Annotated in this window: 52 protein-coding genes and 1 pseudogene; 23 read left to right on the top strand and 30 right to left on the bottom strand. The window is 71.3% G+C overall.

What is annotated here, in order from left to right:
• Positions 1–19 precede the first annotated feature (19 nt).
• Together ABZ027_RS20330 and ABZ027_RS20325 are read right to left on the bottom strand one after the other, a co-directional pair.
• Positions 20–1021, bottom strand: coding sequence for a BadF/BadG/BcrA/BcrD ATPase family protein (locus ABZ027_RS20330; protein ID WP_356770159.1), 1002 nt, complete (start codon positions 1019–1021; stop codon positions 20–22).
• Positions 1018–1122 (bottom strand): annotated as a pseudogene (locus ABZ027_RS20325) (uracil-DNA glycosylase); the annotation flags it as partial. The pseudogene ABZ027_RS20325 and the gene ABZ027_RS20330, both read right to left, overlap by 4 nt.
• A 176-nt stretch (positions 1123–1298) precedes the next feature.
• On the opposite strand from ABZ027_RS20325, the gene ABZ027_RS20320 reads away from it, so the two are divergent.
• Complete coding sequence (locus tag ABZ027_RS20320; RefSeq protein WP_356770157.1) at positions 1299–1976, top strand: uracil-DNA glycosylase; 678 nt, start codon at positions 1299–1301, stop codon at positions 1974–1976.
• A gap of 91 nt (positions 1977–2067) precedes the next feature.
• Here the strand turns inward: ABZ027_RS20320 and ABZ027_RS20315 are convergent, their stop codons facing one another.
• From ABZ027_RS20315 to ABZ027_RS20280, 8 genes are all read right to left on the bottom strand, one after another.
• Positions 2068–2859, bottom strand: a complete 792-nt coding sequence (locus ABZ027_RS20315; protein WP_356770302.1) for a carbohydrate ABC transporter permease — start codon at positions 2857–2859, stop codon at positions 2068–2070.
• Positions 2860–2984: 125 nt separating this feature from the next.
• Complete coding sequence (locus ABZ027_RS20310; protein ID WP_356770155.1) at positions 2985–4364, bottom strand: sugar ABC transporter permease; 1380 nt, start codon at positions 4362–4364, stop codon at positions 2985–2987.
• Between the two features lie 10 nt (positions 4365–4374).
• The gene (locus ABZ027_RS20305) at positions 4375–5730 is read right to left on the bottom strand and encodes an extracellular solute-binding protein (RefSeq protein WP_356770153.1); all 1356 of its coding nucleotides are present in this window, start codon (positions 5728–5730) and stop codon (positions 4375–4377) included.
• Between the two features lie 90 nt (positions 5731–5820).
• Positions 5821–7533 (bottom strand): glycoside hydrolase family 13 protein, encoded by a 1713-nt coding sequence (locus tag ABZ027_RS20300; protein ID WP_356770151.1) that lies wholly within the window; start codon positions 7531–7533, stop codon positions 5821–5823.
• A gap of 228 nt (positions 7534–7761) precedes the next feature.
• A complete protein-coding gene (locus ABZ027_RS20295) occupies positions 7762–8811 on the bottom strand; it encodes an ROK family protein (protein ID WP_356770149.1) in 1050 nt (349 codons plus the stop codon).
• 187 nt (positions 8812–8998) lie between these two features.
• Entirely contained in the window at positions 8999–10327 is a 1329-nt protein-coding gene (locus ABZ027_RS20290; RefSeq protein ID WP_356770147.1) for an FAD-dependent oxidoreductase, read from the bottom strand.
• Entirely contained in the window at positions 10324–11034 is a 711-nt protein-coding gene (locus tag ABZ027_RS20285) for an SDR family oxidoreductase (protein WP_356770145.1), read from the bottom strand. The genes ABZ027_RS20290 and ABZ027_RS20285 overlap by 4 nt, the downstream gene beginning before the upstream one ends.
• On the bottom strand, positions 11031–11918 hold the full coding sequence (locus ABZ027_RS20280) for an SIS domain-containing protein (RefSeq protein WP_356770143.1): 888 nt from the start codon (positions 11916–11918) through the stop codon (positions 11031–11033). The genes ABZ027_RS20285 and ABZ027_RS20280 overlap by 4 nt, the downstream gene beginning before the upstream one ends.
• Positions 11919–12077: 159 nt before the next feature.
• Here ABZ027_RS20280 and ABZ027_RS20275 point away from each other — a divergent pair, with 159 nt between their 5' ends.
• Together ABZ027_RS20275 and ABZ027_RS20270 are read left to right on the top strand one after the other, a co-directional pair.
• On the top strand, positions 12078–12782 hold the full coding sequence (locus tag ABZ027_RS20275; protein ID WP_356770142.1) for a GntR family transcriptional regulator: 705 nt from the start codon (positions 12078–12080) through the stop codon (positions 12780–12782).
• Positions 12783–12897: 115 nt separating this feature from the next.
• The gene (locus ABZ027_RS20270; protein ID WP_356770141.1) at positions 12898–13836 is read left to right on the top strand and encodes an aryldialkylphosphatase; all 939 of its coding nucleotides are present in this window, start codon (positions 12898–12900) and stop codon (positions 13834–13836) included.
• Positions 13837–13962: 126 nt separating this feature from the next.
• Here ABZ027_RS20270 and ABZ027_RS20265 read toward each other — a convergent pair whose 3' ends face one another.
• Positions 13963–15108, bottom strand: a complete 1146-nt coding sequence (locus ABZ027_RS20265) for an exo-alpha-sialidase (RefSeq protein WP_356770139.1) — start codon at positions 15106–15108, stop codon at positions 13963–13965.
• A 214-nt stretch (positions 15109–15322) separates the two neighbouring features.
• On the opposite strand from ABZ027_RS20265, the gene ABZ027_RS20260 reads away from it, so the two are divergent.
• Positions 15323–15907 (top strand): hypothetical protein, encoded by a 585-nt coding sequence (locus ABZ027_RS20260; protein WP_356770137.1) that lies wholly within the window; start codon positions 15323–15325, stop codon positions 15905–15907.
• 184 nt (positions 15908–16091) lie between these two features.
• On the opposite strand, the gene ABZ027_RS20255 is transcribed toward ABZ027_RS20260, so the two are convergent.
• Together ABZ027_RS20255 and ABZ027_RS20250 are read right to left on the bottom strand one after the other, a co-directional pair.
• Positions 16092–18203 carry a HEAT repeat domain-containing protein gene (locus ABZ027_RS20255; RefSeq protein ID WP_356770135.1) on the bottom strand — a complete coding sequence of 704 codons (2112 nt, stop codon included), beginning with the start codon at positions 18201–18203 and terminating at the stop codon, positions 16092–16094.
• A 120-nt stretch (positions 18204–18323) separates the two neighbouring features.
• A complete protein-coding gene (locus ABZ027_RS20250; protein ID WP_356770133.1) occupies positions 18324–19979 on the bottom strand; it encodes an acyl-CoA dehydrogenase family protein in 1656 nt (551 codons plus the stop codon).
• Positions 19980–20050: 71 nt separating this feature from the next.
• Here ABZ027_RS20250 and ABZ027_RS20245 point away from each other — a divergent pair, with 71 nt between their 5' ends.
• The gene (locus ABZ027_RS20245) at positions 20051–20818 is read left to right on the top strand and encodes a PaaX family transcriptional regulator C-terminal domain-containing protein (protein WP_356770131.1); all 768 of its coding nucleotides are present in this window, start codon (positions 20051–20053) and stop codon (positions 20816–20818) included.
• Between the two features lie 91 nt (positions 20819–20909).
• Here the strand turns inward: ABZ027_RS20245 and ABZ027_RS20240 are convergent, their stop codons facing one another.
• On the bottom strand, positions 20910–21719 hold the full coding sequence (locus ABZ027_RS20240) for a pectate lyase (RefSeq protein WP_356770129.1): 810 nt from the start codon (positions 21717–21719) through the stop codon (positions 20910–20912).
• A gap of 650 nt (positions 21720–22369) precedes the next feature.
• Here ABZ027_RS20240 and ABZ027_RS20235 point away from each other — a divergent pair.
• Positions 22370–23677: a PHB depolymerase family esterase gene (locus tag ABZ027_RS20235; protein ID WP_356770127.1), complete on the top strand. Its 1308-nt coding sequence runs from the start codon at positions 22370–22372 to the stop codon at positions 23675–23677.
• Between the two features lie 73 nt (positions 23678–23750).
• Here ABZ027_RS20235 and ABZ027_RS20230 read toward each other — a convergent pair whose 3' ends face one another.
• The gene (locus ABZ027_RS20230) at positions 23751–24830 is read right to left on the bottom strand and encodes an NADH:flavin oxidoreductase/NADH oxidase (RefSeq protein ID WP_356770125.1); all 1080 of its coding nucleotides are present in this window, start codon (positions 24828–24830) and stop codon (positions 23751–23753) included.
• 123 nt (positions 24831–24953) lie between these two features.
• Here ABZ027_RS20230 and ABZ027_RS20225 point away from each other — a divergent pair, with 123 nt between their 5' ends.
• Positions 24954–25304 (top strand): helix-turn-helix transcriptional regulator, encoded by a 351-nt coding sequence (locus ABZ027_RS20225; protein WP_356770123.1) that lies wholly within the window; start codon positions 24954–24956, stop codon positions 25302–25304.
• 151 nt (positions 25305–25455) lie between these two features.
• Here the strand turns inward: ABZ027_RS20225 and ABZ027_RS20220 are convergent, their stop codons facing one another.
• A complete protein-coding gene (locus tag ABZ027_RS20220) occupies positions 25456–26802 on the bottom strand; it encodes an FAD-dependent oxidoreductase (protein WP_356770122.1) in 1347 nt (448 codons plus the stop codon).
• A gap of 195 nt (positions 26803–26997) precedes the next feature.
• Here ABZ027_RS20220 and ABZ027_RS20215 point away from each other — a divergent pair, with 195 nt between their 5' ends.
• On the top strand, positions 26998–27456 hold the full coding sequence (locus ABZ027_RS20215) for a DUF6214 family protein (protein ID WP_356770119.1): 459 nt from the start codon (positions 26998–27000) through the stop codon (positions 27454–27456).
• Between the two features lie 24 nt (positions 27457–27480).
• Here ABZ027_RS20215 and ABZ027_RS20210 read toward each other — a convergent pair whose 3' ends face one another.
• Entirely contained in the window at positions 27481–28134 is a 654-nt protein-coding gene (locus ABZ027_RS20210; RefSeq protein ID WP_356770117.1) for a DUF305 domain-containing protein, read from the bottom strand.
• 189 nt (positions 28135–28323) lie between these two features.
• Between ABZ027_RS20210 and ABZ027_RS20205 the strand changes: the two genes are divergently transcribed.
• Positions 28324–29826: a hypothetical protein gene (locus tag ABZ027_RS20205; RefSeq protein ID WP_356770115.1), complete on the top strand. Its 1503-nt coding sequence runs from the start codon at positions 28324–28326 to the stop codon at positions 29824–29826.
• Here ABZ027_RS20205 and ABZ027_RS20200 read toward each other — a convergent pair.
• The 5 genes from ABZ027_RS20200 to ABZ027_RS20180 form a co-directional block, all read right to left on the bottom strand.
• Positions 29814–30503 (bottom strand): helix-turn-helix domain-containing protein, encoded by a 690-nt coding sequence (locus ABZ027_RS20200; protein WP_356770113.1) that lies wholly within the window; start codon positions 30501–30503, stop codon positions 29814–29816. The genes ABZ027_RS20205 and ABZ027_RS20200 overlap by 13 nt on opposite strands.
• A gap of 190 nt (positions 30504–30693) precedes the next feature.
• Positions 30694–31386 carry an HAD-IA family hydrolase gene (locus ABZ027_RS20195; RefSeq protein ID WP_356770111.1) on the bottom strand — a complete coding sequence of 231 codons (693 nt, stop codon included), beginning with the start codon at positions 31384–31386 and terminating at the stop codon, positions 30694–30696.
• A 22-nt stretch (positions 31387–31408) separates the two neighbouring features.
• Positions 31409–32110: a phosphatase PAP2 family protein gene (locus tag ABZ027_RS20190; protein WP_356770109.1), complete on the bottom strand. Its 702-nt coding sequence runs from the start codon at positions 32108–32110 to the stop codon at positions 31409–31411.
• Between the two features lie 162 nt (positions 32111–32272).
• Positions 32273–33205, bottom strand: coding sequence for a M56 family metallopeptidase (locus ABZ027_RS20185; protein ID WP_356770107.1), 933 nt, complete (start codon positions 33203–33205; stop codon positions 32273–32275).
• Positions 33206–33299: 94 nt separating this feature from the next.
• Entirely contained in the window at positions 33300–33839 is a 540-nt protein-coding gene (locus tag ABZ027_RS20180) for a DUF5134 domain-containing protein (protein WP_356770105.1), read from the bottom strand.
• A 158-nt stretch (positions 33840–33997) separates the two neighbouring features.
• Here ABZ027_RS20180 and ABZ027_RS20175 point away from each other — a divergent pair, with 158 nt between their 5' ends.
• From ABZ027_RS20175 to ABZ027_RS20165, 3 genes are all read left to right on the top strand, one after another.
• Positions 33998–35674 carry an FUSC family protein gene (locus ABZ027_RS20175; protein WP_356770103.1) on the top strand — a complete coding sequence of 559 codons (1677 nt, stop codon included), beginning with the start codon at positions 33998–34000 and terminating at the stop codon, positions 35672–35674.
• On the top strand, positions 35671–36219 hold the full coding sequence (locus ABZ027_RS20170) for a MarR family transcriptional regulator (RefSeq protein ID WP_356770101.1): 549 nt from the start codon (positions 35671–35673) through the stop codon (positions 36217–36219). Before ABZ027_RS20175 ends, ABZ027_RS20170 begins: the two co-directional genes overlap by 4 nt.
• Positions 36220–36405: 186 nt before the next feature.
• Complete coding sequence (locus tag ABZ027_RS20165; RefSeq protein ID WP_356770300.1) at positions 36406–38976, top strand: cellulosome protein; 2571 nt, start codon at positions 36406–36408, stop codon at positions 38974–38976.
• 66 nt (positions 38977–39042) lie between these two features.
• On the opposite strand, the gene ABZ027_RS20160 is transcribed toward ABZ027_RS20165, so the two are convergent.
• Together ABZ027_RS20160 and ABZ027_RS20155 are read right to left on the bottom strand one after the other, a co-directional pair.
• Complete coding sequence (locus ABZ027_RS20160; RefSeq protein ID WP_356770099.1) at positions 39043–39804, bottom strand: VOC family protein; 762 nt, start codon at positions 39802–39804, stop codon at positions 39043–39045.
• A 124-nt stretch (positions 39805–39928) separates the two neighbouring features.
• Positions 39929–40321 (bottom strand): VOC family protein, encoded by a 393-nt coding sequence (locus ABZ027_RS20155; RefSeq protein ID WP_356770097.1) that lies wholly within the window; start codon positions 40319–40321, stop codon positions 39929–39931.
• Between the two features lie 82 nt (positions 40322–40403).
• Here ABZ027_RS20155 and ABZ027_RS20150 point away from each other — a divergent pair, with 82 nt between their 5' ends.
• Positions 40404–40943 carry a GNAT family N-acetyltransferase gene (locus ABZ027_RS20150; RefSeq protein ID WP_356770298.1) on the top strand — a complete coding sequence of 180 codons (540 nt, stop codon included), beginning with the start codon at positions 40404–40406 and terminating at the stop codon, positions 40941–40943.
• A 23-nt stretch (positions 40944–40966) separates the two neighbouring features.
• Here ABZ027_RS20150 and ABZ027_RS20145 read toward each other — a convergent pair whose 3' ends face one another.
• Positions 40967–41650: a glycerophosphodiester phosphodiesterase family protein gene (locus tag ABZ027_RS20145; protein ID WP_356770095.1), complete on the bottom strand. Its 684-nt coding sequence runs from the start codon at positions 41648–41650 to the stop codon at positions 40967–40969.
• Between the two features lie 284 nt (positions 41651–41934).
• On the opposite strand from ABZ027_RS20145, the gene ABZ027_RS20140 reads away from it, so the two are divergent.
• Genes ABZ027_RS20140 through ABZ027_RS20130 form a run of 3 tightly spaced genes read left to right on the top strand, consistent with a single transcriptional unit; the run spans position 41935 to position 45211 of the window.
• Complete coding sequence (locus ABZ027_RS20140; RefSeq protein ID WP_356770093.1) at positions 41935–43332, top strand: DUF6421 family protein; 1398 nt, start codon at positions 41935–41937, stop codon at positions 43330–43332.
• A 41-nt stretch (positions 43333–43373) separates the two neighbouring features.
• Positions 43374–44129, top strand: a complete 756-nt coding sequence (locus ABZ027_RS20135) for an SDR family NAD(P)-dependent oxidoreductase (RefSeq protein WP_356770296.1) — start codon at positions 43374–43376, stop codon at positions 44127–44129.
• A gap of 11 nt (positions 44130–44140) precedes the next feature.
• Positions 44141–45211 carry a low specificity L-threonine aldolase gene (locus tag ABZ027_RS20130; protein ID WP_356770294.1) on the top strand — a complete coding sequence of 357 codons (1071 nt, stop codon included), beginning with the start codon at positions 44141–44143 and terminating at the stop codon, positions 45209–45211.
• 52 nt (positions 45212–45263) lie between these two features.
• On the opposite strand, the gene ABZ027_RS20125 is transcribed toward ABZ027_RS20130, so the two are convergent.
• Both ABZ027_RS20125 and ABZ027_RS20120 read right to left on the bottom strand, forming a co-directional pair.
• A complete protein-coding gene (locus tag ABZ027_RS20125) occupies positions 45264–45992 on the bottom strand; it encodes a lysophospholipid acyltransferase family protein (protein WP_356770091.1) in 729 nt (242 codons plus the stop codon).
• A 186-nt stretch (positions 45993–46178) separates the two neighbouring features.
• Positions 46179–46595, bottom strand: coding sequence for a DUF4395 domain-containing protein (locus ABZ027_RS20120; RefSeq protein WP_356770089.1), 417 nt, complete (start codon positions 46593–46595; stop codon positions 46179–46181).
• Positions 46596–46672: 77 nt separating this feature from the next.
• Here ABZ027_RS20120 and ABZ027_RS20115 point away from each other — a divergent pair, with 77 nt between their 5' ends.
• From ABZ027_RS20115 to ABZ027_RS20100, 4 genes are all read left to right on the top strand, one after another.
• Entirely contained in the window at positions 46673–47086 is a 414-nt protein-coding gene (locus ABZ027_RS20115) for a thioredoxin family protein (protein ID WP_356770087.1), read from the top strand.
• 217 nt (positions 47087–47303) lie between these two features.
• Complete coding sequence (locus tag ABZ027_RS20110) at positions 47304–47813, top strand: flavin reductase family protein (protein ID WP_356770085.1); 510 nt, start codon at positions 47304–47306, stop codon at positions 47811–47813.
• Positions 47814–48040: 227 nt separating this feature from the next.
• The gene (locus ABZ027_RS20105) at positions 48041–48829 is read left to right on the top strand and encodes an electron transfer flavoprotein subunit beta/FixA family protein (RefSeq protein WP_356770083.1); all 789 of its coding nucleotides are present in this window, start codon (positions 48041–48043) and stop codon (positions 48827–48829) included.
• A gap of 51 nt (positions 48830–48880) precedes the next feature.
• Positions 48881–49843, top strand: coding sequence for an electron transfer flavoprotein subunit alpha/FixB family protein (locus ABZ027_RS20100; RefSeq protein WP_356770081.1), 963 nt, complete (start codon positions 48881–48883; stop codon positions 49841–49843).
• A gap of 56 nt (positions 49844–49899) precedes the next feature.
• Here ABZ027_RS20100 and ABZ027_RS20095 read toward each other — a convergent pair whose 3' ends face one another.
• Entirely contained in the window at positions 49900–50793 is an 894-nt protein-coding gene (locus tag ABZ027_RS20095; protein ID WP_356770079.1) for an endonuclease/exonuclease/phosphatase family protein, read from the bottom strand.
• Positions 50794–50982: 189 nt separating this feature from the next.
• On the opposite strand from ABZ027_RS20095, the gene ABZ027_RS20090 reads away from it, so the two are divergent.
• Positions 50983–52287 carry an aldolase/citrate lyase family protein gene (locus tag ABZ027_RS20090; RefSeq protein WP_356770077.1) on the top strand — a complete coding sequence of 435 codons (1305 nt, stop codon included), beginning with the start codon at positions 50983–50985 and terminating at the stop codon, positions 52285–52287.
• A gap of 94 nt (positions 52288–52381) precedes the next feature.
• A complete protein-coding gene (locus tag ABZ027_RS20085; RefSeq protein ID WP_356770075.1) occupies positions 52382–54175 on the top strand; it encodes a serine/threonine-protein kinase in 1794 nt (597 codons plus the stop codon).
• Positions 54176–54211: 36 nt separating this feature from the next.
• Here ABZ027_RS20085 and ABZ027_RS20080 read toward each other — a convergent pair whose 3' ends face one another.
• Together ABZ027_RS20080 and ABZ027_RS20075 are read right to left on the bottom strand one after the other, a co-directional pair.
• A complete protein-coding gene (locus ABZ027_RS20080) occupies positions 54212–54961 on the bottom strand; it encodes a hypothetical protein (RefSeq protein WP_356770073.1) in 750 nt (249 codons plus the stop codon).
• Between the two features lie 7 nt (positions 54962–54968).
• On the bottom strand, positions 54969–56018 hold the full coding sequence (locus ABZ027_RS20075; RefSeq protein ID WP_356770292.1) for a LacI family DNA-binding transcriptional regulator: 1050 nt from the start codon (positions 56016–56018) through the stop codon (positions 54969–54971).
• A gap of 254 nt (positions 56019–56272) precedes the next feature.
• On the opposite strand from ABZ027_RS20075, the gene ABZ027_RS20070 reads away from it, so the two are divergent.
• Positions 56273–57226, top strand: coding sequence for an ROK family protein (locus ABZ027_RS20070; protein ID WP_356770071.1), 954 nt, complete (start codon positions 56273–56275; stop codon positions 57224–57226).
• The last annotated feature ends 103 nt before the right edge of the window (positions 57227–57329 follow it).

Here is a 57329-nt window from a genome sequence, read left to right as displayed (position 1 = left end):
ACGTACGGTTCAGAAGTGATCAGCGGATATACCGGTCGCGGCCACGTCGTTTCGTGGTAACGACGGACAGCATCGTCTCGTCACCCGGCAGAGTGAGCGAACCGGCGGCCAGAGCGGTCGCGATACGGACCGATCCCCGCAGCGGATCGCCCTCCGCGACCACCTGCCGCGCGTGCGGCAGCCGCCTCGTCAGCTCCTGGGCCAGCGGTACGACCAGCGGGTCTCCCATCCTGGCAAGGCCACCGGTGAGGGCGACGCGAGGTTCGCCGTCGGACGGACATACGGCAGCCGCGGAGTCGGCCATGTGCCGGGCGGCGGCCCGCAGGATCCCGGCGGCGACCGGATCGGCGTCGGCGCAGTCGGCCACCCGGGGCGCGAAGGCGGCGAGCACGGCCGGCCGGTCGGCGCGCGGATACAGCTTGCCGGGGAGTTCCCGAGCAGGGCCGAACACCTCCTCCGCGCAGGCCAGCAGCCGCGCGGAACCGTCCTCCCGTCCGTCATGGGCACGCAGGGCGGCCTCCAGCCCCGCCCGCCCGATCCAGGCACCGCCGCCGCAGTCGCCGAGGAGATGCCCCCAGCCGTCCGCCCGTCGCCAGCACGTCAGATCCGTGCCGATCGCGATCAGGCCCGTCCCCGCGGCGACGACCGCACCCGGTCGTGCGCCCAGGGCACCGGCGTAGGCGGTGACGGCGTCGGCCACGAGCGCGACCGTACGCACACCGAACTCCCTGGCCAGGGCGCTCGGGAGTTCGGCCCGCAACGCCTCGCCCAGGGTGGCGAGGCCGGCGGCACCGATCACCGCCGTGTCCAGCACACCCGTACCCGTCTCGGCGATCAAGGCGCGGACCAGGGGGACCAGTTGTTCCATGAAGTGCGTCGGGTCGATGCCACGGGCACCGGTGCGCACCGGCTGCCGGGACGTGCGTTCCGCCCGCGGGACGTTGCGTGCGGTACCGACCACCGCGCGAAGGCCGGAGCCGCCGGAGTCGACGGCGAGGAAACCGTCCCCCGCGCCGGTCACGGCAGGCGCCGGTCCACCGGCTGTCCGCCCTGACCGATCAACAGGTCGTCGGCCCGGCTGACGGGACGGGAGCCGGTGAAGCCGCGGTCGGTGGACGTGGGGGGCTCGAGCACTGGACGGGACACGCTCCCCTCCTTCCCGGTGACCGGTCGCGTGACCTGCTCGACCGGCTCGAAGGTCTCGACGAGGAGGAAGAGTAGCGCCTGAGGGATGGCTCCTGTGCGGAGACTTCCCTGCGTATGCGGGGCGTCTGTGTGTGCCAGTAGAGTGACGCGCCGTGGCACGACGACCGTTGAATGAACTTGTTGAAGCAGGCTGGGCGAAGGCTCTCGAGCCGGTGGCCGAACGTATCGCCGCCATGGGGGACTTCCTCCGGGCCGAGATAGCGGCGGGCCGGACCTACCTGCCGGCCGGAGCGAACGTCCTGAGGGCCTTCCAGCAACCCTTCGACGACGTCCGCGTCCTGATCGTCGGCCAGGATCCCTATCCCACACCCGGAATGGCCATCGGGTTGAGTTTCGCGGTCTCGCCGGAGGTGCGCTCATTGCCGGGAAGTCTGGAGAACATCTTCCGGGAGATGCACTCCGACCTCGGGCTGCCCAGGCCGTCGAACGGCGATCTGACGCCGTGGACGCGGCAGGGTGTGCTGTTGCTCAACAGGGCGTTGACGACGGCCCCGCGCAGCCCGGCGGCGCACCGCGGGAAGGGCTGGGAGGAGGTGACGGAGCAGGCTATCCGGGCGCTGGCCGCGCGCGGTAAACCGCTGGTGTCGGTGCTCTGGGGGCGTGACGCGCGTAATCTGCGGCCGTTGCTGGGGGATCTTCCGGCCATCGAGTCCGCGCACCCGTCTCCGATGTCGGCGGACCGGGGTTTCTTCGGTTCGCGGCCGTTCAGCCGGGCCAACGACCTACTCGTGCGGCAGGGTGCCCAGACGGTGGACTGGCGACTGCCGTAGGCCACCGTCTCCGCGGCGTCCGAACCTCTCGGAGACGTACCAGCACGTTCTCCGTCGTGCGGTCGATCGGGGCCGGGCGCCGGACGGGCGGTTACTTCAGCGCTCCCGCCATGACGCCGTTGACGAACTGCCGCTGGAAGGCGAAGAAGACCACCAGCGGGATGATCATGGAGAGGAAGGCGCCGGAGGACAGGACGTCGATATTGGTGCCGAACTGGCGGGTCTGCTGTTGCAGGGCGACGGTGAGCGGGGCGGCGTCAGGGTCGGCGAAGATGAGTGCGACGAGCATGTCGTTCCACACCCACAGGAACTGGAAGATGCCGAGCGACGCGATCGCCGGCCCGCCCAGCGGAACGACCACCCGGAGGAAGAGCCACAACTCCCCGGCGCCGTCGAGGCGGGCGGCCTCCAGCAGCTCACGTGGGATTCCCGCGAAGAAGTTCCGCAGCAGGAAGATCGCGAACGGCAGGCCGAAAGCGACGTGGAAGAGAACGACACTCACGATGCTGCCGAAGATCCCGATCTTCCCGAAGAGAGTGGTGATGGGCACCAGCGCGACCTGCAACGGCACCACGAGCAGCCCCACGATGAGCAGGAACACCCAGTCCCGGCCCGGGAACTCGACCCAGGCGAAGACATATCCGGCCAGTGAGCCGACCACCACGACCAGCAACGTGGCGGGGACCGTGATCAGCAGGCTGTTCATGAACGAGTGCGTGATCGTCGGGTTGTCCAGCAGGTCGGTGTAGTTGTGCAGGGTCAGCTGCGCGGGCTTGGTGAGGACCGTCCACCAGCCCGACGACTGGATGTCCAGCGGTCCGCGCAGCGAGGACAGCAGCAGGCCGACGGCGGGCAACAGCCAGAACAGGGCGACCGCCAGCAGAGCGAGCTGGGTGGCTCCGCCGGTGAGCCGACGTGCCGTGCGGGCGGCGGCGCCCGCACCCCTGCGGCCGGGGGCCCCGGTGACGTCTGCGGCGGTCTTGACGGTGCGGGCCGTCTGAAGGGTTGTCACCGTGACTTCTCCGTTCGGAACCGCTTGATGTTGAGGAACATGGCCGGCGCGACCAGGGCGAGCAGGAGGACGGCGAGCGCGCTGCCGGTGCCCTGGTCGTTGCCGCCGCCGAAGGACGCCAGGTAGAGCTGCAGGGCCAGTACGTTGGCGTCCTGCTGGCTGGCGCCGGGGGCGATGACGTACACCAGGTCGAAGATCTTCAGCACGTTGATCACCAGGGTGACCAGGACGACGCCCAGCACCGGTGCCAGGAGCGGCACCGTGATCCGGCGGAAGACCTGCCACTCCTTCGCGCCGTCGACGCGTGCGGCCTCCAGCAGCTCCCGGGGAATCCCGGCCAGCCCGGCGGCGATGAGGACCATGGCGAAGCCGGTCCACATCCAGACGTACGCGCCGATGATCGACCAGGTGACCAGGGTCGGGCCGAGCCAGTTGACCCCCGCGTACTGGGCGACGAAGTTCGTCGCGGGCAGGCGCATTCGCAGCGGTGAGGTGCCGACCCGGTCCGCGGGCAGGGTGAAGGTGCCGTCCTCGGCCGCGGTGGCGGTGGCGACGACCCGCCCGTCACGCACCGCCTCGATCCGGACGCCGGCGAGCGCCTTCTCTCCCTTGTCGATCTCACCGGGGGTGCCGCCACCGCCCGGCTGGAAGTCCAGCCAGACAGTGCCGCATACGGCGCCCGTCGGACACGCGTGTGGCGCGGCCGCCTGCCGGGCGTCGGTCAGGGTGGTGGGCTGCACTCCGACCAGGGCCAGCGCGGCCGGACCGTCGCCGGGGCTGATGGACTTGCCGGTGTAGGGGCCGCCGGCCGGGCCGGCCAGGGAACTGCCGGGACCCGCCACCCTGGGGTGGGCGCCGGGATACGCCGATGCCTTGAAGAAGGTGTCGTGGACGCCGGTCACCACCGCGTTGGCCACCCCCTTGTCGGGGTCCTGGTCGTAGACCAGCCGGAAGATGATTCCCGCGGCCAGCATGGAGATGGCCATGGGCATGAAGACGACCAGTTTGAACGCGGTGCCCCAGCGGATCCGCTCGGTCAGCACGGCGAAGATCAGGCCGAGCCCGGTGGCCGCGACGGGTGCGACCACGACCCAGATCGCGTTGTTCTTGAGAGCGACGAGGGTCTGATGGTCGGTGAAGACGCCCGTGTAGTTGGACAGCCCGACGAAATCGGTGAAGCCGTCGGGGCCGAAGAGGCTGCGTACCACCGACCACACGATCGGATACACCACGAGGGCGCCGAGCAGGACCAGCGCGGGCAACAGGAAGAACGCCGCGATCCAGCCGCGGCCACTCGGTGTCCTCCTGTCGCGGTGGGCGGGTCCCCCCGCCGCCGCGGGGGCGGCGGGGGAAGGAGGGGAAAGGGTCTGTGACATGGCGACCGCCTCAACCCGCCTTGGCGAACGCCTTCGTGGCGTCCGCTTCGAGTTGCTTCTGCGCGCCGGCGACGTCGGAGGGCTTGGCGAGGAAGTCCTGCAGGTCCTTCCACTCTCCCTGCCCCTTGGTTCCGCCGAATGCGGCCGGTGCCTGATCGGACATGTCGACCCGGATGTTGTCGCCGGCCGCGATCAGGTTCTTCGCGATGTTCCGTACGGTGGCGTCGCGGTAGTCGGAGAAGCCGACCGCCTTGTTCGGTGACAGGAAACCGCCCTGCTGTACGGCGATCGCCCCCGCCTGAGGGGAGACGAGGAAGCGCATCAGCGCCTGGGCGCCCTTGCCGTCCTTGAGCGCGACCGCCACGTCGCCGCTGCTCACCACCGGTGCCGCACCACCGTCCACGGCCGGGAACGGAAAGATCTTGGCGTCTGTGCCGACCTTGGCCTTGGTCTCCTGGGTGATGTTGGTGGCGATGAAGTCGCCCTCGTAGACGAGTGCGGCCTTGGGCGGGTCGGCGAAGACCTGGTCGACCGAGGTGGGGAAGTCGGTCTGCAGCGCGCCGCGCGCGCCTCCGGCGATCAGATCGGGCCTGCCGAAGAGCTGGCCCAGCGTGGTCAGCGCCTTGGTGACCGAGGGGTCGGTCCACTTGATCTGATGCTTCGTCAATTTGTCGTACATGGCCGGGCCGGCCTGGCTGAGGTAGACGTTCTCGAACCAGTCGGTGACCAGCCAGCCGTCGGCGGCGCCTATGGAGAACGGAGGGGTGCCGGAGTCGGACAGCGTCTGTCCGTCCTTGAGCAGTTGCTCCCAGGTGGTGGGGGTGGCGGTCAGTCCGGCCTGCTGCCAGAGCGCGGTGTTGTACCAGAACAGGGACTTGTTGGAGACCTTGAAGAAGACGCCGTACTGGGTGCCCTTGGAGGTGCCGAGGTCGCGCCAGGCGTTGCTGTAGTTCTGGTCCAGCTCCTTGGTCACTGCCGGCTGGAGCGGCTTGAGCCAGCCCGCCTTGGCGAACTGCTGGAGTACGCCGGGCTGGGGGAGCAGCGCCACGTCCGGTGGCGAGCCGCCCTGGATCTTGCTGCCGACGAAGGTCGACACGTTGTCGCCGGTGGGCACGAAGGTGGTGTGCGCTCCCGTCAGCTTGTCGAATTCGGCCAGCACCTTGAGGAAGTTCTTCTGCTCGGCGCCCGTCCATACGCCGGCCACCTGCAGGTTCTGCCCGTCGAGCTTGGGCAGGTCCAGCGTGGAGGCGTCCTGGGCGCCGGTCGTCGCCGGGGATCCGGTGGTGTCCGTGTCCGAGGAACCGCATCCGGCGGCCCCGATCATCAGGACGGCGACGGCCGTCAGTGCTGCCGCTCTGCCATTCATTGGGTCACTCCTTTGTGAAAGCGGACGAATCGTGCAGGGAGGGGCGGTGCGTGTAGTGGAGGCGGGCGGATCGGGTGGCGGGGTCGGCGGTCAGCCCGCGAGCCCGTCCGCCGCCCACCAGCCGGCCGTACTGCCGGGGAGGATCCCGGGCGGGCAGGGAGCACTCGCGAGCAGCGGAGCGCCGGGGGCCGGGGCAGGACACGGGGCGTCGCCGAAGTTGACGGCGCACACCAGGCCGTCACCACGGACGAAGGCCAGCACATCGGGCGGGGAATCGAGCCAGCGCAGCGTGCCGTCGCCGAGCGACGGCAGGCTCGCGCGCAGCCGCAGCGCGTCGTGGTACAGGTGCCAGAAGGAACCGGGGTCGGCCATGAGCCGTTCGGTGGTGTGCGCCGCGAACCAGTCGGGCTGTGGCAGCCAGGGCTTGGCGACGGCCTCACCCGGGACGCCCTCGCCCGAGGCCGTGGTGGCCGTGGTGAAACCGAACGGGGACATGTGCCCCGACCAGGGCAGTGGCACGCGGCAGCCGTCACGGATTCCCACCCGGCTGCCGCTGCGGTGGAAGATCGGGTCGGTGAGCACGTCGTCCGGCAGGTCCACGACCTCCGGCAGGCCGAGCTCCTCGCCCTGGTAGACGTAGGCGGCGCCGGGCAGGGAGAGCATCAGCAGTGCGGCGGCGCGGGCACGGGCGGCGGCCGCGTACCGGGTGACGCTGCGGACCTGGTCGTGGTTGTTGAGCACCCAGGTGATGGTCGAGCCGGTGCCCGCGATGTCCCGCAGGGCGTCGCGGATGACCCGGCGGAAGGTGGCGGCGTCCCAGGGGGCCGTCAGCATGTGGAAGAAGAACGCCTGATGAAGCTCGTCCGGGCGGACGTACGCGGCCTGCTCGGCCGGGGTGCGCACGGAGACCTCTCCGACGAGCAGCCGGTCGATGCCGTCCCGGGCGGTGTACTCCTCGCAGATGTCGCGCCAGACGCGCCAGACACCGTGTGTCTCGGGCCGGTTCCACGCCAGGGGGTTGACCGTGTCGCGGGCCCGCGCGTCGGCCGCCGGGTCCGGGGAGTCCGGCAGTTCGGGATGCTTGAACAGGCCGGTGGCGACGTCGACACGGAACCCGTCGACGCCGCGGTCCAGCCAGAACCGCAGCACCTGCTCGAAGTATCCGCCGACCTCGGGGTTGCGCCAGTTCAGGTCGGGCTGCTCGGGACCGAACAGGTGCAGGTACCACTGGCCCGGCGTGCCGTCGGGCTCGGTGACGCGGGTCCACGCGGGCCCGCCGAACATGGAGTGCCAGTTGTTGGGCGGTAGCTCGCCGCCCGTGCCCCGGCCGTCGGCGAAATGGAAGCGGGACCGGCCCGGGCCGCCGTCCGGGCCTTCGAGCAGGGCCTGCAGGAACCACGGGTGCTTGCTGGAGCAGTGGTTGGGGACGATGTCGATGAGCACCTTGAAACCCAGGCCGTGCGCGTCGTCCACCAGGCGGCCGAACTCCGCCAGGTCTCCGTAGACCGGATCCACGTCGCAGTAGTCGGCGACGTCGTAGCCGTGGTCGTACTGCGGGGAGGGATAGAACGGGTTGAGCCAGATGCCGTCCACACCGAGCCGCTTGAGGTACGGCAGGCCCGCGCGGACACCGGCCAGGTCGCCGACGCCGTCCCCGGTGCTGTCGAGGAAGCTGCGGACGTACACCTCGTAGATGACGGCGGTGCGCCACCACTGCCGCTGTTGTCGCGCGGTGTGCTCGGACCGTTCGGAGGGGCGCGGTTCGTTCTGCACCGGGCCGTCGCCGACGTACGCGTCGATCATCGGGAAACCGTCCTGGGATGGTCCTGGGATGGGTGTGAGGGAGACCGGCCGCCGGGTGGGAGCGGCTGAGGGGTGCGGCTTCCTTCGATGGGCGAAGCCCCGGCCGGGCCGGGCGTGACCGCCCGTCGGTGAGAACGAGGCGCCGTTCGCCGGGCGTGAGCCCCTCGGCGGGGCGCGAAGGACGTTCGCCGTGCCGGGCAGCCCGCGAGTGAGCGCGGCGAGAGGTCGTCAGATCGCGGATAAGTGAGGTGATGCCGCCGGTACGGCGAGGGGGCGCGCCGTGGAGTTCAGGGCGGCTCCCGTCGCACCGGCGTAGGGGCCGAGCGCGGCGATCAGGAGCGTCACGGGTCCGATCAGCCGCCGACGGTCGCGCAGTGCCGACTCGACGGCCGGCCGCATCACCTCGAAGGCGGGCGCGACCCCACCGCCGACGACCACGGTCGCGAGGCCGAGTTGGGCCAGCAGGCTCCCCAGCACCGTGCCCACGGCCGTGGCGGCGCTGCCGAGGATCTCCCGAGCCGTGCTGTCGCCCGACCCGGCAGCCCGGACAAGGTCTTCGGGTGTCGCAGACAGGTCCTGGTCTTCGGCTTCCGCGGGCCGGTCGTGGTCTTGGGGTGTGGTCGTGCGGCCCCGGTCCTCGCCTTTCGCGGGCTGATCCTGGTTTCCGGTCCCGCGAGAGGCGAGGGCCCGGGACCAGGCGGTCGCCAACGCCCGGCCGCCCGCCATCGTCTCCAGGCAGCCACGGGCCCCGCATCCGCAACGGTCACCGCCGTACTCGGCTGTCATGTGCCCGATCTCGCCGATCCGGTCGCCGGGCCCGCGCAGAACGACGCCGCCCAGGGCGATCGCACCGCCTATCCCGGTGCCCATGGTCATGAACACCACGTCGGAGTGGCCGCGCGCGGAGCCCAGCGCGAGTTCCGCCGACGCGAACGCGCGGGCGTCGTTCATCAGCAGGACGGGCTTCGCGGTCGCGCGCTCGATCGTGTCCGCGAGCGGGAAGCCCCGCCAGTCGCCGTCGATGTTCGGGATCGTGGTCGTGGATCGCAGGTTCGGGCTCAGGTGGCCGGGCAGCGCCACGCCGATGGCCTCGACGGTGTGCGCTCCCGCGATCTCGGCGATGGCGTCGGCGACCTGCGCGGGGCCGGCGGGGGTGGGCAGCGTGCCCCGTGCGACGACGGCCGCGTCGGCACGGTGCACCCACTTGATGTTCGTCGCCCCGATGTCCACCCCCAGGGCGGAACCCGCGGGGCGAGGAGCGCTCCTGGTCGCGGCCATGCGATCTCCCTGATCAGTACTGCCTGTATAGACTTAATGGAAGCTAGGCCCGCGCAAATCGTCCAGTCAATCAGTCGAAACGTAAAAAGACGGAAACCTGGGCCGATCGACTCCTATGGCGGGCGGTGAAACGGGATGTGCTGGTCGGGCTGGGAAAGCTGTCTAGCCTTTTCTGGTGGCGAGCGCGTCAGCCGGGCGCGACCAGCGCACCGTCGGCCGCGAGTCGCTCGCGCAGCCTGACGATGTCCGCGTCGCGGGGCCGGAGTCCCGCGGACACCGTCAGCGCCGCCGCCGTCCCCGCGGCTTGTCCCATCGCCATGCACTGCCCGATGGAACGGACGGAGGCGTGGGCGTCATGGGTGGCCGACAGGCACCGGCCGGCGACGAGCAGACCGTCGACGCCACGGGGTAGCAGGCAGCGGTAGGGCACACCGTACGTACGGCCGGTGGGCGTCTCGTCGCCGGAGCCGACGTACTGCCAGATGGTCCGCTGACCGGCGGCGTGGTCCTCGATCGGAGCGCCGCACAGGGCGACGGAGTCCTCGAACTGGCGCGCCGTCAGGACGTCTTCCTTGCCCAGCACGTACTCGCCGATCAGTCGGCGGCTCTCCCGCACGCCGATGTGCGGCGCGGAGGCGGTCAAAAAGGCCCGTTCATAGCCCGGGACCTGCTCTGTGAGGAACCGTGTGTACTCGACGACTTGCCGCCGCCCCTCCTGCTCGGCCGCCGAGAGCTGCCACGGGTCGGTCGGGTCGACACCGCTCACGCGGGTCAGGTTGGTGTGCACGACCCCCGGTTCGGTGGTCCGGTGGACGGAACCCTCGCGCCTGGGCAGCTTGTACGCTCCCGAGTCCGCGTGCAGAGCCATCAACCGGTGCAACTCCGCCGTCGGGGTGGCCGTGGCGTCGACACCGGCGAGCCGGAAGGTCTGGGTGAGCGGCTGTACGACGCGGTCCTCGGCGGGTCGTTCCAGCGCCGCCCCCGCACGCCACGCGATGTCGGCGTCACCGCTGGCGTCGATGACGACTCCTGCGCGTACGTATCCGGGACCCGCGACCGTCTCGACGACCACCCCGAGAACGTTCTGGCCCTCCATCACCACCCGTGAGGCCCGGGCGTGGAACAGAAGGCGCACCCCGGCGGCACCGGTGAGTTCGTCCCAGACCAGCTTGAGCGTCTCGGGGTCGTAGGTGATGCCGGTGCCCGCGCCGTAGGTGTTGGGGCGCTCGAAGGCCGCCTCGCGCTCGGTGAGCGTTCGGCACACCTCCCAGCCGACGCCGCCGACGACACGCTCACCCGTGCCGGGCGCGTAGAAGCCGTAGAACGTGTCCAGGACGCTCGCCGCGGTGCCGCCCAGGTGAGCGCCGGCCTCCACGAGCAGGGTGGCGGAGCCCAGCCGGGCGGCCGCGACGGCTGCCGCGGCGCCCGCCGACCCGCCGCCGACGACGAGCACATCACCGTCCCACAGGAGCGGATGGCGCTCGGCCTCCGCCTGGCTGACACGTGTGCCGTTCACCTCAGGTGCCACCCTCCGTCTACGGGGACCACCGCGCCGGTCGTGCGCGACGAGCCGTCCGACAGCAGCCACATGGCGGTGTCGGCGATCTCCTCGGGGCTGCAGGCACGCGCGCCGAGCGGCATCAACCGCGGCAACCGGTCCTGGATCGCGGGGTCGGTCATCGCACGGGCGGCCATCGGGGTGTCAACCAGACCGGCCGCGACGATGTTGACGCGCACCCCCTTGGGGGCGCCGGTGAACGCGGCCGAGCGGACCAAGGGGACCAGGGCGCCCTTCGCGGTGGCGTAGGCCGCGGTGAGGAAGTCGGCGTCGAGGGTGCTCGCCAGGGCCGAGCCGATGACGACGATCGAGCCGCCCGCGCCACCCGACCCCTTCGCCCTGGACAGCTGCCGTATACCGGCGCGCAGCAGATAGAACACCGAGTCGAGGTCGACCCGGTGCACTTCGCTCCACGCCTCGTCGCCGCACTCGTCGACCGGGCCGTCGCCCAGACGTCGGCCGGACATGCCCACCGCGTGCACGATGCCGTCCAGACCGTCCAGGGCCTCAGCCGCTCGCGCCACCGCCGCGTCGGCACCCTCGGACACGGTGACGTCGTACGTATCCCGGTCGGCCTCGAAGACCTGAGCACCGGCGGCCCGTGCGGCGTTGACGCACGCGGCGCCGATTCCGCCCCGGGCGCCGGCCACCAGCAGGCGCTTCACGATGCACCGTCCGCGGTGAGCGCACCGTCCGCGGTGCGCAGAGCGGCGGCTGAGCGGCGGGCGAATTCGAGGTAGGCGCCCTCGAACAGCTCGTTGCTGCGGTCCGCGCCGACCAGGCGGGAACTGGTGATGACCGGCGGCATGGCGCCCCGTTCGGCCAGCAGCTCGGCGACCCGGACCTTGATCTCGTTGACAACGGCGACCGCGGTGAAGGTACTCACCGGGCCGACCGGGACGTCCAGTCCGGGAACCCGGCAGATGGCGTCGCCCACCGGCGAGCCCAGATCGATCACCACATCGGCGTGGTCGGCGAGCCGGGAACCGCTCGGATGCCTCGGTTCGGCGGCGTTCGTCTCCTGCAGCGACGTGGCCGCGATGACCGGCAAGCCCGCCTTCCTCGCGCCCATGGCCATTTCGATGGGGACGGCGTTGAGCCCGCTGACACTGAAGACGAACATGCTGTCCGAAGGGCGCAGCCGGAAGTTGGCCAGGATCTGGTCGGCGAGCCCCTCGACGCGCTCGATGAACATCGCCTGCCGCTGCCCATTGGCCCCCACCACCTGGGTGTGGAACGTCATCGAGAGCTCCACCAGCGGCTGGAACCCTGGGTAGGAGCCGTAGCGGGGAAAGATCTCCTCGACCGGCATGCGCGAATGACCGGTGCCGAAGGCGTAGACGACGCCGTCGTCGGCGATCGACCTGGCGGCGATCTGGGCCGCGGCCTCGATGGCATCGGCCTGGGACTCGGCGATCTGCTCGACGATCCCGACTGCGGTACGGATCCACGAGGGCACGTGCGAAACCTCTCGGTGCGAGGGCGAAGACAAGGGGGTGATGGCCTGCTGTCGAGCCGTCGAACATCTATGTATAGACAGGTAGTACATGGCGGACGCTAGAGCGGGACCGGGTGAGACGTCAAGCACTCGTACCGGCTGATCTTCAGTTCCGGTCGGTCGGGCCTGGTGTGGACGCGTGCCGGGTGACGGCCTATGCTGCGTGGGGCATACCGGTATAGACACTGGTCCCGGACAAGGGAGGAAGCCGTGGCTCGGCGGCCCATGCCCCGACATGAAGCAGTCGAACGGCACATTCGCAGCCGTATCGCGGGACTGAACCCCGGAGACCAGATCGAGTCCGACGCGGAACTGTGCGATCTGTTCCAGGTCAGCCGGATGACGGTCAGGCAGGCGACCCAGCGACTGGTCGCCGAAGGCGTGATCTACCGGATCTCCGGCGTCGGCACCTTCGTCGGGGAACCACAGGTCCACCGCCAGATGGGCCAACTGCGCTCCTTCACCGAGGAGATGGCCCTGCGCGGCATGACGGTGTCGTCGACCGTCCTGGCGAGTGAACTGCGCGTGGGCAGTCAGGAGGAGATCACCGCGCTCAGGCTCGCGCCCCAGTCCAACGTGGTGCACGTACGACGGCTGCGGCTGGCCGACGACCAGCCGATGGCGATCGAGAACGTCGTCCTGCCACCGTCCTGCGCCTGGCTACTGGGCGAGGATCTGGCCCATGGCTCGCTCCACCAGGCGCTCACGGACAAGGGTTTCGCCCCCACTCGTGCGACCGGAACGCAGATCGCGGCCATCGCCACCGAGGACGACGCCACCCTCCTGGACCTGCCCGTCGGCGCGCCCATCTTCGTCGAGCGCCGACTGATCACCACCGCCGACGGCACACCCGTAGAACTCACCGAATCTCGCTACGCGGGTTCCCGGTTCGTGTTCCACATCGAACTCGCCTAGGAGCAGCTGCCGGACTTCCGCGCCCGGCACACGCCCCCAAGTCTCCGACCGCCGGTCGCGTGGCGGACCCCCTCGCAGGGGCCGGAGAGGGCGGCACCCGGAAGGAGAAACAGCCTTGCCTGTCGTCGAGACCGTTTTGGGTCCTGTCGCCGCTCACGAACTCGGCGAGGTGGATGCTCACGAGCACGTCTTCCTGCGCACCCCTGTCAACCCGGGGGACGAGTTCCTCGACGCCGACAAGGCGGTGGCCGAGCTCCACCGTGTCGCGGCGAGCGGCATGCATACCGTCGTCGACCTGACACCGGTTGGCCTGGGACGCCACCCACGCCAACTCGCCGAGGTCTCCCGCAGAAGCGGGATCCATGTGGTCGCCGCGACCGGGTTCCACCGCAGCGCGCACTATCCGGTCGCCCACTGGGCGCGTCGTGCCGACGACGCGACGCTTCTCGACGTACTCCTGGACGACCTGCGGGTTGGCATGGACAGTCACGACTGGGACTTCCCACGCCCCGATCCCAGCCCCCACAAGGCGGGCATCATCAAACTCGGAGCCTCCTACCACCGGATCGACCGCCACGAGGAGCGCTGGTTCGCCGCGGGAGCGGCGGCGGCCCGGAGCACGGGAGTTGCCGTGGCGGTGCACACCGAGATCGGGACCGCCGCGCACGCCGCTCTGGACCTCCTGGACAAGCACGGTGTCCCGGCCGGACGGGTCCTGCTCGCCCACACCGACCGCAACCCCGATCCTGAGCTCCACCTCGATCTGATCGCCCGGGGCGCCTACCTCGTCTACGACACGATCGGGCGGATCAAGTACCGGCCGGACTCGGTTGTCCTCGACCTCGTCGAGCGGGTGGCCGAGGCCGGCAAGCTGGGCCAGATCTGTTTGGGGACAGACGTCGGACGCAAGTCCTCGCTCAGCGCCTACGGCGGCGGGCCGGGCATGGACGTGCTCGGCAGGGACTTCGTCCCGCGGCTGCGCCGGCGCCTGGGACACGAGGCGGTCGAGACCGTGCTGCGGTACGCACCCCAGGCACTGCTGGCCAAGGCCTGACGGTGCCTGGAGCGAACCGGCCCGAGCCCAAGCTCGACCTTTGAGGGCCTCGGGCGGCCAGGCGAGCCGGGGGAGTCCCTCCACCGGTATCCGGCATCCGTAAGCCGACCGGTAACCGCCGCGGGCTCATGCGACCACCGCGGCCCGCACGCACAGCACGTCCGGCAGATGCGATGCCAGCTGCCGCCAGCTGTCGCCGTCGTCGGCGGACGCGAACACCTCGCCGTTGCGGTTGCCGAAGTACACGCCGGCGGGGTCGGCGTCGTCCGTGCACAGGGCGTCCCGCAGCACCGTGCCGTAGTGGTCCTCCTGGGGCAGGCCCGCCGTCAGCGGCTCCCAGCTTTGGCCCGCGTCCGCGGTCCGGAAGACCCGGCAGCGACGGTCGGCCGGCACTCGGTCGGCGTCGGCGTTGATCGGGAACACGTACGCCGTGTCGCCGCGCCGGGGGTGGGCCGCCGCCGCGAAGCCGAACGTGGACGGCAGGCCCTCGCCGATGTCCGTCCAGTGCGTGCCCGCGTCGTCACTGCGATACACGCCCCAGTGGTTCTGCAGGTACAGCCGGTCCGGGTCCGCCGCGTCCCGGGCGACCTTGTGCACGCACTGGCCGAACTCCGGGTCCGGGTCCGGCAGGAACACCGCGGAGACGCCGGAGTTGGACGGCTCCCAGCTCGCGCCGCCGTCCTTCGTGCGGAACACCCCGGCCGTCGACACGGCCACCGTCACCGCGCGCGGATCCCGTCTGTCGGTGAGCACGGTGTGCAGGCCCTCTCCGCCGCCGCCCGGCACCCACTTGGACCGCGTCGGATGCTCCCACAGGGGGCGCACCAGCTCGAAGCTCTCGCCACGGTCCTCGGAGCGGTACAGCGCGGCCGGTTCCGTGCCCGCGTACACCACGTCCGGCTCCGCGGCCGCCGGGTGAAGCTGCCAGACGCGCTCCAACGAGGCCTTCGTGTCCTGCGGGAACTTCACGGCGGGCTGTGCCGGTTCGGTCCAGGTCCGGCCCAGGTCGTCGGAGTGGAACACGGAGGGGCCCCAGTGCGCGCTGTCCCCGCCGGCCAGCAGCCGAGCACGGTCCCCTCGCGTGTCGATGGCGACCGAGTACACCGCCTGCGCGTTGAAATAGGGGCTTTCGTCGAACTCCCAGGCACCGCCGTCCCGCCTGCGCCCGATGAACAGGCCTTTGCGTGTGCCCACGGCGAGCAGTACTTCGGTCATGCCGATCACCTCCGCGACGTCTTTGTCCCAGACACCCGCCAGTCTGCACCCCACCACTGACAGTCACCCCCGCACACGCATCACCGCAGGTCACCGCGGCGATGACAACCGGGTGGCGCGGCCTGTGGGGCCGCCGCGCGGACGAGGTCGCCCACGAACAGGGAGGCGTGCGCCCGCCGAATCGGGAAACCCGCCGTGAGCATCCAGGACGCGGCTCCCGTATGGGAGGGCGGTCCGGCATGTTCGAGCGTTCTTGAGGAGGATGCCTGCGATGGCGTTCCGTGGTCCGAAGGTGTGGCTGTGGCGCTGGCGGCGCAATCCGCTCAAGCGCCGTGCCGACGCGGTGGAGGCGTGGGTCGTTCTCGGTGCCTGGGCGCTCACCGTCCTCGCCGGCGTACTCGCCGGTCTGGGTGTCGCCCGGACCGTCGAGCACGGCCTGGCCCGGGAACGTGTCGAGTGGCGTCCCGTCGTGGCGCACCTCACCGAACAGGCACCGGGGACGGCGGCCTCGCGCTCCAGGACGTCAAGTGGCGACCAGGTGTGGGCCAAGGTGCGCTGGACGGTGCGGGACGGCTCCGCGCACACCGGGCAGGCCCGGGTCGACCCCGGCAGCGCCTACGGGACCCCGGTCACGGTCTGGACGGATCCGCAGGGGCGGCTGGTGACGAAGCCCGCCTCCGTCGCCGAGGCCCGACTGCGGGCCGCCATGATCGGCGGCCTGCTGGGCGTCGGCGCCGGCGTCGTGCCCTTCGTCGGCGGGCGGGTGCTGCGCGGCCGCATGGAACGGCGCCGCATGGAGCAGTGGGACGCCGAGTGGGCACGCTTCGGCCCTCTGTGGGGACGCACGACGGGCTGACGGCGGGAACGGTCACACGGCGCCCGCGACTCGCCCGGCGTCCGTGCGTCCGTGCGTCCGTGCGTCCGTGCGTCCGTGTGTCCGTGTGTCCGTGGTTCCGCCGGCGCCCGAGCCACAGGGCACCCCAGGACACGACACGCCCCTGCCCGGTACGGCATGACACGGACACACAGGACACCCCTGGTCACACAGGACGACACCCCTGGCCCACCAGCACCTCCCGGCACAGCGCCAGCAGCCGCTCGTCCTTCAGGATGTCGTGGGCGCCGTAGCCCCCGGGCAGCGCCAGATGGCGTCGTCGTGAGGACAGTTCGGCCGCCGGCAGGTCCCGGAGGGGTGTGGCGGTCGGCCCCATCTCGACCAGGCACTCGGCGACCGTGCCGCGCGTGTGCGGATGGTGCGTCCAGGCCGACCGCAGCACCGGAAGGACGGGTGCGGGGTCCGCGTCGATCCGCCACAGGGCGCGCGCGGCCGTCACCCGGTCCCAAGGGTGGCCGGACTCCGTTCGGCGGCGCAACGAGGCCGGTGCCGGACGGGCCGCCGGGCCCATCCGCGCCAGCACCTCCGCGGCCGCCCGTCGACGACGGTGATCCCTTCCCTCCAACTCCCGCAGCAGGAGAGGGCGTACGACGGAGGCGTCCGCTGTCACCATCCACAACGCACCCGCCGCCGCGATCGCGTGCTCGGTGTCGAGCAGCCGCCGCAGCACGGGTATCGCCTCCCGCGCCGCGGGCCCGAACGCGCCCAGAACGCCGACCACCTCCCGCACATGCGCGTCGGCCGGACACAACCCGGCGGACGCCGTACCGCGCACCAGGCGCATCACCTCCGGCAGGGCCTCCTGATCGCCCAGGGCGAGCACCGCCGACAGCAGGGGAGCGGCCAGGGCCGGACCCGCGGGCGAGTCGAGGTGTATGTCGCCGAGCCTGCGCCGCACCGCCGGCGCGAGTGCGGCGGCCGCCCCGCCGAGATGGCCGACCGCCTGCCCCAGATCACCGGGTACGACCGGCCCCGCCAGAACCTCGGCCAGCACCGGCACCGCCCGTGGATCCCCGCTCCTGGCGAGGGCCCTGATCGGACCGCCGAGCAGGGGCCTGTCACGAGGCCACCGGCGAACCCACAGGTCGGAGCGGGAGGCCACCAGCGCGGCGAGCGGGTCGGCGGCGGGTGCGGCCAGGCCGAACAGATCGGTGAGGACCGACACCGCCGCGTCGGGCGCCCTGCCCTCCACCGCGCCCAGTTGGTCTCCGATCAGTGCCACGAGCCCCGCGTGGTCGCCCCGCCATTCGCGCAGCACTCCGGCGGCCATCCACAGGGCGTTGCACCGGTCAGTAGGGTCCGGGCTGGTCAACTGCCCTTCGAGGAGGGCGGTCCGGTCGGCCACCCGGTCGTCCAGCGCGGCGTGGACCGAGCGCAGCAGCCGCGAGCCCTCCTCGTCCGACGGCCACAGCCGCCACAGGCGGCCGACGAGCGTGTCCTTGCCGGGACGTCCGTCCTCCGCCCGCCGGGCGCTCCGCCGCGCCGACCGCTCCCTGAGCAGCCGCACCGCGAGAGGCACCGGGTCCGCCGGGGCCCGGACGGGCGCGCAGCCCATGAGCTGGCCCAGAGCCGCGAGCCGCAGCCCCGGCCCGTTCGGCGGCGCGCTGCGCGCCACCAGCAGCTCCAGCGCCCCGTCGGCGTGCGCGGGGTGCCGTCGTACGAACAGACCGAGGCTCTCGGCGAGGGCGATCTGGACCCGCTCGTCCCTCTCCACGCTGATCCGCTCCCGCAACAGCGCCAGAACCCGGGCCGGTTCGTCGAGGAAGCGTACGAGCGCGCTCGCGGCCGCCCCGCGCACCGAAGCGTCCGCGTCCCCGGCCAGCCGGACGAACGCCTCCGCGCCCGCACGGATCGCGGCCCGGGCCGAGTGACGTGCGCCGCCAGGACCGTCCGCCCCGCCGACGGTCCCCATGCCCTCACGGTCACCGCCACCCGCGCCCTGCCGTCCTGGACCCTCCTGCCCGGTGTCCTTCTCGTCGGTTCCCTCCCCTCCGATGCTCACCAGCAGTTCGACGATCCCCTCCCGTTCCGGCACGGCCTCGCTGCCGGCGAGCGTGAGCAGAAACGGAACGCAGGCGAGCGTCGCGTCGTACACGTTGCCCTGGTGGTGCAGCGCCCCGTACATCCGGTCCAGGGCGCCCTCCCGCTCGGTCCGGTCCGGAGAGGCCAGCCCCCGCAGCAATCCGGGCACGTCCTCCGCGCTGCCGCACGCATGCCGCAGCGCGGCCCAGTCGACCTCGTCGATCCCCGTGAACACGTTGTCCTCCTCCGGCGAAGTACCAACTGATCGTGAGTCTGCACCACCGGACTGACAACCAAGCGGAATCGGGAGGTGACAATGTGCGAACCGACGAAAGTGGTCCCGTCGGGCGGGGATTCAGTGCCCCGGGGGCAGCGCGCGCGCCCAGATCGCGTCCAGGTCGGCGGATGCGGGAAGGGTGCCGAAGGCGTGTCCCCAGTCGCCGCCGAGGCGGGTCGCGCAGAACGCGTCGGCCACGGCGGGAGGGGCGTGCCGGACCAGGAGGGAGGCCTGCAGGACCAGGGCCATCCGCTCCACCAGCCGCCGCGCCCCCAGTTCGGAGACCTCCGCCAACTGCCCCTTCAGCCCGTCCGCCGCGGTGTCCAGCCGGGCGTCCGCACCCCGCGCCAGGGCGAGTTCGCCGAAGAAGGCCTCGGTGGCCCCGGACTCCCGCCGCAACGCCCGCAGCACATCGAGCGCGTTGACGTTCCCCGAGCCCTCCCAGATCGACAGCAGGGGAGCCTCGCGGTAGTGCCGCGGCATGCCCGACTCCTCGACGTAGCCGTTGCCGCCGAGGCACTCCAGGGCCTCCGCGGTGAAGGCCGGGCCCCGCTTGGTGACCCAGTACTTGCCGACCGCGGTCGCGATCCGGCGGAACGCGGCCTCACCGGCATCGCCGCGCACCGCGCGGTCGGCCGACCCGGCCAGCCGCAGGGTGAGCGTCGTCGCGGCCTCCGACTCCAGCGCCAGATCGGCCAGCACATTGCGCATCAGCGGTTGGTCCGACAACCGTGCCCCGAACGCGCTGCGGTGGCGCACATGGTGGCCCGCCTCGACGAGGGTCTTGCGCATCAGCGTCGCCGACATCATCACGCAGTCGAGGCGCGTGCAGTTGACCATCTCGATGATGGTCTTGACGCCATGTCCCTCGGGTCCGACCAGCCAGGCCACCGTCTGGTCGAACTCGGGCTCGGAGGAGGCGTTGGACCGGTTGCCGAGCTTGTCCTTCAGCCGCTGGATGCGGAAGGTGTTGCGGCTGCCGTCGGGCAGCACCCGTGGCACCAGGAAGCACGACAGACCGCCCGGAGCCTGCGCCAGCACCAGGAACACGTCGCACATCGGCGCCGACGTGAACCACTTGTGCCCGCGCAGCGTGTACACGCCGGGTTCCGCGGTGGGCGTCGCCGCCGTGGTGTTCGTCCGTACGTCCGAGCCGCCCTGCTTCTCGGTCATCCCCATGCCCGCCAGCAGACCGCGCTTCTCAGTCGGCACCCTCAGCTCCGGCTCGTACACACGGCTGGTGAGCAGGGGCTCGTAGACCTTCGCCAGGTCCGGCTCCTTGCGCAGGGCGGGGATCGCCGCGTACGTCATCGACGTCGGACAGCCGTGCCCGGCCTCGGTGTGCCCCCATGCCAGCCCGCCCGCCGTGCGCGCCACGTGGGCGCCGGGCCGGCCGTCCGCCCAGGGCGCGCCCGCCAGCCCCTCGGCGACGGCGGCCCGCATCAGGTGATGCCAGCTCGGGTGGAAGTCGACCTCGTCGACACGGTGGCCGTACCGGTCGTGCGTGCGCAGTTCGGGCTCGTGGGCGTTGGCCAGCGTGGCCCACTCCTGGGCCTGGACGCTGCCGGCCCTGAGTCCGAGCCGCCGGACGCCCTCCTCCGCCCAGCCGGCCCCCTCCCGGCGCAGCCCCTCCAGCAGGGCGCTGTCCTCGGAGGCGTCGTACGGGGCCAGGGGAGGGGGCTGGTTGGTGACGTCGTGGGTGGCGGGTCGCTCTGGTGCGGGTATCGGGACCATGGCTCCATATTGCATTCCCACTGCGACTGTCGCAATGATGCAATACGCAGGCGCCCGTAGAGTACGTGACCATGCGGAGGAACGTGTCGGAGCAGCCCGGTGAGGTCGACCTGCGGCCGCTGTCCGCCCGCTCGGTCGTGCTGAGCCTGCTCCTGGGCGCGCATCCGCCGGAGCTCCCGGTCAAGGACCTGGTCCGTGCGGTGGCGCCGTTCGGCGTGGGGGAATCCACTGTGCGGGCCGCGCTCAGCCGGATGGTGGCCGCCGGTGACCTGCGGCGTACGGACTCCGTGCACCGCCTCAGTGAACGCCTGCTCGCCCGCCAGCTCCGTCAGGACGAGGCCGTGCGTCCTCGTACGCGCGCCTGGGGCGGCGAGTGGGAGATGGTGGTGATCACCGCGACGGGTCGCGTCCCGGCCGAACGTGCCGACCTGCGCGCCCGGCTGGCCACTCTCAGGCTCGCCGAACTGCGCGAGGGTGTCTGGCTGCGCCCCGCCAACCTGCGCCGCCCGCTCCCGGACGGTCTCGACGACGTGGGCCAGTGCTACGAGGCCCGTCCCGCCCGGCCCGCGGCGGAGCTGGCGGCGGACCTGTGGCCCCTGGACGCGTGGGCGGCCACGGCCCGGGCACTGCTCGACCACGTCACCCAGGTGGCCCGCGCGGACCGGCCCGCCGAGCGTCTCACCGCCTTCGCGGCCGTCGTACGTCATCTGCTCGCCGATCCCGTGCTGCCGCCCGAACTCCTGCCGGGCGGCTGGCCGGGCACGGAACTGCGCACCGCGTACGCGGACTACCAGGCAGAGCTGGCGGACACGGTCCCCCAGCACACCCTGCGCGCGTGACCAGACGGGTCCTCACCCCCCGCTCGCGTGGCGAGGCCGTACGAAGCGCCGTGCGGGGGCGCCTCGTACGGCCGTCCTCACCGTGCGGGGATCACTTGTAGGTGATGTCCGACGACGCGTACTTGCAGTAGGTGCCGTCGGGGTTGCTGCCGTTGGTGGTCGGTTCCTTGCCCGTGTTGTTGCCGATGTACTTCTGGCACGGGACGATCTTCTTGCTGCTGTCCCCGACGATGGTGATCTTCTTGAGGGAGGCGCTGTCGCCGTAGTTGGTGTTGATGCCGGCGAGCTTGCCTCCCTTCCAGGTCGCCTCGATGGTGTTGAGGTTGATCGTCCGCTTGTACTGCGTCGAGCAGTTGCCGCACGAGCGCACGAACGTGCCGAAGTTCTTCGCGGCGAAGTTCGAGATGTTGAGCGTGCCGGCGCCGTTGAACTGGAACACCTTGTCGCTGGCTTCCTTCGCGCCACCGCCGGAGACGGTGTACACGTTGGAGGACGAGGAGCCGAGGAACGTGGCCGCGTCCTCGCCGACGTCCTCCCACCAGACGTTCTGCAGCGTGCAACTGCCCTTGCAGTGGATGCCGTCGGCCGCCGGGGCGCCGATGATGACGTTCTTCAGGACGGCGCCGGCCGCCAGCTCCAGGATCGGACCCTGGTCCTCGTCCTGGCCGCCGCTGCCCAGGTCGCCGGCGCCGTAGAGGCGCTTCATCCCGTAGTCCTTGGTGCCGGAGACGGGGATGGTCGACGAGACCGCCTGGCTGCCGTTGGGGGTGGGCCAGGTGGCGGCGTTCGCCGGGGTGGACAGACCACCGTCTGTCATGATCATGCCAAACGATAAGCCGAGTGCGGCCAGAGTGCCGGTCAGTGCGCGCACCCGGATGCGCGGACGTGCGGACGAAGTCATGTCTCGATTCCTTCTGTGTGTGGGGGACGAGGCGTTGCCGCCGGCCGTTCCGGCGCCGAAACCCATGGGGGAGGTCTCGGTGGCGGCTTCGGCCGACTGTGGTGCGTGCACCGCGGCCACCGCCGCGAGGGCGGCCGCACCGACTGTCAGGGCGGGTCTTGGCATGTGTGTGCGTGGGGGACGAGTGCGCATGGGGGGATGCGTCCCTTCCGAGATGTCTGTTCGAGAGCCATATAGGTCATGTGCATGAATCTCGTACGTCATGGTGAACGTCACTCGGCGCGGCGTGACTGTGTGCAGCCAAGTTGGCCCGCGTTGGTCACGCTGCTGAACGGAACGTAGAGGGCAAGCGCTTTCTAGTCAACGCCTCGCGCAGACCGTATTCGGCCACCCCTGGGGGCGCCGAGAGCGAATTCTTTCGAGCCGTGGGAGCGCTTCCATGGGGCGCATGTCCATGCCACGATGCTCGGCGGAAGCTTCCGGCGGTCGCCGACGACCCCGGGGCCGACGGGTAAAGCGAACTGCCCGACTGACCCCGTCAGCCGGAGGAACCGTTCCCGCTGACCGGCGACCGCCTCCTCCACTGCCACCGACCACGTCGAAGCACCGCCGTACCACGTCCCCAGAGCCGACCAGGAAGGGACAAGGACGTGCCCACCACCCCCCGCACCATCGCGCGCAGACCGCTGCGTTCGGTACTCGTGGCGCTCCTCGGAGCGCTCGTGCCGCTGCTCGCGGCCACCGTCCTCACCGCTCCCGCGGCCACGGCCCGCCCCGCCAAGTCCGCCGCGGCCTTGACCGAGGTCACCAACTTCGGCGCCAACCCCAGCAACCTCCAGATGTACCTGTACGTGCCGGACAGCGTCACCGCGCACCCGGCGGTCGTGGTCGCCGTGCACTACTGCACCGGCTCCGGACCGGCCATGTACTCCGGCACCGAGTGGGCCTCGCTGGCCGACCGTTACGGGTTCGTGGTCGTCTACCCCTCGGTCACCCGCGCCAGCAAGTGCTTCGACGTGTCATCGCCCCAGGCCCTCAAACGGGACGGCGGCAGCGACCCCGTAGGCATCAAGTCCATGGTCGACTGGGTCACCCGCACCTACGGCGCCGACACCTCGAAGATCTTCGCCACCGGGATCTCCTCCGGCGCGATGATGACGAACGTCCTGCTGGGTGACTACCCCGACGTGTTCGCCGCGGGCGCCGCCTTCGCCGGCGTGCCGTTCGGCTGCTTCGCCACCACCAACGGTTCCGAGTGGAACAGCGAGTGCGCGAACGGCACGATCTCCCACACCCCGCAGGAGTGGGGCAACCTGGTCCGCGCCGCCTACCCCGGCTACACCGGCCCCCGGCCGAGGATGCAGACCTGGCACGGCACCGAGGACGACGTGCTGCGCTATCCCAACTTCGGCGAGCAGATCAAGGAATGGACGAACGTCCTCGGCGTCAGCCAGACCCCGGCCGCCACCGACTCACCCGTCCCCAACTGGACCCGTACCCGCTACGGCGCCACCGGTGACCGTGCCCCCGTCGAGGCGATCAGCGTCCAGGGCGTCGGCCACAACGTCTACGCCGCCGGCATGGCCGCCCGCGCGCTCACCTTCTTCGGCCTCGACAGCTCGGGTCCCGCGCCCCAGCCCCAGCCGGGTGGGTGCAGGGTGACGGCGACGACCAACGCCTGGAGCACCGGCCTCACCGGTTCGGTGACCCTGACCAACACCGGTACGACCTCGGTGAACGGCTGGAATCTCGGCTTCACCCTGCCCTCGGGCCAGACCATCACCAACGGCTGGGGCGCCACCTACGCCCCGGCGTCCGGGTCGGTCACGGCGACCAACGTCGCGTACAACGGGACGATCGCCCCGAACGCGAGCGTGACCATCGGCTATCAGGCGAACCACGCGGGCAACAGCGCGGCCCCGACGGGGTTCCAGCTGAACGGAAAGGCCTGCACGTGAACTGAGCGCGGAGCAAGGGGTGACCCCGGGCCGCAACCCGAGGTCACCCCCTTGCCGGGTCGCCTCTCCCGACTCACACGGACCGGTGGTACTGGTCCGGCACTCGCGTCTCGTCCCCCAGTTCACGCGCCGCGAGCCGCGCCCACGACGGGCTGCGGAGCAGTTCGCGCCCCAGCAGTACGGCGTCGGCCTCGTCGTTGGCCAGGATCTTCCCGGCCTGCTCGACCTCGGTGATCAGGCCGACCGCGGCGACCGGGAGCGTGGTCTCGGCCTTGACGCGGGCGGCGAAGGGGACCTGGTAGCCCGGGTCGGCGGGGATGCGGACCCCGGAGGCGTTGCCGCCGGTGGAGACGTCGAGCAGGTCGACGCCGTGTGCCTGGAGGTCGCGGGCGAGGCGGACCGTGTCGTCGGGGGTCCAGCCGCCGTCCTCCAGCCAGTCCGTCGCCGAGACGCGGAAGAACAGCGGCTTGTCGTCCGGCCACACCGCGCGCACGGCGTCGACGACCTCGAGGGCGAGACGGGTGCGGTTCTCGTAGGAGCCGCCGTAGGCGTCGGTACGGTGGTTGGAGTGCGGGGAGAGGAACTCGTTGATCAGGTACCCGTGGGCGCCGTGGATCTCGACGACCTCGAAGCCCGCGGCCAGGGCCCGACCGGCCGCGTCCGCGAACTGGCCCACGATCTGCTGGATCTGATCGACCGTCAACTCGGTCGGAACCGGGTGGTGTTCGTCGAACGCCAGGGCGCTGGGCGCCAGCGGCTGCCAGCCACCCGCCTCCGGGGCGAGGGGCGCGCCGCCCTTCCAGGGCTGGTCGGTCGCGGCCTTGCGGCCGCTGTGTGCGAGCTGGATCCCCGGCACCGTGCCCTGGGACACCAGGAAGCGGGTGATCCGGCGGAACGCCTCGACCTGGGTGTCGTTCCAGATGCCGAGGTCGTACGGGGAGATCCGGCCCTCGGGGCTGACGGCGGTCGCCTCGACCAGGATCAGTCCCGTGCCGCCGGTCGCGCGGGCCGCGTAGTGCGCGAAGTGCCAGTCGGCGGGGGCGCCGGTGTCCGGCCCCTCACAAGCCGCCGAGTACTGGCACATCGGGGCCATCCAGACCCGGTTCGGGACGGTCACGTCACGCAGGCGGAAAGGCTGGAAGAGGGCGCTCATGGGGAACGGCTCCGATCGTCACGGCGTCGATGGACGGCTCGTACGATAGGCATCGTAGTACGTCGAGTGTCAAACTACGATAGGTCTCGTACAATGAGGCTTTCCCGAGTGAGTGGAGCCGCAGTGACCACCCCCGCCGTCAGCAGCCGCGACCTCCCGCACCCGACGTGCGGGGAGATCCGGCTGGAGGCCGTGCTGCACGCGCTCTCCGACCCCATGAGGTTGCGGATCGTGCGAGAACTCGCCGCCGACGGCGACGAGCTCTCCTGTTCGCACTTCGACCTGCCCATCACCAAGTCCACGACCACCCACCACTTCCGGGTGCTGCGCGAGGCCGGGGTGATCCGGCAGATCTACCGGGGCACGGCCAAGATGAACGGCCTGCGCCGGGACGACCTGGACGACCTCTTCCCGGGCCTTGTCGACGCCCTGCTCGACGCCGCCGCGCGGCAGGCCGTCCGTGCCGAGGGCTGACCTTGCCGGGTCGGCTGCAAGGTCTGAACACGCCTGTGGGAGTGGACAGTTCGTCGAATTCGGCGGCGGGTTGTCGATCTGACCGCCGATGGTACGCGGTACCGGCGTGACTTCGAACCCGGCGACTCCCGCCCGGTGCCGACCCCGCCCGCTACCCGGTCATAGACCGCGCCGCGGTCAGCAGCGACTCCCAGTCCGGCAGCTTGGCCACGCTCCGCCCCAGCGAGGCCCCCAGCTCCGCCTCGGCCCGCTCGATCGCCTGCCACCCCGTCCACTCGACCGGCAGGATCCCCTCAGCCCGCAGGGCCGTGAGCGGATCGTCGGGGAGGTCCGCGGACAGCAGGACGGGGGCGTCCTCCAGCAACGAGGTCACCGTCTCCTTGGCGCACGGCCGGTTGGTGCCGATGACGCCTGCCGGGCCCCGCTTGATCCAGCCGGCCACGTACTCGCCGGGCGCGACCGCGCCCTCGCGCAGGACCCTGCCCGCGAGATGGGGCACCGTGCCGGTCGCCGGGTCGAACGGCAGCCCCTCCAGGGGCACTCCGCGATAGCCCACCGAGCGCAGCACCAGCTGGGCCTCGATCACCTCGAACCGGCCCGTCCCCGTCACCCCGCCCTGTCCGTCCGGCACCGTCCGCTCGAAACGCACCGCCCCCACATGTCCTTCGTCGGCGAGGAGTTCCACGGGCCGCAGGAAGAACCGCAGCCCGATCCGGCGGGCCGCGGCCGGTGCGGCGGGTGCGTTCGCCCAGCCCCGCAGAACCTCCACGTTGCGGCGCTGTGCGGCGGGCAGCGCGGTGGGGTCCTGGTAGGCCGGATCAAGTGCCAACTCACCCTGGTCCACGGCTACTTCGGTGCCCGGCAGGGTGCCCAGCTCACGCAGCTCCTTGGTGGTGAAGCGGGCCTGGGAGGGGCCGCGCCGCCCCACCATGTGAATGTCGGTCACCTGGCTCGCGGCCAGCGCGGCCAGCGGCGCCTGCGGCATGTCGGTCGGGTTCAGCTCCGCCAGACCCCGGGCCAGCATCCGGGTGACGTCCACGGCGACGTTGCCCACGCCGATGACCACCGCGGAGCGGGCTCCGACGACGAAACCGTCGGCGGCGGAATCCGGATGCGCGCTGTACCAGGACACGAACTCGGTCGCCGACCAGCTGCCCGGCAGGTCCTCTCCGGGGATCCCCAGACGCCGGTCGGTGGCGGCTCCCACGCAGTACACCACGGCGTGGTACAGCTCCTTCAGCCGGCCGGCCGGTACCCCGCCGGGGCCGACCTGGACGCCTCCGAGGAAGCGCACCCGTTCATGCTCCAGCACCATCCGCAGGGTGTTCTGCAGCGACTTGATCTTCTCGTGGTCCGGCGCCACGCCGTACCGCACCAGGCCGTACGGGCACGGGAGCCGGTCCAGGACGTCGACCAGCACCTCGGAGTCCTGCTGGACCAGGCTCTGGGCGGTGTAGCACCCGCTCGGCCCGGACCCGACGACGGCGACACGGAACACGACGGAACTCCTAACCCGAGGGATCCACAGGAGTCACTCTTCCAGGATCGCACCGGCACCGCCGCACTGACAGGGGCCGTGCGTGGTACGGGCGTGCGTGTCCGCGCGGATGGAATGTGATCATGCGGTTACGTTGCGTGTGTGCTAGAAGCATCCTTTCTTAATCTTTCTGATCGTTGTCCGGCCGACGGAACGGTGTCCGTGGGGCCCGCGTGGGAAGTGCGGGAGGACGGGGGCGTGACGTCGTGGTTCGACGTCCGGCTGGAGTTCACCGACGGCGCCGGGGTCGCCGCGCTCGCCGTGGTGTCCGAACGGGGCGTCTCGGTCGAGGACGTCCGGGCCCGGCCCGCGCTGTCGCTCGACGACCTGGCCGAGCTCGCCGACTGGATCGAGGGGCCTCTTTTCGAGGCCTGCGGCGCAGGGCCCGAGCGCGTCGCCGAGGCGGCCGGGCCGCGCCGCGCCCGTCCCGCGTGGCCGCGTGGCGTCGAGGGGCGACGGCTGGTCGCGCAGGAGTACCGCGCGGCCCAGGCGCAGGGGGACGACCCCGTCCTCGCGGTGATGTGCGCGACCGGACACAGCCGCCGCAGGTCCCTCAGGCTGATCGCGCAGGCGCGTGACGCCGGACTGCTGACACCACGCCACGCGCGGTCGTGAGCGGCGCCGTCGCCGGGCCGTGGGTCACGGCATGGCCCGCATCCGGGTGATCTCGCTGGTCTGCTGGGCGATCACGTCGTCGGCCATCTCCTCGATCCGCACGTTGTTGCCCCGCGCCTTCACGTCCGTGGCCATGGTGATAGCGCCCTCGTGATGGGTGATCATCAGAGTGAGGAAGAGCTGGTCGAAGGCCTCACCCCGGGCGGCCCGCAACTTCTTCAGCTGTGCCTCGGTCGCCATGCCGGGCATCACGGTGTGCTCGTGCCCGCCCCCCTTCTCGTCCTCACCGTGCTCGGTCAGCCAGCCCCGCATACTGGTGATCTCCGGCCCCTGTGCGGCGGCGATCCGCTCGGCGAGCGCCTTGACCTTCGTCGACCGTGCGCGCTTCGGGGCCAGTTCGGTCATCTCCAGTGCCTGGGTGTGATGCTCGATCATCATGCGGGCATAGCCGACGTCCGCCGTGTTCGGGGTGTCGTCGTCGACGCGCTGGGCCTGCGCGTCCTCGGCGGACATCGTGCGATTCGCCTCGCCGGGCTTGCCGGGCACCAGCACCGAGGGGGCGCTCTCCGCGGCCGGCTTCGGGTCCGGACCGGAGTCACAGGCCCCGAGTAAGAGAACGGACAGGGCGACCAGTGCGGTCGTGGCGAGGGGTGCGCGCGACGGACGGCGGAACGGCACAACGACCTCCTGTGTCAGGCGGGATGAGGGGCACCTCGTGCGTGCTGATGACCGTCCTAGCACGCTTGAGCGCATCACTGATCGAAAACCTTCATTACAGGCTCGTTGCCCACTGTTGATATGGGCATGGCTAAGACGATACTTCGGGGTGCGTGAACCGTTCACACCGAACGGATCAAGGAGGGAACAGTGATCCTGTTAAGCAATGCCCGAACGCGGCACAGACGCCTGGGAGTTGTGACGGCGGCCGCCGGCCTGCTGGCCGCGCTTCTGACGGCGGTCCCGGCGGCGGCGACCCCCGACCCCGGGGACGCGCCCGCCAAGAGCAAGGAGGTGTCCAAGAGCGTCGAGGCCGAGGTCCGGGCGGCGATCGCTCAGGACGAGATACCGGCCCCGGACCAGATCGTCCACTCCGCCAACATCAAGCACCTCACCAACGTCCCCAAGGACGTTCTGCCCGGCACCAATTCGGACCTCGCCTTCCAGGGCAAGTACGCCTTCGCCGGCAACTACGACGGCTTCCGCATCTTCGACATCAGCAACCCGAAGGCGCCGAGAACCGTCTCCCAGGTCCTGTGCCCCGGCTCGCAGAACGACATCACCGTCTCCGGCAACCTGCTGTTCCTGTCCACGGACTCCTCGCGCAGCGACAGCAGTTGCAACAGCACCACTCAGCCCGCCACCGAGAAGTCGTCGTGGGAGGGCATGAAGGTCTTCGACATCAGCGACAAGACCAACCCGAAGTATGTCGCGGCCGTCGAGACCGCCTGCGGCTCGCACACCCACACGCTGGTGCCGGAGCGCAAGAACGTCTACGTCTACGTCTCCTCGTACTCGCCGAGCGCCACCTACCCCGACTGCCAGCCGCCGCACGACGGCATCTCGGTCATCAAGGTGCCGCGCAAGGCCCCCGAGAAGGCGGCGGTCGTGAACTTCCCGGTCCTCTTCCCCGGTGAGGGCCCGGACGGCGGCGGCAACCCCGGGGCACCCACCAACCCGGGTGTCTCCAAGACCACCGGCTGCCACGACATCACCGTGCTGCCCTCGAAGGACCTGGCGGCCGGCGCCTGCATGGGCGACGGCATCCTGTTCTCCATCAAGGACCCCGAGCGGCCGAAGGTCATCGACCGCGTGCAGGACAACGTGAACTTCGCGTTCTGGCACTCGGCGACCTTCAACCAGAAGGCCGACAAGGTCGTCTTCACCGACGAGCTGGGCGGCGGCGGCGCGGCCACCTGCAACGCGGCGATCGGACCGAACCGCGGTGCCGACGGCATCTACGACATCGTGGGCCGGGGTGACCACCGCAAGCTGGTCTTCCGCAGCTACTTCAAGATCCCGCGCCACCAGGCCGACACCGAGAACTGCGTGGCCCACAACGGCTCGCTGATCCCGGTCAAGGGCAAGGACCTCATGGTCCAGGCGTGGTACCAGGGCGGCGTCTCCGTCTGGGACTTCACCAACTCCTCGAAGCCCAAGGAGATCGCGTACTTCGAGCGCGGCCCGCTGACCACCGACGCGCTCACGGTGGGCGGGGCCTGGTCGGCGTACTACTACAACGGCTACATCTACTCCAACGACATCGCCAAGGGCTTTGACGTGCTGAAGCTCGACGACCGGCGCACCGACCCGGCGAAGCGGGTCCGGCTGGGCGAGCTCAACGTCCAGACGCAGCCGGACTACTTCGACTGACCGTCCCGGTCGCGTTCCGGCGCGGCCCCGGTCGCGAAGAATCTCGACAGATCCGTGTCACCGGTCCCGTCGGACGCCGTGCTGGTGTCCGGCGGGACCCCCTGCTCCCAGTCGATCCGGTAGCGCTTGAACAACTCGGCCCGCAGCACCGGCACGGGCATCGGCGCGCCGGGCAGCAACGCCGCGTAGACCGCGCCCATCAGCAGCGCACGCAGCATCGGGTAGTCGGCGTCGACGTCCCGCGAGCCGTCGCGGGCCACGGTGTCGCGCAGCAGCTCGGCCAGGCGTCGCTGCTCCGGGCACGGCACGAAGCCCTCGGCCTGCAGCAGCCCGGCCATGTGCTGGCGCATCAACAGGGGCCGGTCGCGGGCCAGTCCCAGGATCGCGTCGATGGCCCGGGCCATCCGCTCCCGGCCGTCCGGGGTGCGCGGTTCGCGCTCCAGCGCCTCCTCCAGCGTGCGGTGCATCAGCCGGTGCACGGCGGACTGCACCAGCGTGCGCTTGCCGGGGAAGTAGTACGACACCAGCCCGCGCGCGGAGCCGGCCCGGTCCGCGATGTCGCCGAGCGTCGTCGCCTCGTACCCGCGCTCGCTCACCAGCTCGACCGCCGCCTGAAGCAGCCGCTCCCGGGAACGCCGCCGCAATTCTTCATTGACCGAGGCGCTGCGCGGGGACATGGTGAAACTCCTGCGTTGACTGGCTGCCAGCCAACTATACTCAGTACGTCCGGGCCGGCCCTGTGTGGGCGCGGTCGGGGCTGCCGTCTGCCCTGGGCGACGCGGGGGATCGTCCAGGGTGGGCGAGCATCTCGCCCCAGTGGTGGCCTTGGGCTACTTTCCCCGGAGTTGGTTGAGCAGCGGGCGGGGGTCAGGCGACCAGGTCGAGTACCGGCCGCAGTCCGTCCGGTCGTTGCGTCACCGGCAGATGGTCCACGAAGTGCACCCCGCAGCCCAGCGCCGTCGCGCCGCCGTCCGCGCGCCGGTCGTCGCCGACCATCAGGACGTCGCGGGGATCGGCGTCGAGTGCCGCGCAGGCGGTCGCGAACAGCCGCGCGTCGGGTTTCTGGATGCCGTGCTCGTACGACAGCACGTAGCTGTCGATGTACGGGTCCAGCCCGTGCGCGCGGAACACCGGCCGCAGATCCCAGCCGATGTTGCTGACCACGCCCACCCTCGTCCCGCGCTCGCGCAGCGTGCGCAGCACCTCGGCGGCGTCGGGATACGGGGCCCAGGCGGCCGGGGTCATGTGCCGCTCGTACAGCGCGTCGTGCAACGCGGGGTCGGGCAGCGGCACTTGGCGGGACAGGCCGGTGTACGCGGCCCGGTGCAGTTCGGCGCTCTCGTCGCGGACCGCCCAGAGGGGTGCGAGCTCGTCGGGGACCGGACGTATCGCGGAAGTCCCGCCCGGCAGCGCACCGACGCTCTCCAACTCCTGCGCCACCCGCAGCAACTCGGGCTCGGGAAGGTCGATCTCGGTCTGCGTCAGGATCGCTCGCAGCCACGATTCGCCGGACTCGATACGGAAGAGGGTCCCTGAGAAGTCGAACAACACGGCAGCCATGGGGAGATCCTACGAGGCGTCCCTACGAGGCCGCAGTTCCCACCGACGCTGTGCCCGGCCGCCATCGCTGGTGGGCCAGGACCGCCAGGGCCACGATCAGCGCTCCCAGGAGCCAGCCGCCGATCACGTCCGTGGACCAGTGGACGCCGAGCCAGATCCGGGTCACGCCGACCCCGACGACGGAGACCACGGAGAGGGTCAGCGCCGTGCTCCACAGGGCGCGGCCCGCGCCGTGGCGGTGCAGCAGCCACAGGAACAGACCGCAGACGACGGTGGCGGTCATGGCGTGGCCCGAAGGGAAGGCCGCGTAGTGCGCCGTGTCGACGGGGTCGGGCCAGACGGGCCGCGCCCGGCCGACCGCGGTCTTGAGCGCCTGCTGCACCAGGGTGCCCAGCGCGCAGGTGGCGGCCAGCCACCCGGCCGTCCACCAGTCCGCGTGCCGCCACACCAGCCACACCACGACGACCGCGCACAGCAGACGCATCGTCCACGGATCCCAGATCCAGTCCGTCAGGATGCGGAACGCGTGGGTGACACCGCGGTCGTCCACCGCCCAGCGGTGCGTGGTGCGGGCGATGTCCTCATCGAGTGTGATCAGCGGCGGCCACTCCACCGCGACCAGCACGAGGAGCAGCGTGGAGCACAGCGCGAGGACGCCGGCAGCGCGGGCCGCGGTGCGGTGCGCCGACGGGCGGGGCGGGGACTCGACGGGCGGTGTGTGCATGATGCGATCCTCGCCGACCTGTGGGGCGTGAGGCCAATTCCGGGCGCGACCGAGCCGGCGTCGAGGCGCCCTCAGGACGAGAACACCGTGTCTTGGGGGCTCGGACGGTCCGGGTGACGCGTCCTGTCGGTGCTCACGCGGTCCGGGCGACGCGTCCGTCGGTCATCCCAGCGCGCGCAGCCCCGGCACGAACGCCACCAGCACCGGGACGACCGGAACCAGCGCGGCGGCCGCGGTCAGCCGCAGTCGGCGGGCCGCGGTGAACCGGTTCGGGGGAGCCAGCAGGCGTCGCACCCGCTGCGGCAGATGGGCGTGCGGGGCCGGAGCGGGGCCGAACACGCCCCGGTCCTCGTTGAGTTCGACCAGGGCGAGCGCGGTGGTCAGCCGGCCGAAGCGGCGGGACGCCATGTCGTCGGCGGCGAGTTCGACCAGTCGGTGCATCTCGTCGCGGAACGCGGCGAACACCCGAACCTGCGGAAACCCGCCGGCCAGGGCGGCCGAGCAGTGCAGCAGCCAGTCGTGCCGGGCCTGGGCGTGCCCCTCCTCGTGTGCGGCGAGAGCGTCCAGCTGCCGCCCCTTCAGGCGGCGCAACGCGGCCGTGGTCACGACGAGCCGCGGTCTCGCACCCGGCAGCCACCACGCGTCGGGCCGCTCGCCCTCCAGCACCACGAGCCGATTGCCGGGCTCCTCACCGGGCAGCAGCGGGGCCCTGACAAGAAGCGCCTCCCGCCGCAGTCGGCGTCCGACACGCGCGCGGACCACCTCACGCACCAGCATCGCCGCACTCCACATCCCGCCACAGGCCAGTGCCACCGCGGTGGTCGCGGCCCACGGACCGGCCGTGGTGAGCGGGTAGGCCTCGACGACGGTGTTCGGCGCGGGCGCGAACACCTGGCCGCGGACCGCCTGCCAGGCCACCGCCGCGCTGAGCGTCATCGACAGCGCGCAGCACACCAGGACGGCCGCCACCACGCACTGCCACACCCACAGGGCGAGGACCGGTTCGTGGTCCGCCCAGTCGGCCCGGGCCAGCAGCCGGGGAGCGACGACGGCGGTCAGGGCACCGAGCAGCAACAGTGCCGCGGGGAGCATCATGGCAGCAGCCTATGAGCGCGACACCGCTCACAGGTACGGTCTCCGGGGCCGAAGTGACGCAGGCAACGGTACGTACAGAGGACCGAGCGGGACCTCAGAGCGTCAGCAGCATCGCCACCATCGAGATCCCCATCGACAGCCGGCACGCCCGCACCAGCTCCGGCCGGTCCCCCCACGCCACCGCCTCACCCCCGCCGCCGACCGGAACCAGCCGTGCACCGGACAGCAGGACGTACCCCGCGAAGTAGAGCAGCAGCACGCCCGTCACCAGCGGTACCCCGGCGCCGCCGTGGCCGCCGTGCTGCCCGGGGGAGGCGGCCATGACCGCGGCCATGTAGACCATGGCCAGGGCCCCCACGAGGTGGTGCAGGTGGTGGGCGCCGGTGCGCGCCGACCACAGGGCGTGCAGCGCGGCCGCGCCGAAGACGACGGCATAGGCGGGCCAGGCCCATGACGGCGGGGTGAACACCGCCCCCGGTACGGCCATCGCGGCCATGCCGAAACCCATCAGCGCCTCGCCCCCCGCGGCCCGGCGCTGCTCCTCGACGCCGCTGCGCATCCGCCTGAGGCAGTACGCCCCGGTCGCCGCGCACAGCACCACCAGCAGCCAACCGGGCGAAGCCGGTCCGTGCACGCCCACCACCCCGCTCGACGGTGCCCGACGGTCGGTCAAGGAATGCCCCGGCCCCGCGGTGCGCAAGCGAGCGCAAGGGTGTACACGGGGAGCGTCTGACGGAGCACAGCAGGTCAGCGGATATTTTTACAAGTAAAACACCTGTTAAACTTCTGCTCATGAGCCGCCCGACCCCCGCCCCCGAGGCCCCGCGCGCCCGACGTCTTCCGCTGGCCGGCGTGCTGCGCCTCGGCCGGCCCTCCGACATCTGGTTCAAGCCCGCCCTGAGCGTGGTCGTCGCGGTCGCCCCGCCCAATCTGATCCTGCTCGCGCTCGGCCGGCTCGACCTGGCGATGTACACCATGGCCGGGTCCCTGTGCGCGCTGTACGCCCACAACCGCCCCTACGCCGCCCGGTCCCGCGCCCTGGCCTGGGTCGTGCTCGGCATGCTCGGCGGTCTCGCCGCCGCCCTGGTCGCGGCCTCGCTCACCGGCAGCGCCGTCGTCCTGGTGACCGTCGGCGCCGTCCTGGCCGCCGTACAGAAGACGCTCTGCGACGCCACCCGGGTAGGGCCGCCCGGCAACGTGGTGCTCACCTTCATCAGTTCCGCCGCGCTGTTCGCTCCGCAGACCCTCGGCCAGATTCCGGGACACCTGGCGCTGGCCGCGGGGACGGGCGTGTGGGCCTGGCTCGTCGGCATGGCGCCCGGGCTGCTGCGCCCGCACGGTCCCGAGCGCCGCGCCACCGCACACGCCCTGGACGCCACGGCCGTCCACGCCGCCACCCGCGGTGTCGGCGACCGCCACGCGACGACCCGCGCCGCCGCGGCCGCCGCCGTGCAGGCCGCCTGGCAGAGCCTGCTGTCCGCCGGCGGCCGCACCGCGACCCGGCACGCCCTCGAACGGCTCCTCGTCCGCGCCGAGGTCGCCCTCGCCGCCCCCGCCGACGCGGACCCGCGGCGGCTGCGCGCCTGGGCCCGCCACCTGCGCGGCACCGGACCGGTCCCACAGGTGGGCGAACGGCCCGCCGAGACCGCCGAACTCCTCGGCGTCGACGCCGAACTCGCCGCCCCCACCCGCCCCTGGTGGACCCGCCTCGGCCCGCTGGCCCCGCTCGCCCTGCGCACCGCCCTCGGCTGCGCCCTCGCCGGTTACGCCTCCCTCGCCCTCGGTGTCGGCCGCCCCTACTGGGCCCTGGTCACGGCCGCCTCGCTGTACCAGGCCAACCTCACCCTCACCTGGAACCGGGGAGTGCAGCGGGTGGTCGGCAACCTCGTCGGGGTCCTCCTCTTCGCCGCGGTGGCTCCGCTGGCCCACCTCGGCCCGGCGGCGCTGGTCCTGTGCTGCCTCGCCTTCAACTTCTCGGCGGAGGCGCTGATGAGCCGCAACTACTGGCTCGGCAGCGTCTGCGTGACCCCGATGGCGCTGCTCATCACCGAGTTCGCCGGCTACCAGCAGCCCGGACAGCTGATCGTCGAGCGGGCCGTGGACACCCTCGTCGGAGCCCTGGTCGGCCTAGCCGCCGCCGTCGCCGTCACCAACCGTCGCGCGGGCGACCGCGTCGGGCACGCGCTGACCGGCGTCGAGCGTGCCCGCGAACACGCCGCTCGGCTCCTGGCCGAGCCGCATCCCGCCCCGGGGGCCCTCGAAGCCGCCCGGCGCCGCCTCGCCGCCGCCCTGCTGGAATTGCGCGGCACGGTCGAGGCCGCGTCCGGCGAGTGGTGGCAGCGTGCCCTGCCGCACGAGAGGGTCGTGCACGCCGAACGATCGGGACACCGTACGCTCGCGGCGACGGTTCGGCGCCAGGGGCTGCACCTGGACCGGCACACGGACACGACGGAGGGCGTACGGCCATGACGGCGACCGGTGGAGGGCCGATGACGGCACAGGACCCGACCAGGGGCGACACGGTCGCCGCGGTCGTGCGGCAGTGGCAGGCCGTCCACCCTGACCTCGACACCGGTCCCATGGAGATCATCGGACGCGTCAACCGCTGCGCCGCCCTCCTCCAACAGGCCGAGGACGCCCCGCTGCGCCGGGCCGGCCTCAGCCGCCCCGAGTTCGACCTGCTGGGCGCGCTGCGTCGCACCGGCCACGAGCTCACCCCCGGTGAACTGGCTCGCGAGACCTTCTCCTCGGGCGCCGCCGTCACCAAGCGGCTCAAGGCCCTGACCGAGCGCGGCCTGGTCGAGCGGCGCGGCGACACCCGCGACCGCCGCGTCGCCCACGTCCGCCTCACGGACGCCGGACGCGATCTGGTCGACGGCATCCTCCCCGAACAGCTCGCCTACGAGACATCGGTACTGTCCGGAATCGACCCGGCACACCGGGACGAACTGTCCGCGCTGCTCGCCGGGTTGCTGAGCCGGCTGGAGGGCCGCCTCGGAGTGCCGCGCCCCTGAGGCCTCTCGGGTGCCGACCCGCTCCGCACGTTTTGAAGCCGGCGTGCCATTGACGCGGCAGACGCGTCCTTCTTACGTTCGACCAGGCCGGTTCGGATCATCGACTGGCGTACGACATGCCGGACGAAGGATGATGCCGTGACAACCGAAGACCCCGCAGCCCCTGTTTCTGATCGACTCACCGTCATCCCTGATCGGATCCCCGGCATTCCCGACCGGCTCACCGTCGACCTCGCAGCCGAGACGGGCCCCTTCCACGGCGGCGCGAGCGGCACGCTCTACGGCCTGTACGGCGACGGAGTGCCCAGTCGCCAGGTCGTCGAGGGCATGTACGTCCGCACGGTCACCACCAAGGCCCAGGACGGCATCCAGCACCCGGGCGCCGACGCGCTGGAGATCCTCCCGTCCTTCGTCGCGGCGGGCGGCCGGGACGTGTACGTCTACCTGCCCGACCACTACCGCGGCTTCCCCTACGAGTGGCCCGGTGCCACCGGCGAGGAGCGGCTGGCCGGATTCCTGGAGGTCGTCCGCCGTCAGGTCGAGCATGTCCTGACCCTCGGCGCGTACCGGTCCCACGTCGTGTACGTGCCGTTCAACGAGCCCGAGGGCAACATGTTCGGCGAGGGGGAGTGGAGCTACGACCGGACGTCCTGGCGCACCGACCCGCGGCACTACTTCGCGGCCTGGCAGCAGGCGTACCACCTCATCAAGAGCCTCGACCCAAAGGCGCGGATCGCCGGTCCCAACACCAGCATCCTGTACCCCGAGGTCAGAGACTTCCTCGAGTTCGCCAAGGCACAGGACGTGCTGCCCGACGTGATCACCTGGCACGAGCTGTCCTCGCCGGCCGAGGTCCGCACGAACGTCGCCAAGTACCGTGCGCTCGAAAGGGAGTTGGGCATCGGCCCGCTACCGGTCAACCTCAACGAGTACGCGCACAACTACCACGTGTCCGTGCCCGGCCAGATGGTGCAGTGGATCTCCGCGATCGAGGAGTCGAAGGTCGACGCCGACCTGGCCTACTGGAACATCGCGGGCAACCTCAACGACTCGGCCGTCGAGGCGGGCAAGGGCAACGGCCAGTGGTGGCTGTTCAACGCCTACGGGCAGCTGACCGGCAACACGGTCCACGTCACCGCCCCGCATCCCAACGTGCAGTACACGCTGCAGGGCCTGGCCGCCCTGGACCGGGCCAAGCGGCAGGCCCGGGTGCTGTTCGGGGGCGCGGACGGCGCGGCCGACATCGTCTTCGAGGGCGTCGACCCCGACCTCTTCGGGACGGCCGTGCGCCTGCGGCTCCAGGAGATACCGTGGACGGGCCAGGTGGGCGTCTGCGCCCAGCCGTCACGGCTGCGGGACGAGGAACTGCCCGTCGTGGACGGCCGGGTGACCGTGACCGTGTCCGACCTCGACGCGATGTCCGCCTACCAGGTCATCCTGGCGCCCGGCGGCAACGGCGCCCCGATCGCGCCGCCCCCCGCCGTCCGACGGCGGACGTACGAGGCCGAGGACGCCACCTACACGGGCGGCGGCTACTCCCGCAACGGACCCGAGGGATCCCCGGCCGACGTCGACCGGTTCGCCACCTCCGGCGGCTATCACGTGGGCGGCCTGCGCACCGGATCCGACGGAGTGCTCGCCTTCGACGTCGAGGTCCCGCGCGACGGCACCTACGAGCTCCGGGTGTTCGCCAACTCCTACAACCAGGCCGAGCTGGTGCGCGAGCAGGGGCCCACCAACGTCTTCCTGCGGGTGGACGGCGAGAACCCGCGCGAACTGCTGCTGCCGCTCGGCTACAAGTGGGCGGTGTGGGGGCACACCGACACCCGGGTCGAGCTGACCGCGGGCAGCCACCGCGTCACCCTCGCGGCGTGGGACCCCGAACTCGGTACCACCCAGGGGGACGCCGTCATCGACAAGCTGGACCTCGTGCGGTGCGACGACGACCCCACCGCGCTGTACGAGGCCGAGTACGCCGCACTCGGGGACGGGGCGGCCGTCAGCTACGCGCACCGCGGAGCCTCGGGGCCGGGCGCCGCCGTGCTCCCCAGAGGGGGCACCGTCACCTTCTGGGTGCACGCGGACGACGACGGCGAGGCGAGCGTCACCGTCGACGTACTCGGCCCCGGAGAGGGACTGCTGAGCGTCAACGGAGAGGACGTCGGACGCGTCGAGCGGGGAGCCGTCCCGCTCTTCCTCACCGGAGGCGTCAACAAGCTCACGGTCACCGGGAGTTCGGAGCGCATGGTGGTGGACCGGCTGCGCGTCGGCCCGTCGCGCGGTCTGCTGCATAGCGCCGCGTACCCGGCCGAGGAAGGCCTGCTGACCGGCACGGCGAAGGTGGCCGGATACACGTACGCCACCGGCGGCAAGGCGGTCGACGGGATCGGCGCGGGCCCCGGCAACGCCCTCACGCTCACCGTGTCGGCACAGCGGGCCGGACGCCACGCTCTGACCCTCCGTTACGCCAACGGCGAGCAGGCTCCCGCCACCCACTACAACCCGGACCCGGTCTGCCGCCACGCGGACGTCTCCGTCAACGGGGCCGCCCCGCACCGGGTCCTGTTCCCCACGACCTTCCACTTCAACAACTTCTGGAACCTCTCGGTCCCCGTCACCCTGGAGCCGGGTGCCAACACGATCACCCTCACCGCCGACGAACTCCCCAACTTCGACGGCCGGACACACAACCCGCACGGCCAGCGCTCCGCCCACGCCCCCGTCATCGACCGGGTGACGGTGACGCGGCTGTTCTGATCCCTGGTCCGGGACCCACCACCCCGGCGGACCCCGGTCATGGGGCGACCACCCCTGACCTCCCTCTCAGCCGTCCGTCGGGTGGTACACCCCGAACATCGCGCCCCGCGGGTCCCGCAGCACGGCGATGCGGCGGACGGCGCCGAGGGAGCGGGGTTCCATGAGGACGGTGCCGCCCGCCGAGGTCGTGGCACTCGCGGTGGTGTCCACGTCGCCGACGGCGAAGTACGGCAGCCAGTGCGGTGGCACCTCGGGCGGGAACGTGTCGTCCATCGTCACCATGCCGCCGAAGTCCTCGCCGTCGAGGCCCCACTGCGTGTAGTGCTCCGAGGCGTTGACGCTCCAGCCGAACACCGTGGTGTAGAAGGCCTTGGCCCGCTCGGGGGCCCGGGTCAGCAGCTCCACCCAGCCCAGGGAACCAGGCGCGTTGAACAGCCCGGCGCCCGGGAACGAGCGGGCCTGCCACAGCTGGAAGGCCGCTCCGGTCGGATCGAGGGCCACCGCGAAGCGGCCCACGTCGAACACGTCCATCGGGCCGACCAGGACCGTGCCGCCCGCCCCGGTCACCTCCCGGGCCGTGGCGTCGGCGTCCCGCACGGCGAACGACACGTTCCAGGCGACCGGCTGCGACTCCTGGTACAGCGGAGTCAGCGCGGCGACCGCCGCGTCGCCCTGGTGCGCGATGGTGTAGCCGCCCGCCTCCTGACGCGGATCCGTCTCGGCGCGCCAGCCGAACAGCTCCGTGTAGAAGCGCTTAGCCGCCTCCATGTCGTCGGTGCCCAGTTCGGTCCAGCAGGGTCCGCCGATCACCGGTTCGTCGAGCTTCATGGCGTTCCTTCCGAGAGCCCCGAGACGGCGGGGGGAAGCCCCTCTCTGCACGCTATGCCTCGGTGTCGATCCCGGCCATCCGTGTGCGCGGCAACGCGCGAAGATCCCCTGTGAACCGGTGGCCTCAGATTCCGGGCCGGTAGCGCAGCGGATGGTCCGCCGGCACCTCCACCAGCACGATCCGTGTCCCGTCCGGATCCGCGATCCACATCTCGACCAGCCCCCACGGCTCCGTCACCGGGGGCCGCACGATCTCGACGCCCCTGCCCCGCAGCTCCTGGTGAGCCGCGGCCACGTCCGCGACCTGGAGCCACAACCGCACCGCCGGCGACGGCGGCACCTCGGAGCGCCCGGACACTTCCAGGAACCCACCGCCGAGGAAGTAGACGGTGCCGCGCTCCGGCCCTTCGCCGAACTCGCGGTAGACGGCGAGCCCCAACTGCTCGCCGTAGAAGACACGGGACCGTTCCGGATCAGTGGGCCGCAGCAACGTGCGGCCGCTCAGTACATGCACCATGCACCAGGAGCCTAGTGGCACCCGCCGCGTACCCTCATCGATGCCCGTGCCCTACCGTGCCGACGAACCGGAGATCCGAGCCATGGAGACCCCTGCCCCCGAACTCAGCTTCCGTGACGCCACCGACGCCGACGTGGACGCCCTGGTGGCGTTGATCGAGTCGGCGTACCGCGGGGACTCCAGCCGTGCCGGGTGGACCACCGAGGCGGACATCCTCCAAGGGCAGCGGACCGACCCGCAGGGTGTGCTGGAGGTCATCAAGGCGGCCGACAGCCGGCTGCTCACGGTCGAGCGCGAGGGCCGCATCGTCGCCTGCTGCCAGCTCGAACACCGCGGCGACCACGCCTACTTCGGGATGTTCGCGGTCAGTCCCGCCGCGCAGGGCGGCGGCCTCGGCAAGGTGATCATCGCGGAGGCGGAGCGGCAGGCCCGCGAAGTCTGGGGCGCCACCGAGATGCACATGACCGTGATCTCCGTACGCGACGACCTCATCGCCTGGTACGAGCGCCGCGGCTACCGCCGTACGGGAAGGATGACCCCCTTCCCGTACGGCGACGAGCGCTTCGGCGTTCCGCAACGCGACGACCTGCAGTTCGAGCTGCTGATCAAGGAGCTCGCATGATCGTCACGGGGGCCCGCTGACCGTCACGCCGTGAAGCGGCCGGTGCGCCTGATCTCCGGATAGTCGGTGGTCGCGCCGTCCAGCTCCAGGGCCCGGACCAGCCGTAGCTGCTCCTGCGTGTTCACCACCCAGCCGATGATCCTCAGGTCCGCCTTGCGCGCGTTCTCCACGATTTCCAGGGTGAGACGGCGGATGTTGAGGCAGACCGTCGCGGCCCCGGCCTCGACCGCGCGCTCCACGATGTCGGTGCCGTAACGGCTGCCGATCAGCGCGGTGCGTACTCCGGGCAGCAGCCGGGCGATCTCGGCGATCGCCTCGTCGTGGAACGAGGACACCTCCACCCGGCCGGTCAGATCCCGCCGGTCCATGACCTCGGCGAGCGCGCGGGCCGCCGCCAGGTCCTTGATCTCGGCCTGCAGCGGCAGCCGTACGGCGTCCAGCACCTCCTCGAACACCGGGATCCGCTCGCCGAGCCCGGCGTCCAGCGCGCGCAGCTCGCCCAGGGTCTGCTCGGCGATCGGGCCGGTCCCGTCGGTCGTACGGTCCACGTCGGCGTCGTGCATGACGACGAGGGCGTCGTCCTTGCTCAGATGCAGATCCAGTTCGATGACGTCGAGGCCGGCCTGTTCGGCGGCGACGAAGGACCGCAGGGTGTTCTCGGGCTCGACACCCATGACTCCCCGGTGCCCGATGGTGAGGAAGTTCAACGTTCGACTCGCTTCCGTCGACTGCGGCTCGGCAACTCCGCGCAGACCGGGGCGGACGGCTGCGCGGGCAGATTCGCAGCCTATCGGCCCCGCCCCGAGGTGAACCCGCCCCTGCACGGGGAGCGGTGCGTGAAGCATGAACAGCCGTCATCAGGGTATCTGGCAGGAAAATGTTCTGTGATGTTGGGGGGTAGGCAGGAGTATTTCCTGGACTCCCACTTGCTGACCAAAACGATGTGTGTATACGGTCTTCTTACGCGAGGTTCTCCCGTGGAGGATGAGACATGATGGAAATTCTTGTGCAGGCGGCGTCGGAGGAAAGGGTTCCTCCCGCGACCAGGGTGGTGGAGCACCCGGCGTGGCCGGTGCTCAAGGATGCCGTGGAGCAGATCCGGCCATGGCAGTCCAAGGACGGGTCGATCGACTTTGAGGCCGAGGGTGCCCCCGACCCGGCGGACGTGGAACTCGCCGTACAGCGGGTCGTCGACGCCGTCCAGGAGCTGTCGCCGCTGCTCGGGCACGACCTCGCGTACCACCAGGCCCTCGTGAAGGACCTGCGTCGCTGGTCCGAGGGCGGCTTTGAGGTACCGGACTTCCTCGACTCGCTGCTGGCCTTCCAGCCCGCCGCGAACCGCGCGGACGGCCTCCAGCACCTGGTCGTCTTCCCGATGTACACCCAGAACGGCAACCCCGACCGCAACCTCGAAGCGGTCGTGCTGCGCATGGTCTGGCCCGACTGGCTCGCCGAGCTGGAGCGCACCCGTTACGACAACCCGCTGTTCTGCGGCATCAGGTTCGAGGACTTCACGGCCGGCTACGACACCAACTCGGCCGTCCTCTTCCCGGAGACCATCGCCGTGCGCGAGGCCCCCGAGCGCTTCAGCTGGGGTGGCATCTTCTGCGACCGGGAGGCCGCCCGCTTCCGTCGGGTGACCGACGCCGCGGTCGACATCCTGGGCCTGGAACTGCCCGAGGACGTCGCCGCGATGGTCCACGACCAGAAGCGCTGCGAGGAGGCCTTCGTGCTGTGGGACATGGTCCACGACCGCACCCACAGCCACGGTGACCTGCCCTTCGACCCGTTCATGATCAAGCAGCGCCAGCCGTTCTGGATGTACGGTCTCGAAGAGCTGCGCTGCGACCTCACCGCCTTCAGGGAGGCCGTGAAGCTGGCGGCCGACGGCGTCCCGCAGGCCCGTGACGTGCAGTACGCGGTGCTGTTCGACCGCATGTTCCGCTTCCCGGTCACCGGCGAGCGGGTGCGCAACTACGACGGCCTCGGCGGTCAGCTCCTCTTCGCCTACCTGCACAAGCACGACGTGGTCCGCTGGACCGACAACAAGCTGTTCATCGACTGGCAGCGCGCGCCCCAGGTCACCAACGAGCTGTGCGCCGAGATCGAGGCGCTCTACCGGGACGGCATCGACCGGCCCAAGCTCGTCCACTGGTTCGCGGGATACGAGCTGGTCTCCACCTACCTCGCCCCCCACCCGGGCTCCCGCTGGGCCAAGGGCCCCGACGCCCTCGACCTGAGCCAGCCGCCCCGGAAACTCGTCGATGACGTGCTTCCGGACGAGTTTCCGCTGAGCATGTTCTATGAGGCACTCTCCAAGAAGCTGAAGAAGGTGATCGCCTCCACCCGGGGCATCACCGCGAAGAGCGCCGAGCGGATCGCCGCATGAGCGACCGCGATACCAAAACCACTGCTCAGGAGGCGAAGACCATGGGGAACGGGGCTCTCAGCGGTGCGGTGATCGCGGTGGCCGGCGCGGGTGGACCCGCCGGGCGGGCGACGCTGCTCAGGCTCGCCGAGGCGGGCGCGACCGTCGTCGGCGCGGACAACGACCCCGAGCGGCTGGCGGAGGCCGTGGACGCGGCCCGCTACAGCTCCGGCGGCGCCATGGTGACCGGCGAGACGGTCGACCTGCTCGACTTGGACTCGACCCGGGAGTGGGCCGTGCACACCGAGAAGGAGTTCGGCCGGGTCGACGGCGTGGTCCACCTCGTCGGCGGCTGGCGCGGCAGCGAGACCTTCGCCAAGACCAACCTGCACGACTGGGACCTGCTGGAGATGCTGCTCATCCGCACCGTGCAGCACACCTCCCTCGCCTTCCACGAGGCGCTGCAGGCCAGCGACCGGGGCCGGTACGTCCTGATCAGCGCCGCGGGCGCCAGCAGGCCCACCGCCGGCAACGCGGCCTACGCGGCGGTCAAGGCCGCGGCCGAGGCGTGGACGCTCGCGCTCGCCGACTACTTCGCCAAGGCGGGCGCCGCCCAGGGGGCAGGCGGGGCCACCTCCGCCGCTGCCATCCTGGTGGTGAAGGCGTTGGTGCACGACGCGATGCGCGCCGAGCGCCCCAACGCGAAGTTCGCGGGGTTCACGGACGTCAAGGACCTGGCCGAGGAAATTGTTGGCGTCTGGGAGAAGCCCGCCGCCGAAGTGAACGGAAAGCGTCTGTGGCTGACCGAGAAGCCGTGATCCGACAAGCCGTGAACCCGCCGAAGACCGATGCTCGCCGCCGTCACGACCCCGAGGTCCGCGGATTCGCCAGCGACAACTACGCCGGCGCGCACCCGGAGGTGATGGCCGCCCTGGCCCTGGCCAACGGCGGCCACCAGGTGGCGTACGGCGAGGACGACTACACCGAGAGCCTGCAGAGCGTCATCCGGAGCCACTTCGGCCCCACGGCGGAGGCGTTCCCGGTCTTCAACGGCACCGGGGCCAACGTCGTCGCGCTCCAGGCCGTCACCGGCCGCTGGGGCGCGGTGATCTGTGCCGAGAGCGCCCACATCAACGTCGACGAGGGCGGCGCCCCCGAGCGCATGGGCGGCCTCAAGCTGCTCACCGTGCCCACACCCGACGGCAAGCTCACCCCCGAGCTGATCGACCGGCAGGCCTACGGCTGGGACGACGAGCACCGTGCGATGCCGCAGGTGGTCTCGATCACCCAGAGCACCGAGCTCGGCACGCTCTACACACCGGACGAGATCCGCGCGATCTGCGACCACGCCCATGCCCACGGGATGAAGGTCCACCTGGACGGTTCGCGGATAGCCAACGCGGCGGCCTCCTTGAACGTGCCGATGCGGACGTTCACCAACGCGGTCGGCGTCGACATCCTCTCCCTGGGCGGCACGAAGAACGGCGCGCTGTTCGGTGAGGCGGTCGTCGTCATCGACCGGGACGCCGTGAGCCACATGAAGCACCTGCGCAAGATGTCCATGCAGCTGGCCTCCAAGATGCGCTTCGTGTCGGTGCAGTTGGAGGCCCTGCTCGCCAGGGACCTGTGGCTGCGCAACGCCCGCCACTCCAATGAGATGGCCCAGCGGCTCGCCGAGGGGGTCGGCGCCGTGCACGGCGTCGAGATCATCTACCCGGTGCAGGCCAACGGCGTCTTCGCCAGGCTCCCGCACGACGTGAGCGAGCGCCTGCAGAAGAGGTTCCGCTTCTACTTCTGGGACGAGGCGGCGGGCGTCGTGCGCTGGATGTGCGCCTTCGACACGACCGAGGACGACGTGGACGCGTTCGTGGCCGCGTTGAAGGAGGAGATGGCGCAGTAGTGCGCGTCGGCGCGCGGTCGGGGACGCGGCCCGAACGGCTGGGCCGCGAGGGTCAGTGCGCCTCGGCCGCGCGCACCTCTTCCGGGGTCGGGGCGGTGCCGCCGAGGTGGGCCGGCATCCACCAGGTGTCGTTCGCGTCCTTGGGGCGCACCGGGTAGGCACGCTGCGCGGCCTCCAGGAGTTCCTGCACCCGCTCGCGCAGCTGACGGGTGATCACACCCGCGTACTTGTCCCGGGAGGCCTCGATCGCCTCGCCCACCCGGATGGTGACGGGGATGTGGCTGCGCTTGAAGTTGCGCGGGTGGCCCTTGGTCCACAGTCGCTGGGTGCCCCACACGGCCATCGGGATCAGCGGGACGCCCGCCTCCTGGGCCATGCGTGCGGCGCCCGACTTGAAGGACTTGAGGGTGAAGGACGGGGAGATGGTGGCCTCCGGGAAGACGCCCACGATCTCGCCGGACCGCAGCGACTCCAGTGCGCGCGCGTACGCCGTCTCACCCTGCTTGCGGTCGACCGGGATGTGCTTCATCCCGCGCATCAGCGGGCCGGAGATCTTGTGCCGGAACACGGACTCCTTCGCCATGAACCGTACGAGACGTTTCTGCGGAAGCGCCGCCAGGCCGTCGAAGACGAAGTCCAGGTAGCTGATGTGGTTGCTCACCAGCACGGCACCGCCCGAGCGCGGGATGTTCTCCGAACCCCTCAGGTCGATCTTGAGGTCCCACACCTTGAACAGGGCCTGGGCGAAACCAACGACGGGACGGTAGACAAGCTCTGCCATGGACGGTGTGAGCCCTTCCTTCTCTGCCTGGACAGGCGACTCCAGGCCGAAGTTACGCAGCCGTAGGTTTACGGCATGTCGCAGATCGTGCCCCAAGAACGGGCCAGGAGCCAGCCCTGGTGCCTGTCGGCGGCGAGATTCTCGTCACGTCCACGCGGTGATCCACCTCGGGCTTTTAAGCCACCTTTACTCAGCGCGTACGTCCGCTCGTCGTACAAGCAGGTACATCTCGCATCCCAGGCAGTAGCCGAACGCCGCATTGAGGAACGCGGCCGCCAGCGCCGCGCCGGTCGCGGCGAGTCCCAGCCAATCGGGGCCCAGCGTGTAGCCGACGAGGCCCACTGCCGCGAACAGCAGCCCCACCGCCTGCGCGAACCGGGGCGGTTGGGGCGGCTCGAACTCGGTCGGCGGCCCGAGCCGGGGCCGCACCGCGACCCGGAACAGCCAGCCGTACGGTGAACGGGCCACGCCGCCGGCCGCACCCAGCGCGAACGCCAGCGTCTGCCAGGCCAGCAGCCACGCGCTGCCGGTGATCAGCACGACCGCCAGCACGACGGTCGTCACGGCCGCGCCGAAGCGGGGCCCCCTCACATCGATGTCCATGGGAATGAAGCATTCCGCAGCGGTAACAGTTCGGGGAGGCGGGAATCTTTGCAGTCTCGTGAACGCTGGTGCACTCGATGACCGGACTCGTGGTGTGTGTGGCGGTGCTCGCGCTGGCGAGCGCCTACGGAGTGCTGCATCGGCGGCGGAGCGGGAGGATTCGGGTGCGCGGGCGCGACGACGGGAAACGGCTCGGCGCGGCCGAACTGGGCGGGCGGCTCGGTGAGCGGGCCACCCTGGTCCAGTTCTCGAGCGCCTTCTGCGCCCCCTGCCGGGCGACCCGCCGGATCCTTGGTGAGGTGGCCGACCTGGTCCCGGGTGTCGTCCATGTCGAACTCGACGCCGAGGACAACCTCGACCTCGTCCGTGCACTCGACATCCTCAAGACCCCGACCGTGCTGGTCCTGGACGTCGACGGCCGGATCGTCCGACGTGCCGCCGGCCAGCCGCGCAAGGCGGACGTGATCGCCGCGCTGGGGGAGGCGGTGTGACACCCCTGACCAGGACGGTGGAGCATCTTCCAGATACCGGGACGTACTTGACTGCGCGTACCACCTATCGTCAGCCTGACCGTATGCCTTCGGAACCCCTTCTCCTCGGGCGGGGACGCATGTGGCAAGAAGCCCCGGCCCGCACCGCGAGCGCGCGCTGTCCGAGCTGTTGAGCAGCCACGGACGCCCAAGCCCCTCCTCGCGCAAGGACTCTTCCATGACGGCCACGCCCGGCCTCGGCACCCCTCGGCTCGCCTCGCCCGACCTCCTGCGTTCCGTCTTCCGGCGGCACGCCGCGGGAGTGGCCGTGATCACCGCGCGCGGTGACGCCGGTCCGGTCGGCTTCACCGCCACCTCCCTCACCTCGGTCTCCGCCGACCCGCCCATGCTCTCCTTCGGTATCGGCACCGGCGCGTCCAGTTGGCCCGCAGTGTCCGAGTCGGAGCACGTCGGCGTGCACATACTCGGTGAGCACCAACAGGACCTGGCGGCCACCTTCGCGCGCAGCGGAGCCGACCGCTTCGGTGCGGCGACCGCCTGGCGCGAGGGCCCCGAGGGGGTGCCGGTCCTGGACGACGTGCAGGCCTGGCTGGTGTGCCGGGTCGTCGCACGGGTGCCGGCCGGTGACCACCGCATCGTGCTGGCCGAGGTCGCCGTCGGTGACTCCACCGGCCCCGGCCGCCCGCTCCTCTATCACCAGGGGCGCTTCCACGGGCTCGGCGACTGAATGGCCCCGCCCGGCCCTACCCGCTGCTGCGAGGGCGTCGAGTTCCGATTACGCTGCGTTGCGAAGGTCACAGTTCAAAGCGCTTGCTCAGCGGGAACGAACTGGGTGTACTGACGAGTAATATCTCGTTCGGCGCGTGGGTCGCCCCGACCGGGATCGGCCGCTTGTGGCGCCTATGCTGCCTGCAAGAGGCAGCCGAAAAATGACGATGCAGTAGGAGAGCCGGCGTGAGCTTGAGGATCGTTGTCACTGTGAAGTACGTGCCCGACGCCACTGGCGACCGGCACTTCGCCGATGACCTGACCGTCGACCGGGACGACGTGGACGGTCTGCTCTCCGAGCTGGACGAGTACGCGGTCGAGCAGGCGCTGCAGATCTCCGAGAACTCCGACGACGACGTCGAGGTCACCGTCCTGACCGTCGGGCCCGAGGACGCCAAGGACGCCCTGCGCAAGGCGCTGTCCATGGGTGCCGACAAGGCCATCCACGTCGAGGACGACGACATCCACGGCACCGACGCCATCGGCACCTCCCTGGTCCTGGCGAAGGCGATCGAGAAGGCCGGCTACGACCTGGTCGTCTCCGGCATGGCGTCCACCGACGGCACCATGGGCGTCGTCCCCGCGCTGCTCGCCGAGCGCCTGGGTGTGCCGCAGGTGACCCTGCTGTCCGAGGTGTCGGTCGAGGACGGCACGGTCAAGGGCCGCCGCGACGGCGACGCCGCCTCCGAGAACCTGGAGGCGTCCCTGCCGGCGGTCGTGTCGGTCACCGACCAGTCGGGCGAGGCGCGTTACCCGTCCTTCAAGGGCATCATGGCGGCCAAGAAGAAGCCGGTTCAGTCCTGGGACCTGTCCGACCTGGACCTGGAGGCCGAGGAGGTCGGCCTGGAGGGCTCCTACACGATCGTCGACTCCGCGACCGAGCGCCCGGCCCGTACGGCCGGCACGATCGTCAAGGACGAGGGCGAGGGCGGCAAGCAGCTCGCCGAGTTCCTCGCGAGCCAGAAGTTCATCTGAGCTCGACGTCGCTGACCGCCCCTCATCTCATCCACGCAGGAGAGCAATCCCATGGCTGAAGTCCTTGTCTACGTCGACCACGTGGACGGTGCCGTCCGCAAGCCGACCCTCGAGCTGCTGACCCTGGCCCGCCGGGTCGGCGAGCCGGTCGCCGTCGCGCTGGGAGGCGGCGCCGCCGACACCGTCGCCACGCTCGCCGAGCACGGCGCGGTGAAGGTCCTCACGCACGAGGCCGCCGAGTACGCCGACTACCTGGTCGTCCCGAAGGTCGACGCGCTGCAGGCCGCGGTCGCCGCCGTCTCCCCGGCCGCCGTGCTCATCCCCTCCTCCGCCGAGGGCAAGGAGATCGCCGCCCGCCTCGCGCTGCGTATCGGTTCCGGCATCATCACCGACGCCGTCGACCTGGAGGCCGGCGAGTCGGGCCCGGTGGCCACCCAGTCGGTGTTCGCCGCGTCCTTCACCACCAAGTCCCGCATCGCCAAGGGCACCCCGGTCATCACCGTCAAGCCCAACAGCGCCGCCGTGGAGGCCGCTCCGGCCGCCGGTGACGTCGAGGCGCTGGAGGTCACCTTCTCGGCGCAGGCCACCGGCACCAAGGTCACCGCGCGCACCCCGCGTGAGTCGACCGGCCGTCCGGAGCTGACCGAGGCCGCGATCGTCGTCTCCGGCGGCCGTGGCGTCAACGGCGCGGAGAATTTCGCGATCATCGAAGCCCTCGCCGACTCCCTCGGCGCGGCCGTCGGCGCCTCGCGCGCCGCGGTGGACGCCGGCTGGTACCCGCACACCAACCAGGTCGGCCAGACCGGCAAGTCCGTCTCGCCGCAGCTGTACATCGCCAACGGCATCTCCGGCGCCATCCAGCACCGCGCCGGCATGCAGACGTCGAAGACGATCGTGGCCGTCAACAAGGACGCCGAGGCCCCGATCTTCGACCTGGTCGACTACGGCGTCGTCGGCGACCTCTTCGACGTGGTCCCCGCGCTGACCGAGGAGATCAAGACCCGCAAGGGCTGATCCCCGCAAGGCTGTACGAGGCCCCCACGACCGCCCCCGGTCGCGGGGGCCTCGGCTCATCCCAGGGTCAGCGACGCCTGCACCGGCAGGTGATCGCTCGGGAACTGGCCGTCGCGCTCGAAGGTGTTGACGGACACCCGGTGGGTCGTGACGCCCGGTGTGGTGAGGATCCAGTCGATGCGGTCGCCGTCCTTCACCAGCGGCTGGTAGCCGTGGAAGGTCGCGTAGAGCCTGCCGCGCTCGGCCGCCGTGTCCCAGGTGTCGACGAGTCCGGCGTCCAGGAGGGTGTCGTAGGCCTCGTTCCGGTGGGCCGACGCGTTGAAGTCGCCGGTCACGATGGACGGCAGGGACCGGTCGAGTGCCGCGATCCGGTCGCCGACCATGGACGCGGAACGCACGCGTGCGTACTGGCTCACGTGGTCGAAGTGGGTGTTGAGGACGTAGAACTCCCGCCCGCCAGCGTGCAGATCGCTGAACCGGACCCAGGTGGCGATGCGCGGGAGGCGGGCGCCCCAGGTGTTCGAGCCGATCACCCTGGGCGTGTCGGAGAGCCAGAAGGTGTCGTGTTCGACGGGCGCCAGGCGCCGGGTGTCGTAGAAGACCGCCACGGCCTCGTCGTGGCTGCCGCCCTCGCGGCCGGTGCCGATCCAGTCGTAGTGCGCTCCGAGGTCGGCGCGGATGTCGAGCAACTGTTGGTAGACACCCTCCTGCGTGCCGATCACGTCGGGTGCCTCGCGGCGTAACAGCTCACGCATCACCGGACGGCGGGCCGCCCAGCTGTTGGGCTCGGTGGTGCTCGCGAAGCGCAGATTGAACGTCATGACCTCCAGGCGGCGCCTTCTGGGCCTCGCGGCCGACGTCGGGACCGCGCCGAGCAGCGGGATGGTCAGCGCGGTGGCCACCGCGGATCTCATGCCCATGCGACGCGTCATGCTGGTGGTGTGCCCCATGTGATTCCCTCCCCGGGGATCAGGATGAGGGTGGGAGCGCAAGGGCGGAAGGGGGCACAGAGGTTCTCGGCCGCGGGAGTGAACGCGGTGGGTCAGGCCGGGGGCACGGTGTTGACCGGCGGGGAGCTTCATAGATAACTTCGCTGTGCGGATTATTGATTCCGCAGAACGGAAAACAGGAGGCGCGGGATGGGTCAGGGTCAGCAGGACCAGGTGGCGACGAGCCTCACGGGAGCCGTGAGCGAGGAGATCAGCGCCTCCCTCGTGCCGGTCGACGCCGATCTGGAGCGCCGCTACCCCGGAGACCCCGGCACCCGCCAGCCCGTCCACACGGTCTACGTCCCCGGTGACGTGTTCGCCGCCGACACCATCCGCTTCTGGGGCGACCAGGCCCTCGCCGCCCTCGACCAGCACGCCCCGGACGCCGAGTCCTTCGCCGCCGTCCTCGGCCTCTCCGACGACCTCGCCGAGCCGGTGTACTCCCGCGTCCGCGCCAAGCTGGAGCAACAGCCCGTCGAGGACCTGCGCGTCGACTTCGAGGACGGCTACGGCCCCCGCCCGGACGCCGAGGAGGACGAGACGGCGGCCCGAGCGGCGCGACTGATCGCCCAGGCGTACCGGGACGGCACGGCGGCCCCGTACATGGGCATCCGCATGAAGTGCATGGAGGCGCCCGTCCGCGACCGCGGCATCCGCACCCTGGACATCTTCCTCACCGGTTTGATGGAGGCCGGCGGCCTGCCCGACGGGCTGGTGCTGACGCTGCCGAAGGTGACCTACCCCGAGCAGGTCACCGCCATGGTGCGGCTCCTGGAGGCCTTCGAGAAGGCGCGCGGGCTGGAGCCGGGCCGGATCGGCTTCGAGATCCAGATCGAGACCAGCCAGTCCATCCTCGCCACCGACGGGACCGCCACCGTCGCCCGCATGATCCAGGCCGCCGAGGGCCGTGCCACCGGCCTGCACTACGGCACCTTCGACTACAGCGCCTGCCTGGGGGTGTCCGCCGCCTACCAGACCAGCGACCACCCCGCTGCCGACCACGCCAAGGCGATCATGCAGGTCGCGGCCGCGGGGACCGGCGTACGCGTGTCGGACGGCTCGACCAACGTCCTGCCGGTCGGCCCCACCACGAAGGTGCACGACGCCTGGCGGCTGCACTACGGCCTGACCCGACGCGCCCTGGCCCGCGCCTACTACCAGGGCTGGGACATGCACCCCGGCCACATCCCCACCCGGTACGCGGCGGTCTTCGCCTTCTACCGCGAGGGCTTCGAACAGGCGGCTGACCGCCTCTCCCGGTACGCCAACCGCACCGGCGGTGACGTGATGGACGAGCCCGCCACCGCCAAGGCGCTGAGCGGTTACCTGCTGCGCGGCCTGGACTGCGGTGCCCTCGACATCGCCGAGGTCGCCCGCCGCAGCGGCCTGACCCGCGCGGACCTCGAGGGCTTCGCGGCACCGAGGCGAGCCGACCTGACCGTCTCCGCGAAGTAGCGGACCGGTCACCGCCGCAACGGTCGGCCGGAGCCGGAACCCCGCCCCGTAGTCTGTACGTCATTCACGGCGGTGTCACAGGAACGGGGCGGCGGTGTCTTCGGGGGAGTACGAACGGGCGGACCACGTCGGGAGGTTGCTGGCCGGGCGCTATCGCGTCGTGGCCCAACTGGGGCGCGGCGGCATGGGTGTGGTCTGGCGGGCCGTCGACGAGGTGCTCGGGCGCGAGGTCGCGGTCAAGGAACTGCGCACCTACAGCGACGCCGACGGGCCCGAACTCGCCGGTCTGCGGCTGCGGATGCAGCGGGAGGCCCGAGCGGCGGCCCGGGTGCGCCACCCCGGAGTGGTGGCCGTGCACGATGTGGCCGAGGCCGACGGACGTCCGCTGATCATCATGGAACTGGTGGACGGCCCCTCGCTGGACGACGTCCTGCGCGAGCGCGGCACCCTCGACCCGCGCGAGGCGGCCGGTATCGGCGCCGAGGTGCTGGACGCGCTCGCCGCCGCCCACCGCGCGGGCGTACTGCACCGGGACGTGAAGCCCGGCAACATCCTGCTCGACCGTTCGGGCCGCGTCGTGCTGACGGACTTCGGCATCGCGAAGGTGGAGGACCCGGGTGACGGCTCGGCCACCCACCTCACCCGCAGCGGCGAACTCGTCGGTTCCCTGGACTACCTCGCGCCCGAGCGCGCCCAGGGCGCGGACCCGGGCCCCGCCTCCGACATCTGGGCCCTCGGTGCCACGCTGTTCGCGGCCGTCGAGGGTTCCTCGCCGTTCCGCCGGACGTCCACGTTCTCCACGCTCACCGCGATCGTCACCGAGCCGATGCCGGAGCCTCGCCGGGCCGGCCACCTCGGTCCCGTTCTCCGACGCCTCCTCGACAAACAACCGGCGAACCGCCCCGAGGCCGAGGAAGCCCGCGAGCTGCTGCGGGCGGTGGCGGACGGGGACGGCTCGGACACGCCCACGACGATGTTGCGGGGACCGGCGGATCCGGCGCCCGCGCGGACGGAGCCGGGGCGGCCCGGGACGGAGTCGCCGGAGGCCCCCGCTGAGCCTGGGCCCACTCGGCACATCGGGGCCGGGCAGGCGCACCCCACCGGCGAGGTCGGCGAGGCCGGGCACGCGGGCCCCGGAGCCCCGGCCGGGCCGCCCGCGCAGGGTTCGGGTGCCCCCGTCCTGGCCGGATCGGAGCCGGCGGCCACCTTCCCCATGTCCGCCTCCGGCACCTCCGCATCCGGCCCGGGCCGGCGCAAGGGGCGTGTCCTGCTCGCCGCCGCGGCCCTGACCGTGGCGCTGGTGGCCGCCGGGGTCACCTTCGCCGTGCTGGACGACAGGGGCGACGCCACGGCCGGTACCAAGCCCTCGGCGTCCGCCACCTCCACCGCCGCCGGTACCAAGCCCAGGGCATCCGCGACCTCCACCGCCGCCGACCGTGTCGATGCCGGGCGTTCAAAAGCCGCGAAGCCCACCGATGCCGGCCGTCCAAACGCCACGGAGCCCACCGATCAGGGCGACGGCAAGGGCCCGACCGCGACGAAGTCGTCCCCCGCCAAGACCTCGGGCGGCACCCCGGGCGGTTCAGGCGCGGAGACCCCGCAGGCCCCCGCCTGCCGCTCCATCGGCGGCGGCAAGTACAACTGCGAGGTCTGGCGCACCGCCGACTCGTACACCGCCTCCGGCACCAAGGCCGGGGTCCTCAACGCGGGCACCAACTACTTCTACTGCCAGCGCGACCTGGGCCGCCGTGAGACAGCCGGCCGGTGGACCAACGTCTGGTGGGCGAAGACCGACGACGACAGCGGCAACACGAACGTCTACTTCAACGACGTCTACATCAAGGGCGGCGACAACGACTCCCCGGTACCGGGACTACCGCTCTGCTGAACGAACGCCGAACGTCCGTGATCCCGCGGGCGGCCGTCAGCCCCCGCCCCTCGCGTACCGCTCCAGCCCCGACACCGTCACCCGCTTCTCGTCCGCGAACAGCCGTGTGCCCCGCTCGCACAGGTGCCGGTCGGCTCGCGCCCGGGCGCAGAACTCCTCCGGGGTGACGCCGAAGAGTTCCCTCAACCGGGCGGAACCCACGAGGAGTTCGTTGAGCAGGGCCCGCTGGCCCGGATGCCTGCGAGGCGCGCTGGTGCCGTCGTGCAGGACGCCATGGCGGTTGACGTACGCGTACACGCCGGGCAGCGTCACTCCGGGCGCCGGCTCGACGCGCACCTCGGGCGCGGGCAGCCAGGCGCGGCGGAAGTTGCCGTTCGGCAGCGGCACCCCTTCGCTCGCGTCGACCACCGCGAGCTGCTGGTCGTCGAGCCAGGTGACGAACAACTCCCGTACCTCTCCCGGCGCTTCGAACGGCGACGCGGACACGTACCCCAGGCGGCTGACGTGCGCGGAGACCCCCACACCGAGGCCGGTGACCCGGGCCCGGACCATCGGGATCGGCGACGTGATCCCGAACTCGGCCATCTTGAGCCGCAGTTGGGCCGGGCTGGCGTTGGATCCGACGGCCAGGACGGCGGTGCGGTCGGGGTGCACGAAGACGTCGAGTGGCAGCAGCCGGTCGCCGTCGAGGAGTCCGGAGTCCCGCGGCCACCCACCCGGGTAGAGCAGCGGATGATCGCGTGGCGCCTCGGCCAGGCCCAGTGCCTCCAGGGTGCGATCGTCCATGATCCGCTCAGTCCGTCGGTGGCAGCTCGCCCGAGCCGCGGGTGATCAGCCGGGTCGGCAGCTCGATCCGCTCCGGGGTGAGCAGGGTGCCGTCCAGCTGGCGGAACAGCCGCTCGGCGGCCGTCCGGCCGAGGGTGGCCGCGTCCTGGGCGACGACGGTGACCCCGGGCTGCAGCAGATCGGCCAGTTCGATGTCGTCGAAGCCGACGAGGGCCACCTGGCGCCGGTGTTCCGCCAGGACCCGGATCACGGTGACCGTCACCCTGTTGTTGCCGGCGAAGACGGCGGTGACCGGAGAGGGGCCGGCGAGCATCTCCTCGGCCGCCCGGCGCACCCGCTCGGGATCGGTCACGCCCAGCGACATCCAGGAGTCCTCCACCGCTATCCCGGCGTCCTCCAGTGCGGCCCGGTAGCCACGCAGACGCTCGGCGGCGGTGTGGATGCGGGGCATGTCGCCGATGAACCCGATCCGCCGGTGCCCGTGCGCGATCAGGTGGGCGACACCGTCCCGGGCGCCGCCGTAGTTGTCCGAGACGACCACGTCGGCGTCGATGTTCCCGGCCGGGCGGTCCACGAACACCGTCGCCACGCCCGCCTTCAGCTCGGGCTCCAGATAGCGGTGGTCGTCACCGGCGGGGATGACCACCAGGCCGTCCACCCGCCGTGCGCACAGCGCCAGCACCAGCTCCCGCTCCCGCTCCGGGTCCTCCGCGCTGGAACCGTTGATGAGCAGGGCGCCGTGGGCCCGGGCCACCTCCTCGACCGCGCGGCTGAGCGGGCCGTAGAACGGGTCCGCGAGGTCCTCCAGTACCAGGCCGACGCTGGCGGTGCGGCCCTTGCGCAGCACCCGCGCGCTGTCGTTGCGGCGGAAGCCGAGAGCGTCGATCGCCTCCTGGACCCGCCGCTCGGTCTCCGTCGTCACGCCCGGCTCACCGTTGACCACGCGCGAGACGGTCTTCAGCCCCACACCGGCCCGCGCGGCCACGTCCTTCATGGTCGGACGGTTGCCGTAGCGGTTCGCGGTGAGGCGCTCGGCGCGGTGGTGGGTCTCGGGCACGGTGCGGTGTCCTGTCCTGTCGTCCACGGTAATGCGACGGTTCATGATGGAGATGCCGCATCCATGATTTTGTATGAGGATGTGGCGTCGAGCATAGAGCCTGGACAACGTTGTCAGATGCGAGAGACACTGTCCACCGCAATCTCCGGCCTGCGCCCCACCGCGAGACCGGCCCGCGTTCCCGCACGGTTGCTCGCACACTCTTCATGACGTCACCGACGTCGTTCCATGTCTGACGGGGAGATCCGACACTGATGTACACCGACCTCGTGGCCGCACTCGACATCGGCGGCACCAAGATCGCCGGAGCGCTGGTGGACAGCCACGGCCGGATCCAGGCTCGCGCGCAACGCGCCACGCCCGCCCGAGAAGACGGCGAGACCGTGATGGGGGCGGTCGAGGAGGTGCTCGCCGAGCTGACCGCGTCGCCGCTGTGGGGTCGGGCCACGGCCCTCGGGATCGGCAGCGCGGGCCCGGTGGACGCCTCCCTGGGCACGGTCAGTCCGGTGAACGTGCCCGGCTGGCGCGACTACCCGCTGGTCCAGCGGGTGAAGGCGGCGATCGGGGGGCTGCCCGTCGAGCTGATCGGGGACGGCGTGGCGATCACGGCCGCCGAGCACTGGCAGGGCGCCGCCCGTGGGCATGCCAACGCGCTGTGCATGGTGGTGTCGACGGGAGTCGGCGGCGGCCTGGTCCTCAACGGCCGACTGCACCCCGGACCGACCGGCAACGCGGGCCACATCGGCCACATCAGCGTGGACCTCGACGGCGACCCGTGCCCGTGCGGCGCGCGCGGCTGCGTGGAGCGCATCGCCAGCGGCCCCAACATCGCGCGCAGGGCGCTCGAGAACGGCTGGCGGCCCGGCCCGGACGGCGACACCTCCGCCGCCGCGGTGGCCGCCGCCGCCCGGGACGGCGACCCGGTGGCCGTGGCCTCCTTCGAGCGGGCCGCGCAGGCGCTGGCCGCCGGTATCGCGGCCACCGCCACCCTTGTCGAGATCGACATCGCCGTCGTGGGCGGCGGCGTGGGCAAGGCGGGCGACGTGCTGTTCGCACCCCTGCGCAAGGCCCTGAGCGACTACGCGACCCTGTCCTTCGTGCAGCGCCTGCGGGTGGAGCCCGCACAGATGGGCACCGACGCGGGGCTGGTCGGCGCGGCGGCGGCGGTCATCGCCCGGCAGGCGGACCCGGCCGCGGCGGGGGTCTGACGTGGAGGTCGCTCGGGATGTCGAAGAAGCCGCTCATGGGGCGACCTTCTCGACGGTCTCGGCGAGGAGCCCGGTCGGCACACTGCCTCAACCCCCCCATCAC

The sequence above is a fragment of the Streptomyces sp. NPDC006332 genome, assembly GCF_040612855.1.
Taxonomy (GTDB): domain Bacteria; phylum Actinomycetota; class Actinomycetes; order Streptomycetales; family Streptomycetaceae; genus Streptomyces.
This window is presented reverse-complemented; position numbering and strand designations above follow the sequence as displayed.

Coding starts and splice junctions, on each gene's coding strand:
- ABZ027_RS20190 (WP_356770109.1), bottom strand. CDS start 32,110: ATGCACACACCGCCCGTCGAGTCCCCGCCCCGCCCGTCGGCGCACCGC.
- ABZ027_RS20195 (WP_356770111.1), bottom strand. CDS start 31,386: ATGGCTGCCGTGTTGTTCGACTTCTCAGGGACCCTCTTCCGTATCGAG.
- ABZ027_RS20150 (WP_356770298.1), top strand. CDS start 40,404: ATGGAGACCCCTGCCCCCGAACTCAGCTTCCGTGACGCCACCGACGCC.
- ABZ027_RS20200 (WP_356770113.1), bottom strand. CDS start 30,503: ATGTCCCCGCGCAGCGCCTCGGTCAATGAAGAATTGCGGCGGCGTTCC.
- ABZ027_RS20260 (WP_356770137.1), top strand. CDS start 15,323: ATGGCGTTCCGTGGTCCGAAGGTGTGGCTGTGGCGCTGGCGGCGCAAT.
- ABZ027_RS20095 (WP_356770079.1), bottom strand. CDS start 50,793: ATGGGGCACACCACCAGCATGACGCGTCGCATGGGCATGAGATCCGCG.
- ABZ027_RS20250 (WP_356770133.1), bottom strand. CDS start 19,979: ATGGTCCCGATACCCGCACCAGAGCGACCCGCCACCCACGACGTCACC.
- ABZ027_RS20135 (WP_356770296.1), top strand. CDS start 43,374: ATGGGGAACGGGGCTCTCAGCGGTGCGGTGATCGCGGTGGCCGGCGCG.
- ABZ027_RS20170 (WP_356770101.1), top strand. CDS start 35,671: ATGACGGCGACCGGTGGAGGGCCGATGACGGCACAGGACCCGACCAGG.
- ABZ027_RS20110 (WP_356770085.1), top strand. CDS start 47,304: ATGACGGCCACGCCCGGCCTCGGCACCCCTCGGCTCGCCTCGCCCGAC.
- ABZ027_RS20295 (WP_356770149.1), bottom strand. CDS start 8,811: ATGGCCGCGACCAGGAGCGCTCCTCGCCCCGCGGGTTCCGCCCTGGGG.
- ABZ027_RS20175 (WP_356770103.1), top strand. CDS start 33,998: ATGAGCCGCCCGACCCCCGCCCCCGAGGCCCCGCGCGCCCGACGTCTT.
- ABZ027_RS20280 (WP_356770143.1), bottom strand. CDS start 11,918: ATGTACTACCTGTCTATACATAGATGTTCGACGGCTCGACAGCAGGCC.
- ABZ027_RS20185 (WP_356770107.1), bottom strand. CDS start 33,205: ATGATGCTCCCCGCGGCACTGTTGCTGCTCGGTGCCCTGACCGCCGTC.
- ABZ027_RS20120 (WP_356770089.1), bottom strand. CDS start 46,595: ATGGACATCGATGTGAGGGGGCCCCGCTTCGGCGCGGCCGTGACGACC.
- ABZ027_RS20230 (WP_356770125.1), bottom strand. CDS start 24,830: ATGAGCGCCCTCTTCCAGCCTTTCCGCCTGCGTGACGTGACCGTCCCG.
- ABZ027_RS20240 (WP_356770129.1), bottom strand. CDS start 21,719: ATGACTTCGTCCGCACGTCCGCGCATCCGGGTGCGCGCACTGACCGGC.
- ABZ027_RS20245 (WP_356770131.1), top strand. CDS start 20,051: ATGCGGAGGAACGTGTCGGAGCAGCCCGGTGAGGTCGACCTGCGGCCG.
- ABZ027_RS20100 (WP_356770081.1), top strand. CDS start 48,881: ATGGCTGAAGTCCTTGTCTACGTCGACCACGTGGACGGTGCCGTCCGC.
- ABZ027_RS20305 (WP_356770153.1), bottom strand. CDS start 5,730: ATGAATGGCAGAGCGGCAGCACTGACGGCCGTCGCCGTCCTGATGATC.
- ABZ027_RS20115 (WP_356770087.1), top strand. CDS start 46,673: ATGACCGGACTCGTGGTGTGTGTGGCGGTGCTCGCGCTGGCGAGCGCC.
- ABZ027_RS20080 (WP_356770073.1), bottom strand. CDS start 54,961: ATGGACGATCGCACCCTGGAGGCACTGGGCCTGGCCGAGGCGCCACGC.
- ABZ027_RS20310 (WP_356770155.1), bottom strand. CDS start 4,364: ATGTCACAGACCCTTTCCCCTCCTTCCCCCGCCGCCCCCGCGGCGGCG.
- ABZ027_RS20090 (WP_356770077.1), top strand. CDS start 50,983: ATGGGTCAGGGTCAGCAGGACCAGGTGGCGACGAGCCTCACGGGAGCC.
- ABZ027_RS20070 (WP_356770071.1), top strand. CDS start 56,273: ATGTACACCGACCTCGTGGCCGCACTCGACATCGGCGGCACCAAGATC.
- ABZ027_RS20155 (WP_356770097.1), bottom strand. CDS start 40,321: ATGGTGCATGTACTGAGCGGCCGCACGTTGCTGCGGCCCACTGATCCG.
- ABZ027_RS20125 (WP_356770091.1), bottom strand. CDS start 45,992: ATGGCAGAGCTTGTCTACCGTCCCGTCGTTGGTTTCGCCCAGGCCCTG.
- ABZ027_RS20140 (WP_356770093.1), top strand. CDS start 41,935: ATGATGGAAATTCTTGTGCAGGCGGCGTCGGAGGAAAGGGTTCCTCCC.
- ABZ027_RS20160 (WP_356770099.1), bottom strand. CDS start 39,804: ATGAAGCTCGACGAACCGGTGATCGGCGGACCCTGCTGGACCGAACTG.
- ABZ027_RS20300 (WP_356770151.1), bottom strand. CDS start 7,533: ATGATCGACGCGTACGTCGGCGACGGCCCGGTGCAGAACGAACCGCGC.